Source organism: Arthrobacter sp. IK3 (genome assembly GCF_051337705.1).
GTDB lineage: Bacteria > Actinomycetota > Actinomycetes > Actinomycetales > Micrococcaceae > Arthrobacter_B > Arthrobacter_B koreensis.
This window is the reverse complement of record NZ_JBPPSW010000002.1, coordinates 280,663-330,770: the sequence shown is the minus strand read 5'-3', so window position 1 is coordinate 330,770 and position 50,108 is coordinate 280,663. Positions and strand designations below refer to the sequence as shown.

At 66.6% G+C, this 50,108-nt stretch carries 52 protein-coding genes, 1 other RNA gene and 2 riboswitches (1 of these 55 running past the window's edge); of the genes, 30 read left to right on the top strand and 23 right to left on the bottom strand.

The window, feature by feature from the left end; all coding sequences use genetic code 11:
- The first annotated feature begins 599 nt into the window (after positions 1-599).
- The 3 genes from ffs to recR all read left to right on the top strand — a co-directional run bounded on the left by ffs (position 600) and on the right by recR (position 4,993).
- An RNA gene (gene ffs, locus ACSLGO_RS04290) (signal recognition particle sRNA small type) lies at positions 600-695 on the top strand.
- A 126-nt stretch (positions 696-821) separates the two neighbouring features.
- Positions 822-4,349 (top strand): DNA polymerase III subunit gamma and tau, encoded by a 3,528-nt coding sequence (locus ACSLGO_RS04285; RefSeq protein WP_436400024.1) that lies wholly within the window; start codon positions 822-824, stop codon positions 4,347-4,349.
- 47 nt (positions 4,350-4,396) lie between these two features.
- On the top strand, positions 4,397-4,993 hold the full coding sequence (recR, locus tag ACSLGO_RS04280) for a recombination mediator RecR (RefSeq protein WP_055240637.1): 597 nt from the start codon (positions 4,397-4,399) through the stop codon (positions 4,991-4,993).
- Positions 4,994-5,002: 9 nt separating this feature from the next.
- Here the strand turns inward: recR and ACSLGO_RS04275 are convergent, their stop codons facing one another.
- Both ACSLGO_RS04275 and ACSLGO_RS04270 read right to left on the bottom strand, forming a co-directional pair.
- Positions 5,003-6,073 (bottom strand): ABC transporter permease, encoded by a 1,071-nt coding sequence (locus ACSLGO_RS04275; RefSeq protein WP_263128020.1) that lies wholly within the window; start codon positions 6,071-6,073, stop codon positions 5,003-5,005.
- Entirely contained in the window at positions 6,070-7,020 is a 951-nt protein-coding gene (locus tag ACSLGO_RS04270) for an ABC transporter ATP-binding protein (RefSeq protein ID WP_436400009.1), read from the bottom strand. Before ACSLGO_RS04270 ends, ACSLGO_RS04275 begins: the two co-directional genes overlap by 4 nt.
- A 247-nt stretch (positions 7,021-7,267) precedes the next feature.
- Here ACSLGO_RS04270 and ACSLGO_RS04265 point away from each other — a divergent pair, with 247 nt between their 5' ends.
- Complete coding sequence (locus tag ACSLGO_RS04265; protein ID WP_091600678.1) at positions 7,268-8,554, top strand: aspartate kinase; 1,287 nt, start codon at positions 7,268-7,270, stop codon at positions 8,552-8,554.
- A gap of 66 nt (positions 8,555-8,620) precedes the next feature.
- On the opposite strand, the gene ACSLGO_RS04260 is transcribed toward ACSLGO_RS04265, so the two are convergent.
- Both ACSLGO_RS04260 and ACSLGO_RS04255 read right to left on the bottom strand, forming a co-directional pair.
- Positions 8,621-8,851, bottom strand: coding sequence for a hypothetical protein (locus ACSLGO_RS04260; RefSeq protein ID WP_091600679.1), 231 nt, complete (start codon positions 8,849-8,851; stop codon positions 8,621-8,623).
- An 82-nt stretch (positions 8,852-8,933) separates the two neighbouring features.
- Positions 8,934-9,149: a hypothetical protein gene (locus ACSLGO_RS04255; RefSeq protein ID WP_091600680.1), complete on the bottom strand. Its 216-nt coding sequence runs from the start codon at positions 9,147-9,149 to the stop codon at positions 8,934-8,936.
- A 74-nt stretch (positions 9,150-9,223) separates the two neighbouring features.
- On the opposite strand from ACSLGO_RS04255, the gene ACSLGO_RS04250 reads away from it, so the two are divergent.
- The 5 genes from ACSLGO_RS04250 to ACSLGO_RS04230 all read left to right on the top strand — a co-directional run bounded on the left by ACSLGO_RS04250 (position 9,224) and on the right by ACSLGO_RS04230 (position 13,911).
- Positions 9,224-9,685, top strand: a complete 462-nt coding sequence (locus ACSLGO_RS04250) for a MarR family winged helix-turn-helix transcriptional regulator (RefSeq protein ID WP_387003211.1) — start codon at positions 9,224-9,226, stop codon at positions 9,683-9,685.
- Positions 9,686-9,846: 161 nt separating this feature from the next.
- Positions 9,847-11,880: a BCCT family transporter gene (locus tag ACSLGO_RS04245; protein WP_325786094.1), complete on the top strand. Its 2,034-nt coding sequence runs from the start codon at positions 9,847-9,849 to the stop codon at positions 11,878-11,880.
- A gap of 33 nt (positions 11,881-11,913) precedes the next feature.
- Entirely contained in the window at positions 11,914-12,897 is a 984-nt protein-coding gene (locus tag ACSLGO_RS04240) for a 3-methyladenine DNA glycosylase (protein WP_387003216.1), read from the top strand.
- Positions 12,834-13,358 carry an SRPBCC domain-containing protein gene (locus ACSLGO_RS04235; RefSeq protein ID WP_436400005.1) on the top strand — a complete coding sequence of 175 codons (525 nt, stop codon included), beginning with the start codon at positions 12,834-12,836 and terminating at the stop codon, positions 13,356-13,358. The genes ACSLGO_RS04240 and ACSLGO_RS04235 overlap by 64 nt, the downstream gene beginning before the upstream one ends.
- A gap of 67 nt (positions 13,359-13,425) precedes the next feature.
- The gene (locus ACSLGO_RS04230) at positions 13,426-13,911 is read left to right on the top strand and encodes a serine protease inhibitor (RefSeq protein WP_387003222.1); all 486 of its coding nucleotides are present in this window, start codon (positions 13,426-13,428) and stop codon (positions 13,909-13,911) included.
- Here the strand turns inward: ACSLGO_RS04230 and ACSLGO_RS04225 are convergent.
- Complete coding sequence (locus ACSLGO_RS04225) at positions 13,874-14,389, bottom strand: DUF4442 domain-containing protein (protein WP_263128013.1); 516 nt, start codon at positions 14,387-14,389, stop codon at positions 13,874-13,876. The genes ACSLGO_RS04230 and ACSLGO_RS04225 overlap by 38 nt on opposite strands.
- Before the next feature lie 142 nt (positions 14,390-14,531).
- Between ACSLGO_RS04225 and ACSLGO_RS04220 the strand changes: the two genes are divergently transcribed.
- The 7 genes from ACSLGO_RS04220 to purL all read left to right on the top strand — a co-directional run bounded on the left by ACSLGO_RS04220 (position 14,532) and on the right by purL (position 20,775).
- Positions 14,532-14,957, top strand: a complete 426-nt coding sequence (locus ACSLGO_RS04220; protein ID WP_091600684.1) for a hypothetical protein — start codon at positions 14,532-14,534, stop codon at positions 14,955-14,957.
- 79 nt (positions 14,958-15,036) lie between these two features.
- Positions 15,037-15,816 (top strand): amino acid ABC transporter substrate-binding protein, encoded by a 780-nt coding sequence (locus tag ACSLGO_RS04215; RefSeq protein WP_091600685.1) that lies wholly within the window; start codon positions 15,037-15,039, stop codon positions 15,814-15,816.
- An 8-nt stretch (positions 15,817-15,824) separates the two neighbouring features.
- Positions 15,825-16,493 carry an amino acid ABC transporter permease gene (locus tag ACSLGO_RS04210; RefSeq protein WP_152274187.1) on the top strand — a complete coding sequence of 223 codons (669 nt, stop codon included), beginning with the start codon at positions 15,825-15,827 and terminating at the stop codon, positions 16,491-16,493.
- Positions 16,480-17,253 carry an amino acid ABC transporter ATP-binding protein gene (locus tag ACSLGO_RS04205; protein ID WP_436400002.1) on the top strand — a complete coding sequence of 258 codons (774 nt, stop codon included), beginning with the start codon at positions 16,480-16,482 and terminating at the stop codon, positions 17,251-17,253. Before ACSLGO_RS04210 ends, ACSLGO_RS04205 begins: the two co-directional genes overlap by 14 nt.
- 182 nt (positions 17,254-17,435) lie before the next feature.
- Positions 17,436-17,690 carry a phosphoribosylformylglycinamidine synthase subunit PurS gene (gene purS, locus ACSLGO_RS04200; RefSeq protein WP_091600688.1) on the top strand — a complete coding sequence of 85 codons (255 nt, stop codon included), beginning with the start codon at positions 17,436-17,438 and terminating at the stop codon, positions 17,688-17,690.
- Positions 17,691-17,692: 2 nt separating this feature from the next.
- Positions 17,693-18,466, top strand: a complete 774-nt coding sequence (gene purQ / locus ACSLGO_RS04195; RefSeq protein ID WP_436400000.1) for a phosphoribosylformylglycinamidine synthase subunit PurQ — start codon at positions 17,693-17,695, stop codon at positions 18,464-18,466.
- Entirely contained in the window at positions 18,466-20,775 is a 2,310-nt protein-coding gene (gene purL / locus ACSLGO_RS04190) for a phosphoribosylformylglycinamidine synthase subunit PurL (RefSeq protein WP_325786100.1), read from the top strand. The genes purQ and purL overlap by 1 nt, the downstream gene beginning before the upstream one ends.
- Positions 20,776-20,849: 74 nt before the next feature.
- Here purL and ACSLGO_RS04185 read toward each other — a convergent pair whose 3' ends face one another.
- Positions 20,850-21,812 carry an endonuclease domain-containing protein gene (locus ACSLGO_RS04185; protein ID WP_386918004.1) on the bottom strand — a complete coding sequence of 321 codons (963 nt, stop codon included), beginning with the start codon at positions 21,810-21,812 and terminating at the stop codon, positions 20,850-20,852.
- Positions 21,813-21,944: 132 nt separating this feature from the next.
- On the opposite strand from ACSLGO_RS04185, the gene ACSLGO_RS04180 reads away from it, so the two are divergent.
- Both ACSLGO_RS04180 and ACSLGO_RS04175 read left to right on the top strand, forming a co-directional pair.
- Positions 21,945-22,481: a GNAT family N-acetyltransferase gene (locus ACSLGO_RS04180; protein WP_193313207.1), complete on the top strand. Its 537-nt coding sequence runs from the start codon at positions 21,945-21,947 to the stop codon at positions 22,479-22,481.
- Between the two features lie 38 nt (positions 22,482-22,519).
- Positions 22,520-22,960, top strand: a complete 441-nt coding sequence (locus ACSLGO_RS04175) for a hypothetical protein (protein ID WP_436399997.1) — start codon at positions 22,520-22,522, stop codon at positions 22,958-22,960.
- On the opposite strand, the gene ACSLGO_RS04170 is transcribed toward ACSLGO_RS04175, so the two are convergent.
- Together ACSLGO_RS04170 and ACSLGO_RS04165 are read right to left on the bottom strand one after the other, a co-directional pair.
- Complete coding sequence (locus ACSLGO_RS04170; RefSeq protein ID WP_226802364.1) at positions 22,896-23,474, bottom strand: DUF1990 family protein; 579 nt, start codon at positions 23,472-23,474, stop codon at positions 22,896-22,898. The genes ACSLGO_RS04175 and ACSLGO_RS04170 overlap by 65 nt on opposite strands.
- Positions 23,471-23,863: an MmcQ/YjbR family DNA-binding protein gene (locus ACSLGO_RS04165; protein ID WP_091600694.1), complete on the bottom strand. Its 393-nt coding sequence runs from the start codon at positions 23,861-23,863 to the stop codon at positions 23,471-23,473. Before ACSLGO_RS04165 ends, ACSLGO_RS04170 begins: the two co-directional genes overlap by 4 nt.
- A 129-nt stretch (positions 23,864-23,992) precedes the next feature.
- On the opposite strand from ACSLGO_RS04165, the gene ACSLGO_RS04160 reads away from it, so the two are divergent.
- Entirely contained in the window at positions 23,993-24,814 is an 822-nt protein-coding gene (locus ACSLGO_RS04160; protein WP_091600695.1) for a DUF1206 domain-containing protein, read from the top strand.
- Here ACSLGO_RS04160 and ACSLGO_RS04155 read toward each other — a convergent pair.
- Genes ACSLGO_RS04155 through ACSLGO_RS04135 form a run of 5 tightly spaced genes read right to left on the bottom strand, consistent with a single transcriptional unit; the run spans position 24,811 to position 29,820 of the window.
- Positions 24,811-25,686, bottom strand: a complete 876-nt coding sequence (locus tag ACSLGO_RS04155; RefSeq protein ID WP_226802363.1) for a MetQ/NlpA family ABC transporter substrate-binding protein — start codon at positions 25,684-25,686, stop codon at positions 24,811-24,813. The two genes, ACSLGO_RS04160 and ACSLGO_RS04155, sit on opposite strands and share 4 nt — an antisense overlap.
- A gap of 30 nt (positions 25,687-25,716) precedes the next feature.
- Positions 25,717-26,931 (bottom strand): acyl-CoA dehydrogenase family protein, encoded by a 1,215-nt coding sequence (locus ACSLGO_RS04150; RefSeq protein WP_436399994.1) that lies wholly within the window; start codon positions 26,929-26,931, stop codon positions 25,717-25,719.
- Complete coding sequence (locus ACSLGO_RS04145; RefSeq protein ID WP_152274179.1) at positions 26,931-28,346, bottom strand: LLM class flavin-dependent oxidoreductase; 1,416 nt, start codon at positions 28,344-28,346, stop codon at positions 26,931-26,933. The genes ACSLGO_RS04150 and ACSLGO_RS04145 overlap by 1 nt, the downstream gene beginning before the upstream one ends.
- Positions 28,347-28,373: 27 nt before the next feature.
- A complete protein-coding gene (locus tag ACSLGO_RS04140) occupies positions 28,374-29,039 on the bottom strand; it encodes a methionine ABC transporter permease (RefSeq protein WP_091600699.1) in 666 nt (221 codons plus the stop codon).
- Positions 29,032-29,820, bottom strand: a complete 789-nt coding sequence (locus tag ACSLGO_RS04135; protein WP_152274178.1) for a methionine ABC transporter ATP-binding protein — start codon at positions 29,818-29,820, stop codon at positions 29,032-29,034. Before ACSLGO_RS04135 ends, ACSLGO_RS04140 begins: the two co-directional genes overlap by 8 nt.
- Before the next feature lie 104 nt (positions 29,821-29,924).
- A riboswitch (SAM riboswitch) is annotated at positions 29,925-30,029 on the bottom strand.
- Positions 30,030-30,239: 210 nt separating this feature from the next.
- On the opposite strand from ACSLGO_RS04135, the gene ACSLGO_RS04130 reads away from it, so the two are divergent.
- Positions 30,240-30,791, top strand: a complete 552-nt coding sequence (locus ACSLGO_RS04130) for an SAP domain-containing protein (protein ID WP_263128004.1) — start codon at positions 30,240-30,242, stop codon at positions 30,789-30,791.
- 21 nt (positions 30,792-30,812) lie between these two features.
- Here ACSLGO_RS04130 and ACSLGO_RS04125 read toward each other — a convergent pair whose 3' ends face one another.
- The 3 genes from ACSLGO_RS04125 to ACSLGO_RS04115 all read right to left on the bottom strand — a co-directional run bounded on the left by ACSLGO_RS04125 (position 30,813) and on the right by ACSLGO_RS04115 (position 33,562).
- Positions 30,813-31,229 (bottom strand): CoA-binding protein, encoded by a 417-nt coding sequence (locus ACSLGO_RS04125; RefSeq protein ID WP_325786109.1) that lies wholly within the window; start codon positions 31,227-31,229, stop codon positions 30,813-30,815.
- Positions 31,230-31,313: 84 nt separating this feature from the next.
- On the bottom strand, positions 31,314-32,087 hold the full coding sequence (locus ACSLGO_RS04120; RefSeq protein WP_091600703.1) for an alpha/beta fold hydrolase: 774 nt from the start codon (positions 32,085-32,087) through the stop codon (positions 31,314-31,316).
- Positions 32,088-32,167: 80 nt separating this feature from the next.
- Positions 32,168-33,562: an LLM class flavin-dependent oxidoreductase gene (locus tag ACSLGO_RS04115; protein WP_436399991.1), complete on the bottom strand. Its 1,395-nt coding sequence runs from the start codon at positions 33,560-33,562 to the stop codon at positions 32,168-32,170.
- 33 nt (positions 33,563-33,595) lie between these two features.
- Positions 33,596-33,711, bottom strand: a riboswitch (SAM riboswitch).
- Between the two features lie 399 nt (positions 33,712-34,110).
- Here ACSLGO_RS04115 and ACSLGO_RS04110 point away from each other — a divergent pair.
- From ACSLGO_RS04110 to acs, 4 genes are all read left to right on the top strand, one after another.
- Positions 34,111-34,938 (top strand): ABC transporter ATP-binding protein, encoded by an 828-nt coding sequence (locus ACSLGO_RS04110; protein WP_091600705.1) that lies wholly within the window; start codon positions 34,111-34,113, stop codon positions 34,936-34,938.
- 114 nt (positions 34,939-35,052) lie between these two features.
- Positions 35,053-36,120 carry an aliphatic sulfonate ABC transporter substrate-binding protein gene (locus ACSLGO_RS04105; protein WP_277664856.1) on the top strand — a complete coding sequence of 356 codons (1,068 nt, stop codon included), beginning with the start codon at positions 35,053-35,055 and terminating at the stop codon, positions 36,118-36,120.
- Positions 36,120-36,977 carry an ABC transporter permease gene (locus ACSLGO_RS04100; RefSeq protein WP_277664855.1) on the top strand — a complete coding sequence of 286 codons (858 nt, stop codon included), beginning with the start codon at positions 36,120-36,122 and terminating at the stop codon, positions 36,975-36,977. Before ACSLGO_RS04105 ends, ACSLGO_RS04100 begins: the two co-directional genes overlap by 1 nt.
- Positions 36,974-38,947, top strand: a complete 1,974-nt coding sequence (gene acs, locus ACSLGO_RS04095) for an acetate--CoA ligase (protein WP_436400022.1) — start codon at positions 36,974-36,976, stop codon at positions 38,945-38,947. Before ACSLGO_RS04100 ends, acs begins: the two co-directional genes overlap by 4 nt.
- Here acs and ACSLGO_RS04090 read toward each other — a convergent pair.
- On the bottom strand, positions 38,944-39,273 hold the full coding sequence (locus ACSLGO_RS04090; protein ID WP_325786113.1) for a hypothetical protein: 330 nt from the start codon (positions 39,271-39,273) through the stop codon (positions 38,944-38,946). The two genes, acs and ACSLGO_RS04090, sit on opposite strands and share 4 nt — an antisense overlap.
- Before the next feature lie 64 nt (positions 39,274-39,337).
- Between ACSLGO_RS04090 and ACSLGO_RS04085 the strand changes: the two genes are divergently transcribed.
- Both ACSLGO_RS04085 and ACSLGO_RS04080 read left to right on the top strand, forming a co-directional pair.
- Entirely contained in the window at positions 39,338-40,717 is a 1,380-nt protein-coding gene (locus ACSLGO_RS04085) for an O-acetylhomoserine aminocarboxypropyltransferase/cysteine synthase family protein (protein WP_325786114.1), read from the top strand.
- A complete protein-coding gene (locus tag ACSLGO_RS04080; RefSeq protein WP_091600711.1) occupies positions 40,710-41,201 on the top strand; it encodes a CoA-binding protein in 492 nt (163 codons plus the stop codon). Before ACSLGO_RS04085 ends, ACSLGO_RS04080 begins: the two co-directional genes overlap by 8 nt.
- A 101-nt stretch (positions 41,202-41,302) precedes the next feature.
- On the opposite strand, the gene ACSLGO_RS04075 is transcribed toward ACSLGO_RS04080, so the two are convergent.
- Positions 41,303-42,085: a hypothetical protein gene (locus tag ACSLGO_RS04075; protein WP_436399989.1), complete on the bottom strand. Its 783-nt coding sequence runs from the start codon at positions 42,083-42,085 to the stop codon at positions 41,303-41,305.
- Positions 42,066-42,638, bottom strand: a complete 573-nt coding sequence (locus ACSLGO_RS04070; protein ID WP_277664784.1) for an RNA polymerase sigma factor — start codon at positions 42,636-42,638, stop codon at positions 42,066-42,068. The genes ACSLGO_RS04075 and ACSLGO_RS04070 overlap by 20 nt, the downstream gene beginning before the upstream one ends.
- Positions 42,639-42,971: 333 nt before the next feature.
- Between ACSLGO_RS04070 and ACSLGO_RS04065 the strand changes: the two genes are divergently transcribed.
- A complete protein-coding gene (locus tag ACSLGO_RS04065) occupies positions 42,972-44,393 on the top strand; it encodes an amino acid permease (RefSeq protein WP_386886064.1) in 1,422 nt (473 codons plus the stop codon).
- Here the strand turns inward: ACSLGO_RS04065 and ACSLGO_RS04060 are convergent.
- From ACSLGO_RS04060 to ACSLGO_RS04050, 3 genes are all read right to left on the bottom strand, one after another.
- Positions 44,390-45,190 carry a carbon-nitrogen hydrolase family protein gene (locus ACSLGO_RS04060; RefSeq protein WP_387003241.1) on the bottom strand — a complete coding sequence of 267 codons (801 nt, stop codon included), beginning with the start codon at positions 45,188-45,190 and terminating at the stop codon, positions 44,390-44,392. The genes ACSLGO_RS04065 and ACSLGO_RS04060 overlap by 4 nt on opposite strands.
- A gap of 40 nt (positions 45,191-45,230) precedes the next feature.
- On the bottom strand, positions 45,231-46,349 hold the full coding sequence (locus tag ACSLGO_RS04055) for an NAD(P)-dependent alcohol dehydrogenase (RefSeq protein ID WP_433122653.1): 1,119 nt from the start codon (positions 46,347-46,349) through the stop codon (positions 45,231-45,233).
- A gap of 105 nt (positions 46,350-46,454) precedes the next feature.
- On the bottom strand, positions 46,455-46,904 hold the full coding sequence (locus ACSLGO_RS04050; RefSeq protein ID WP_091600717.1) for an Hsp20/alpha crystallin family protein: 450 nt from the start codon (positions 46,902-46,904) through the stop codon (positions 46,455-46,457).
- 193 nt (positions 46,905-47,097) lie between these two features.
- On the opposite strand from ACSLGO_RS04050, the gene ACSLGO_RS04045 reads away from it, so the two are divergent.
- The 3 genes from ACSLGO_RS04045 to ACSLGO_RS04035 all read left to right on the top strand — a co-directional run bounded on the left by ACSLGO_RS04045 (position 47,098) and on the right by ACSLGO_RS04035 (position 49,182).
- Entirely contained in the window at positions 47,098-47,721 is a 624-nt protein-coding gene (locus ACSLGO_RS04045) for a hypothetical protein (protein ID WP_436399988.1), read from the top strand.
- Between the two features lie 11 nt (positions 47,722-47,732).
- Positions 47,733-48,725: a DUF2804 domain-containing protein gene (locus tag ACSLGO_RS04040; protein WP_436399986.1), complete on the top strand. Its 993-nt coding sequence runs from the start codon at positions 47,733-47,735 to the stop codon at positions 48,723-48,725.
- Positions 48,726-48,819: 94 nt separating this feature from the next.
- Complete coding sequence (locus ACSLGO_RS04035; protein WP_091600720.1) at positions 48,820-49,182, top strand: VOC family protein; 363 nt, start codon at positions 48,820-48,822, stop codon at positions 49,180-49,182.
- A 50-nt stretch (positions 49,183-49,232) separates the two neighbouring features.
- On the opposite strand, the gene ACSLGO_RS04030 is transcribed toward ACSLGO_RS04035, so the two are convergent.
- Positions 49,233-50,108, bottom strand: the 3' portion of a protein-coding gene (locus ACSLGO_RS04030; RefSeq protein WP_091600721.1) for an adenylosuccinate synthase. It continues 414 nt past the right edge of the window; the window shows 876 of its 1,290 coding nt (coding positions 415-1,290); the start codon falls outside the window, past its right edge; it ends in the stop codon at positions 49,233-49,235.

The window sequence follows — 50,108 nt, the reverse complement described above, 5'->3', positions numbered from 1 at the left end:
CGATTGAAAGTTGGGGTTTGGCCGCCATGCTTCAGGCGCTTCGTGAGCGTCCCGGCTGCGGCGACTCAGAAAACATTACAGGTCCACGGGCAGCTGTGCAAATCGGGATTGCGTGTCCTGTGACACTCCCGAATTCATCACCAAACTGATGAAAATCCCCGGCCGTTCCGCGCCTGCAGCGCATCTCCCCGGCGGCCCCGAAAATCAGGATGCTGCCTTTTCCTGGCTCCCTATATATGCACGCCCACAGTGTCCGCTCCCCTCACTGCAGGACGGACGACTGTTACGGGCGCAACGCTTCGGCAGGTCCCCATGGAAGAACGCGGCCGGCCCACCCATAACCCGGACTATCCACAGGAGGCGCACCGCACCTTATATAGGGGGCACGGCCCCGCATAAGGAACAGCAGGTACCCGCCGCCAGCCGGTCTGCCGGACACCGCCACCAGACAGCCCGGGACTGGCTTCGGCACTGCCGTGAGCCGGAGCTCGGCGGCCTGCCGCCGCCGTCGTACGCCACCGTTTCGCCCGCAACAACCCGCACTGCCGCCGGCACCCGCCAGACCGGAAAGGGCACCTGAAAAATCGGGTAGACTTATTCCCGGCCCCTCATGTGGTGTCATCCTGTGAACTCCCCCAGGACCGGAAGGTAGCAAGGGTAAGCGGGCTCTGGCAGGTGCATGGGGGGTCTTTAATTTATCCGGAAACAGCGGGGCCTCAGCCCGTCCCGGGGCCGGATGCGAACCGTCAGTGCCAACCGATAAGGTTCTATCTGTGAGTACAGCCCTTTACCGCCGCTACCGTCCCGAGAGCTTCGCGGACGTGATCGGACAGGAGCATGTCACCGAGCCGCTGATGGCGGCCCTCTCAAAGAACCGCGTCAACCACGCCTATCTCTTCTCGGGCCCGCGCGGCTGCGGCAAGACCACCTCCGCACGAATCCTGGCACGGTGCCTTAACTGCGCACAGGGGCCTACGCCTACTCCCTGCGGCACCTGCGACAGCTGCGTTGAACTTGCCCGCAACGGTGCCGGCAGCCTCGACGTCATTGAAATCGATGCTGCCAGCCACGGCGGCGTGGACGATGCCCGCGACCTGCGAGAGCGGGCCACCTTCGCCCCCGTGCGGGACCGCTACAAGATCTTCATCATCGACGAGGCCCACATGGTCACGTCCGCCGGCTTCAACGCCCTGCTGAAGATTGTCGAAGAGCCGCCGGAACACATCAAGTTCATCTTCGCGACGACGGAACCGGACAAGGTCATTGGCACCATCCGCTCCCGCACCCACCACTACCCGTTCCGCCTCGTTCCGCCGGAGCCCCTGCTGGCGTACTTGGAAAAGCTCTGTGTCCAGGAAGGCGTGCCGGTTGCTCCGGGCGTGCTGTCCCTGGTGATCCGCGCCGGCGGCGGATCGGTTCGTGACTCCCTCTCCGTCCTGGACCAGCTGATGGCCGGTGCCGGGGAAACCGGTCTCGACTACGAGCTGGCCGTCAACCTCCTCGGCTACACCCACGTGGCACTGCTCGACGACGTTGTCGATGCCTTTGCTGCGGGCGACGCCGCCACCGTCTTCAGTGCCATTGACCGTGTCATCCAAACCGGGCAGGATCCGCGCCGCTTCGTGGAAGATCTCCTGGAACGGTTCCGGGACCTGATTGTGGTCAATGCAATGCCCGACGCCGCTGCCGCCGTCCTGCGCGGTGTGCCGGAAGACCAGATCAACCGCATGCGCACCCAGGCAGCACAGTTCGGTGGCGCGGAGCTGTCCCGCGCCGCGGACATCACCAATACCGCGCTGACCGAAATGACCGGCGCCACTTCACCCCGCCTGCACCTGGAATTGCTCTGCGCGCGGATCCTGCTTCCCTCAGCCGACCAGTCCGAACGCGGCACTGCCGCACGGGTAGACCGGATTGAGCGCCGCCTGAGTTACGCAGGCGACGCCGCTCCCGGGGCCTCAGCCAATCCGCAGCAGCGTGCCGCCCCGGCACCTCAGCAGAGCGCGGCGCCGGCCGCTTCGCAGGGCGCTGTCCAGGCCGCACCGACGGCTCCTGTTCCCGGCTCCCCGGCCGCTGCCCCGGGTGCCGCCAACACCGCGCCCGACGCCGCGGCCGCCACCAATGGCGCAGCGGACTGGGGTGGCACGTGGGCCACCCCCGCAGCTCCCACGGCCCCGGCAACGCCGTCGCCGAACGCTGCTTCCGGCTCTCCAGCTCGTGCCGGCGATTCGACGTCCGATACCGGTGCACCCTCCGCTGCCCCGTCCCGCACCTGGGACGATGTTTCCCGTGAGGCCGCTTCGCAGCAGCCGCAGGGGTCCGGAGCGCAGCCGGCCCAACCGGAGCAGTCCACCCAGCGGCACGAACCGAAGGTTGAAGCCGGACAGCCGCAGGGCCGCCCGGCCGGTCCCGTGCCGGATTCAGCTCCGTCAACCGCGGCAAACCCGCAGCCGAGTGCACCCGCAGCCCAGGCTGCAGTGCCGGCATCCGCTCCTGCACAAGCTCCGGTCCAGCCCGCAGCACCCGCTCCGCAGGACGGTGCCGCAGGCAATGGACAGGCGGCCCCCGCCGGAACGTCCGGACCCGGACAGGTGGAAATGATCCGCCGGGCATGGCCGGAGATCATGGACGCCCTGACCAGCATCCGCCGGGCGACGTGGCTCAACGTCAGCAAGAACGCTTCTCCGCGGTCCTTCGACGGCCGCGTGCTTGAACTCGCGTTCTCCAACCCCGGTGCGGCCACGAACTTTAACCGCCCGGATCACTTGGAGAACCTGCGCAAGGCCATCCATCAGGTCCTGGGCGTTGACTGCCAGGTCAACGCCGTGCATGACAGCTCCGCGTCAGCGGGTGAACCCGGCCCAAAAGCTGGTAGCCGGCTGACGCCGCCGGCACAGACTCCGGCACAGGCTTCCACTTCCTCGCAGTTCCCTGCGGCTCCCCCGGTTTCCGCAGCGGCGGGGCAGGCTCATCCGGCCGCAGCTCCGGCGTCCGCCGGACCTTCATCCGCCGGACCTTCATCCGCCGGATCAGGCCGGTTCCCGGCGGCCCCGGTGTCGGACGGTTCGACGGCGCCGGTGCCGCAGGATTCAAGCCTGCCGCCGGCCCCGGCACAGCAGGACAACCGTGCCCACAAATCCGCTGCGGGCGCGCCCGGCCGCAGCGAAGGTGGCAGCGGAAACGGAAGCCCGACTGCCGCGGCATCCGCCTGGAACATCCCGCCTTCCGCCCCGGCACGAAGCGAACACGCAACCGCAGGAGCTGCTCCTTCAGCTCCGCAGGCACCTGCAGTCGAAACACGGACACAGACGCGTCCCGAGGCAGGCCCGCTGGATGGCCCGGCCAGCAACGGCGAAAGCCGCCCGGCAGGACCAGCAGCAGGCCCCGCCAACGGCCAGCCAGCCGTCACACGGAACACCGCACAGCAGGCACAGCAAGCACAGCGAACACAGCCGGCACCCCGGACGCAGACTCCTTCCACACCGCGCAGCGGTGCCCCGCTGCCCGAGGACTGGCCCCAGGAGCCCTCCGAGCCGGCCGACGTTCCGGAAAGCAATGCCTGGGAGACCGCAGCCGTTCCTGATGACATCCACGTCAGCAGCGCCGTCAGCGATGAGGAATGGGCCAGCACCAACTGGGCCGGAACTACGGCCACCCGCCCCGGCGCCGCCCCGGCACGGGGGTCAGGTGTACCTCCATCTGGTTCCGGCACTCCCGGCGGCGGTTCGAACCAAGCCGGTTCGAACCAAGGCGGTTCGAGCCACGGCGGTTCGAACCAAGGCGGTTCGAGCCACGGCGGTTCCAACCCGGCTGGCTCCGCCCGCGCCACGGCACCGCAGTCGGCGGCCCACGGCGCCTCGGCGTCGTACTCCGCCGCTCACCCGGAAGCAGGGACCGCGGGCCAGACGGTACCCGGCGCGCACGCAGCCGGCCAAAACAGCAATGGCACCGTGCCCCCGGCAACCAGTCCGGCAACGGGTCCGGCACCCGGTTCCGCACCGGCGTCGGGCGCAGCGTCTGCGGCAGCACCCGCAGGCGGCACCCCGGCACCCGGCACTTCGCAAGGCGCACCCGGCCAGGCCAGCCAGCCCGAAGTGCACCGCCAGCCTGCCGGCCAGAAACTCAGCCGCTACCAGCAGCTGCTCAACGAGGCGGCGCAGCGCGGCGGCACTGCGCCGTCCGCCGCGGCACGCGGCAAAGTAGACTTGGCCTACGTCGAGGACGTCCCCAGCGCCGATGATGTAACACTCGAAGATTCGGGACTGGTTGGCCGCAAGGCAATCGAACGGATCCTGGGCGGCCGGCTCATCGAGGAACGAAGCCTCGACGGCCACGGCGCCCACCGGTAGCCGGCAGCAGCCAACCGGAACAACAACTATTTCGCTAAGAAGGCCACGTGTACGAAGGTGCGGTTCAGGAACTGATCGACGAGTTGGGCCGCCTCCCCGGCGTGGGCCCCAAGTCGGCCCAGCGGATCGCGTTCCATATCCTCGAGTCAAATGCCGAGGACATGTCCCGGCTGGCTTCGGCCATTGTGACGGTCAAGGAAAAGGTGAAGTTCTGCCAGGTGTGCGGCAACGTCACTGAACAGGAAACCTGCAACATCTGCCGCGACCCGCGCCGCGACCCCACCATGATCTGCGTGGTGGAGGAGTCCAAGGACGTGATCGCCGTCGAGCGCACCCGTTCCTTCCGCGGCCGCTACCACGTGCTGGGCGGGGCGATTAACCCCATTGCGGGCATCGGTCCGGACCAGCTGCGCATCCGTGAGCTGCTGAGCCGGCTCTCCGATGAGCAGATCAGCGAGATCATCATCGCCACCGACCCGAACCTGGAAGGCGAGGCCACGGCCACCTATCTGGTTCGTATGCTGAAGACCCTCGGCATCACCGTCACGCGGCTGGCCTCCGGGCTTCCGGTGGGCGGTGATCTTGAATACGCAGATGAGATCACGCTGGGCCGCGCCTTCGAAGGACGCCGCAGTCTCAGCTAAGACTGGCTGCTAGGCGATCCGGGTGCCGGCCGCCAGCCGCCGGGCAGGCGTGCGCAGCCGGCGCCAGGCCAGCACCAGTGCCAGTGCCGCACCCGCGAACTGCACGGTGAGTCCCAGCGGCCAGATGGGGAACAACGACGCCGGCACATCGTCAGCGCGCGGCTCACCGTTGATGCACTCCGGTCCGCTGGCTGCGGCCCCTGCCTGGGCATACCGGACTGCCTGGCCAATGCCCTCCAGCGGGCCTCCGCTCAAGTTGTCTTCTGAGTACGGGAGGGCGTCGGCCAGGACCACGAAGGGGTTGGCCGCCAGCAGCCAGGCGGTGCGGTCCGTGTGGTAGACGTCCGTTTCAAAGAGCGGCCCCATGCAGGTGAATTCGGCTTCGGCGCCTGACGGCTGGAGGTAGGCGCTGCCCTTCCACTGCGGCACGTTGGCTTCAACGGTTCCGCGCACCAGGGGTGTGCTCAGTCCAAAGGCGATCACCGTGCCAATCGACAGCAGTGCAACCAGCATGTAGGTCACCACGATTGAAAACAGCGGCCGGTTGGCGAGGGTGGATACCGCCACCCCCAGCGCGCAGACCACCCCGAGCTCAACGCCGAGCATCAGGATGGAAACTGCGGCAATGGCCGGATCCACCCCGCCGAGGGCCAGCGCCCACAACAGGAAAGGAACGCTGGCCGCCAAAAACCCGAGCGAAGCAACCCAGGACGCCAGCCATTTGCCGGCCAGCAGCTGCCCCGGGCGCAGCAGCGTCACCTGCAGGACCGCAAGTGTTCCGGCAGCCCTGTCACCGTTCACCGCGTTTGCTGATAAGGCAGGTGCCACCAGCAGGGCGAAAAACAGGACAAAGGCGACCATCAGTTCGAAGAGCACCTGTCCGGCATCGGTCTGCTGGTCAGTCACCCAGGCCGTAAAGGCGGCCACCAGGCCGATCACCACAAACCAGACTCCCAGCAGGATGTACCAGCCGCGGGAGCGCAGGCGCTGCTTCATTTCAAGACCGAAGACCGTGCCAATGCCCTTGAAGTAACCGAGCCCGGGGGACGGCGTGGACTGCGGACTGAGTGCTGTGCTCATGGCTTCTCGCCCTCCAGGCTCATGTAGGTCTCTTCCAGTGCGCCGGAGGCCGGGGCGAAGGCGTAGACCCCCACACCGGACTCCACCAGGTACCGCAGCACTTCAGCGGCCTGCTCCTCGCCGCCCAGCTGCACCCGCACGTGACTGCGCCGGGCTCCCTCGCCCACAGCCGCCGCGAGGCCCTGCGCTTCCAGTGCCCGCAGCAGCGCGCCGGTATCCCGCGCGCTGACGGCGTACCAGCGAAGCTGCGTGCCGACGTCGTCCAGGCTCTGCGTCTTGACCGTCTGCCCGCCGGAGACGAACACGGCGCGGTCCGCCATCTCATCGAGCTCGGAGAGCACATGGGAAGAGACCAGGATGGTCTTGCCGGCCGCCGCCAGACGCCGGAGCAGCATCCGCAGCTCCACCCGGGATCCCGGATCCAGTCCGGAAGCGGGTTCGTCCAGCAGGAGAACTGCCGGGTCGTGGATGAGCGCACGGGCCAGGCTCAGGCGCTGCTGCTGTCCGCGGGAAAAGACGCGTGCCGGCTTGTCCGCAAAGTCTGAAAGACGCACTTCGGCGAGGAGCTCGCCTGCCCGCTGCGCGGCGGCGTCGGGGACCATGCCGTACAGCTTGCCCATGGTGACCAGGATTTCGGTGGCGGTCAGCGAATCCCAGACTCCAAGGGTGTCCGGCATCCAGCCAACGGAGCGGCGCACGGCCACAGGATCCTGCAACGGGTCCGCACCGTCTATTCGGATGCTCCCGGAGTCTGGCGCCAGGAGGGACGCCAGCATCAGCAGCAGGGTCGTCTTGCCGGACCCGTTAGGACCTATCAGCGCGGTGACAGCCCCGGGCGGCGCCTCGAACGTCATGCCGCGCACAGCCTGCACCGTGCCGAAGCTGCGGGTAACGCCGTCGACGGAAATGCCGCCGCGTCCAGTAGTCCCCTGTTCAGTAGTCCCCATCGGGCCACCATATAGTCCGTCGCCGCTACCCGACCCCGCCTGCGGATACGTGTCGCGCCGCGTACCGGGCAGCTTTTCCACCCCGTCTTCGTTAAGTCCAGGTTGAGCGTTATTTCGGCGCCGCAGCGGCCCGGCTATAGACTTTGAAGGTTGGCCGCCGCCGTGCGGTCCCCACGAACATTTAGTGCCGCAGCGGCCCCAGCGCCGCCGGGCAGCAACTTGGAAGAGTTCCAGAGAGCGTGTACGCATGAGCCTGATAGTGCAGAAATTCGGCGGATCCTCCGTATCGGACGCCGAAGGCATCAAGCGCGTCGCCAAGCGCGTAGTGGATACCCAGAGGGCCGGAAACGACGTCATTGTGGTGGTCTCCGCCATGGGCGACAGCACCGATGAACTGCTGGACCTTGCCGGACAAATCACCACCGGGGCCTACCCGCGTGAGATGGACATGCTGCTGAGCTCCGGCGAACGCATCTCCATGGCACTGCTGGCCATGGCGATCAACGAACTCGGTGCCTCAGCCCAGTCCTTCACCGGCAGCCAGGCCGGCATGATCACCGACGCGATCCATGGCAAGGCCCGGATCATCGACGTCTCACCGCACCGGATCAAGACGGCGATCGAAAAGGGCGATGTCGCGATCGTCGCGGGCTTCCAGGGCATGAGCCGGGACAGCCACGACATCACCACCCTGGGCCGCGGCGGTTCGGACACCACCGCAGTCGCGCTTGCAGCAGCGCTCGACGCCGATGTGTGCGAGATCTACACCGACGTTGACGGGGTCTACACCGCAGACCCCCGAGTGGCTCCCTCGGCGCAGAAGATCGACAAGATCTCCAGCGAGGAAATGCTGGAAATGGCAGCATCCGGTGCGAAGATCCTGCACCTGCGCTGCGTTGAGTACGCCCGCCGCTTCGGAGTTCCGCTGCACGTGCGGTCCTCCTTCAGCCAGCACGAGGGGACCTGGGTACTGCCCAGCCCGGATGACAAGATCAAGATTCAAGAGGGAGAACCCTTGGAACAGCCCATCATTTCCGGCGTCGCGCATGACCGCTCCGAAGCCAAGCTCACCGTCGTCGGCGTTCCGGACATCCCCGGCAAGGCCGCGGAGATCTTCGGCATCGTCGCCGGCGCCAACACGAACATCGACATGATCGTGCAGAACGTCTCCACGAAGGGCTCCGGCCGGACGGACATTTCCTTCACCCTGCCGATCATCGACGGCCAGGCCGCCATGGCAGCCCTGAACGCCGCCAAGGCCGAGGTTGGCTTCGACAGCATCGACTACGACGAGCAGATCGGCAAGCTTTCCCTCATCGGCGCCGGCATGCGCTCCAACCCGGGCGTCTCGCACCGGTTCTTCGAAGCACTGCATCTGGCCGGCGTGAACATCGACATGATCTCCACCTCGGAGATCCGCATCTCCGTGGTCACCAGCGCTTCCAAGCTGGACGACGCGGTCCGTGCGGTCCACGCCGCGTTTGGGCTCGACGGCGAAGCCGAGGCTACCGTCTACGGCGGCACCGGCCGCTAACCGCAGCTTCCAGCCAGGGGCGTCCGGGAAACCGGGCGCCCTTTTTGCATGGTTCCAGCAGGCCGGTCAGTACAGGTGCTCGCGGAACAGGGGTGCGTGGAAGTAGTCCTGGTACACCACCGGCTCGGCAGGTTCGCGGTGTGGTTTGCCGTTCACATACTCCCGGTCCACTCCGTAGTGGTGCCCTTCGCTGTCTATTTCAACGACGTAGTCGGGCAGTTCGGACTGTGACTGCGGAATCTCGTCTTCGGGCAGCCGCGGCTCGCGGCCGCTGCCCGGATCCGGCATGGTTGCCATGTGGATCCCCTCCTTCAAGGACCAACGCGGGTCCCTTCAGGATAGGTTTCCGGCACGGAAAAAGACCCGTCCGCGCGGAAAATCAGTCCTTTTTGCGGGGCAGGATGTAGCTGCTGCCGTCAGCGCGCTTGACGGTCTCCCACATGGCCTTCTCTTCGGCCTGCTGGGCTTCGAGCAGCCGCTTGTTCTCCTCGGTCATGTCATGGGTAAGGGAGGAGCTCTGGGCGGGGCCGAAGATGAGCCTCGCCTTGCCGGTTACGCGCATGAACTTGGCGGTGAAGCTTTCCCGAGCTGCCATGAAATGTCCCTTCCGAGGTGTACCTGCAATCTATAGTACGCTAATTGTTAGTGCACTAAACATGAGGAGGCGCCATGGACCCGGTCGATGATGACCTACTGCTGGAACACCAGCTCTGCTTCGCCCTGTCCGTCGCATCCCGCTCGGTTGTAGGCGCCTACCGCCCGGTCCTTGAGGACCTGGGCGTCACCCACCCGCAGTACCTCGTCCTACTGGCCCTCTGGGAGCAAAGCCCCCGGACCGTGCGCAACCTGAGCGAAGCCCTCCTGATGGAACCTGCGACGCTCTCCCCCATGCTCAAGCGAATGGAAAGCGCAGGCCTGGTCTCACGCAACCGCGCACCGGACAATGACCGCTCCCTGGCCGTGGACCTGACCGAGCACGGACGCGCCCTGCGCCAAAAGGCCCTGGCCGTTCCCGGGGCCATGATGGAGCGGCTGCAGCTGAGCCGGGAGGAAGTTCTGGAGCTCAACGCGTCCATGCGGCGCCTGATCGAGGCTACCCAGGGGTCATTGGAGCCGAATAACGCTAATTAGATAAATTCGCGCGCAAAAGGCAACAACCAGATAACAATTGAAGTGTGGTATATAAGTCAGCTTATTGCCGCAAATAGCAGGACTTTTTCGGCGTATTCTTCTTCGCGTCCCAAAACGCACCCCATGGGCGGCAGCGCGTCCGCCCCAAGGAGAAGAAACCTGTGGATACACCGCCCTCATCCAGGCAGACACCGCCCTCCGGACCGCCCGAAGACGGCGCCCCGGACATTCCCGGCCGCCGTAAAGGCAATGGGCCGCCCAAGGCATCCCTGGGCCAGCGGGCCGCGCGGGCCCTGCGGAGGGACAAGAAGCCTTATCCGCACGACACCCACCCCGGCCTGGTTCCCGGAATCGCCGTGGATGACCAGCGCGTCCGCTACCGGACGGACCCCCTGGTCTTCGGCGTCGCAGCAGTGCTGGTCCTCGCGTTCGTCGCGTGGGGCGTCTTCTCCACCGAGTCCCTGAAGTCTGTCTCCGACCTAGCGCTCAGCTGGGTGGTCAAGAATACCGGTTGGCTGTTCAGCTCCCTGCTGGTGGTGGTCCTGGTGTTCATGCTGTTCATCGGGTTCAGCCGCTACGGCAAGATCCCCCTGGGCGTGGACGGCGAGAAGCCGGAGTACTCCAAGTTTTCCTGGGTCGCCATGATGTTTTCCGCCGGCGTGGGCATTGGGCTGTTCTTCTTCGGACCATACGAGCCGCTGACCTATTACATGACTCCTGCACCCGGCGAGGCCTTGCCTGAAACCACGGAGGCCCTCCACAAATCCATGGCACAGACCTACTTCCACTGGGGCTTCAACGCCTGGGCCATCTACGCACTGGTGGGCGCGGCTGTGGCGTACGGTTCCTACCGCCGCGGCAGGGTTCCGCTAATGAGCACCATTTTCACTCCGCTGCTCGGCCGGAGGCGGACCGAAGGAGCCGCCGGACGCCTGATCGACATGTTCGCAATCGTCGCCACCCTGTTCGGCACCGCGGCATCCCTGGGCATCGGCGCGCTGCAGATTGGCCGCGGCGTGGAGATCGTCGGTGGCATTGGCCAGCTGCCCAACGCCGCCCTGATCGGCATCATCGCCATCCTCACCGCTGCGTTCATTGCGTCCGCCGTCTCCGGCGTCAGCCGCGGCATCCGCATGCTCTCCAACGTCAACATGTCCCTGACCATCGCCCTGGTGGCCTTCATCTTCCTGACCGGCCCCACACTGTTCCTGCTGAACCTGATTCCCGCCTCCATCACGGAGTACCTCTCCGAGCTCCTGCACCTGATGAGCAAAGGACCTTCCTGGGGCGCCGAGGCAGCAGACTTCTCCGCCAACTGGACTGTCTTCTACTGGGCCTGGTGGATCTCCTGGTCCCCGTTCGTTGGCATCTTCCTGGCCCGAATCTCCCGCGGCCGGACGCTGCGCGAATACGTGCAGTACGTCCTGGTAGTGCCCACCCTCGTATGTGTCCTCGCATTCGGCATCTTTGGCGGCACGACGATCTGGATGCGGATGCAGGGCGCGGACATTTCCGCCGAAAGTGCCCCGGAAGCCCTGTTCTTCCAGATGCTGGACCAGCTGCCGCTGAGCTCCATCACCCCGCTGCTGGCAATGTTCTGCGTTGCCATCTTCTTCATCACGTCTGCCGACTCGGCATCACTCGTCATGGGAAGCCTGTCCCAGCGCGGCAAGCCGCGGCCGGACCGGAAGGTTACGGTTTTCTGGGGCCTGGCCATGATGGGCATCGCCGTGGTCATGCTCCTGGTGGGCGGCAACGAGGCGCTGTCCGGCCTTCAAAACCTGATCATCGTCTCTGCGCTGCCGTTCGCGGTCATCCTGGCGCTGATGATGGTCGCCTTCACCCGGGACCTGCAGACCGACCCGCTCATCATCCGCCGGGAGTACGCAACGGCTGCCCTGGAACAGGCAGTGCGGACCGGCATCGATGAACACGGAGACGACTTCGCCATTGCGGTGAAAAAGGCTCCGCAGGGGCAGGGCGCCGGAGCCGACTTCGACTCCCATGACAAGACAGTCACTGACTGGTACCAGCGCAGGGACGAAGACGGAAAACCCGTGGATTATGACTACGAATCCGGAGAATATGCCGACGGCTGGACCCCGGAGGACGCAGAGGAAGGAACCGGCGAGGAACCGGACCGGGATAAGGACAGCGGCCTGTCTCCCGATCCACAGCCTTCGCCGGTCCGCTAGGCGGCTGGGCAGCACGGCGGGATAATGGAAGGCGTGAGCTTTCCTAACCCCGCCGTGCTGTCCGAGGATGAGTGGCTCCCCCGCCAGGCCGCTTACCAGGACCGGGTGCGCCCGTTCACGGAAGGTTTCCTCCGCCGGCGTTCCGCTGGTCAGAAACACCCGGTGGAGGATTTCCTCTTCACCTACTACTCCCTGAAGCCCGGCCAGCTGATGCGCTGGCACCCAGGTGCCGGCGTCGTCCTCACCGGGCCCGCAGCGGCGGAGCGGACGGACTGGAAGTTCTACCGCACGCTGACGCCGGGGGAACGCACAGCGGCCGGGCTGAACCCGGAGATCCCGGCGGTCACGGTGGATGTGGGCGCATTTGCCGCAGCCCGCGGCACGGCGGCCGGGTTCACCCGAATGCTGCTTTCCCGCACAGCCGCCCGCAAACCGTCACTGGGCTGCTTCGGCATGCACGAGTGGGCCATGGCCTACAAGTCCGAAGTGAACGGAATCCGGCATGAATACCTCGGCCTGCGGCTGGGCGCCCAGGGCACGAATAACCTGGTGGAGCAGAGCCGGATCCGCTGCACACACTTCGACGCATTCCGCTTCTACGCACCCGAGGCCATTGAACTCAACGAGCTGACCCCCACGCGGGAAAACCAGCGGGACCTGGAACAGCCCGGATGCCTCCACGCGAACATGGACCTCTACAAGTGGGCCTACAAACTGACCCCGCTGCTGCCCGGGGACCTGGTGATGGACTGCTTCGAACTGGCCTGGCGGATCCGCGAGATGGACATGCGCGCGTCGCCGTACGATCTGCAGGACTGGGGATATGAACCCATCCAGGTAGAGACTCCAGCGGGGCGGGCGGCGTACGCTTCCTACCAACGCGGTTTCACCGAAGAATCGCAGCAGCTGCGGGCCCGGATTCTGGGCCTGCTTGATCCGCTCCAGGAGCAGCTATGCAGCCCGAACCCACAGGCCGGGTCCACCGAACCGGAGAAGACTCCTATGACCTGGTCCTGACCCGCCGCCTCGCCGGCAGTCCCCGGGAGGTCTGGGCCAGCTTTGCGGACGCCGGCCAGGCGTCCGCGTGGATCGGACGCTGGGACGGCATCCCCGAACCGGGATCAGGCTTCGGCTTCCAAATGCTTTACGAAGAGGGGCAGCCAACCAGCCAGGCGCGGCTCGCCGAGTGCGTTCCGCGGGAGCGGCTGCGTGTGCTCATGGAGGACGACGGCGGCAGCTGGGACCTGGAAGTGCGGCTCCGGGAGGACGCCGGCGGCACCCGCCTGGAGTTCACCCAGCACTTGGCTGATCCCGCCCCCGCAGAAGACACCGGCCCCGGCTGGGAGTACTACCTGGACCGGCTCGAGGCTGCCCGCAGCGGCGATGCACAGCCGGAATTCGACCAGCGTTACCTGGACCAGGGCTCCTACTACGCGGCCCAGGCCCGGGACGCGGCCGCCGCGCCGCCGCCCGCCTGACCCTGCGCCCGCCTCACCTCCCGGGCGGCTAGGCTGTAGCCCAACCGACTCCGGAAGGTCCCGCCACATGCCGAACCGCCTGCCCCGCACCGTCCTGGCCTTTGCTGCTGCCGCGCTTCTGCTCGCAGGGTGCGCCGATTCAACTCCCGGCACCTCGCCGTCGTCATCCGAGCCCGCGTCCTCACCGGCCAGTTCCGCGGCCACCTCACCTGCCGCCGCAACGTCGCTGAGCGTTGAGCTGATGGCCGACGGCGAAGCCGTCACGGACAGCTGGACCCTGGAATGCGACGGCGCCAATCCGGTTGGCGAATCCGGTGCCCCTGATCCCGCGGCGGCGTGCTCCGCCCTCGCCGAAGGCGGAACCGGACTCTTCGCGGAACCGGGCAGTGACGCCGCGTGCACCATGCAGTACGGCGGACCGCAGCGGGCTACGGTGAGCGGCACCGTGGACGGGAAAGCGGTGGAGGCTGAGTTTGCGGCGTCGGACGGCTGCCAGATCAGCCGCTGGGAAGCGCTTAGCGGACTGCTTGGTCCGGCGACGGCAGCGATGTAGCACTGCCGAGCACCGGCAGCTCCCGCTTGCGCCGCAGGTAGACCTGCTTGCGGACCCGTGCCACGACGTCGCCGGTTGAGTCCCGGACCTCGACAGTGAACCACTCCAGCACTTTGGCGCCGCCGGACGCGGCCTCGCGCAGCCGCTCAATGTCCGCCTCCGTGATGGCGAAGTGCGCCACCACGTCTCCCCTGCCCGGCTTGATGAAGTCGATCTCGGCCGCGCGGTCCCAGATGACGTTCTCCTTGCCCAGGTGCCGCAGCAGCAGCATCATCCAGAATGGATCCGTCATGGCGAAGAGACTCCCGCCAAACAGCACCCCCGCAACGTTGCGGTTCCACCAGCGCAGACGCAGCCGGACCGTGGCGGAGAGGAAGTCCTCCGGCAGGTCCGTGATCTTGATCCCGGAGAAGAGGAAGGGCGGCCAGATGTTCATGGAGCGCCGGACAATGCCCGGGCGGGCAGCAACGAGTTTCACCGCTCCACTGTACCGACTGTGATTCAGGCCATTCCGACTTCCTTAGTAAGCACCCTTAGGTCTATTATTGAATCAGCTTGCTTACTATCCATGTACGGACCGCGCTTTGACAGGCGCGCCGGGCTTGACCGGAGGAACCAGATTGTCGATCGAAGCAACACCCGAAGACCCGCAGTGCCCCGCAGTTACGGGCGCGCAGGCACCCGCCGAGTACGTGCCGTGGTGCTCGTACTGCGGCACCGATGAGTTCCTGATCATCGAATCCGTTGAGCCGTCCAGGACCGCCGATGCCGCCGAGTTCCTGGAAATCAGCTACACCTGCGGCGAGTGCGACCGTTTTTACGGCCACCCCGTGCGCCACTCACCGCTGTGGGCCCGCCGGGCCGTCACCGAGCAGGCAGAGACCGAATACCTGCACTGCGGCGAGCCGATGAAGCCGAAGGACACCCGCATGGTGTCCCTCTCCGAACCGCTCAGCACGGATCCGGATGCCGACACCGGGGACGTACGCCTGGAAATCAACATCCTGCGCTGCACGTGCGGGTTCCAGATCGAGCTGCCGGCGTAACAGCCGGCACAAGGGAGCGCTTCCGGACTCACCGGGGGCGCTCCTGCTGTTTCCAGCCGGTGCAACCAAGGAGGCCACCATGCAAAGATTCAAGGCCGCTGCTGCCGCAGCCGCCGCGGTCTTCTTCCTTGCAGCCTGCACTCCGGGCGCTGCCACCAGCCTCGAGGCCGTCCAGGACCAGGGGACGCTCACCATCGGCACCGAAGGCACCTACCGGCCCTTCAGCTTCCACGAAGACGGCGTTGGGGACCTGACCGGGTACGACGTCGAGATCGCCAGGGCTGTCGCAGGCAAACTCGGAGTGGAAGCCCGGTTTGGGGAAGCCCCGTGGGATGCGCTCTTCGCCGGACTGAACGCGGGGCGTTTCGCCATGGTCGCCAACCAGGTTTCAATTACGCCGGAACGTGTGGACTCTTACGAGTTCTCGGACCCCTACACCGTGAGTCCCGGCGTCGTCGTGGTTCCCAAGGGCGACACGTCCATCACGTCCTTCGCCGACCTGGCAGGAAAGACGACGGCACAGTCCCTGTCCAGCAACTGGTACGTCCTGGCGCAGGAAAACGGCGCCAGTGTTGAGGCAGTCGAGGGGTGGGCCCAGTCCGTCTCCCTCCTGGAACAGGGGCGGGTCGATGCGACGGTCAATGACCGCCTGACCTTCCTCGACTACATCCTGCAGAGACCGGACGCGCCAATTCAGGTCGCTGCCGAAACCGATGACCCGGCGCTCATGGCTTTTGCCTTCACCAAAGGCAACACTGAACTGCGCAATGCCGTCAACCAAGCCTTGAAGGAACTGCGTGAGGACGGCACGCTGGCAGAGATCTCCAACAAATACTTCGGCGAAGACGTTTCGCAGTAAGGACCGCCGTGGACCAGCCGACGTGGGACCTCATCACCGCTTCCTTCCTGCCCCTGCTCACCGGGGCGGTCACCGGCACCATCCCCCTTGCGTTGATTTCCTTCGCCGTCGGCCTGGTGCTGGCCCTGGGCGTCGCGCTGATGCGGCTGTCCAAAATCCGGCTGGTGTCCTGGATCGGGCGGGCATACGTGTCCGTCATCCGCGGCACACCGCTGCTGGTCCAGCTGTTCGTCATCTTTTACGGCCTGCCTTCCATCGGAGTCCTGGTCGACCCGTGGCCCAGCGCCATTATCGCGTTCTCCCTGAATGTGGGCGGGTATGCCGCCGAAGTGATCCGGGCAGCGATCCTCTCCGTGCCGCGCGGCCAGTGGGAAGCCGCGTACACCATCCGGATGTCTCCGGCGCAGACGCTGATCCGGGTGATCCTCCCGCAGGCCGCCCGGGTTTCGGTCCCCCCGCTGTCCAACACCTTCATCAGCCTGGTCAAGGACACCTCCCTGGCGTCCCTGATCCTGGTCACGGAGCTCTTCCGGCGGGCCCAGGAGATTGCGGCATTCAGCCAGGAGTTCATGGTTATCTACATTGAAGCTGCGCTCATCTACTGGCTTATCTGCGTTGTGCTCTCAACCGGGCAGTCGGCGCTGGAGAGGAGGCTCGACCGCCATGTCGCAACCTGAGGACGGTAACGCCCCGGTTCTAAGTGTCCGGGACCTGCACAAACGGTTCGGAAGCGTTGAGGTGCTTCAGGGCATCGATCTTGAGATTCCGCGCGGCCAGGTCGTGGCGCTGATCGGCCCCAGCGGATCGGGAAAGACCACCGTGCTGCGCTGCCTCAACGGCCTGGAGGTTCCCGATTCGGGAACCGTGCAGTTCGACGGCGGCGACACCGTGGACTTCGCCGCGAAACCTCCGCGGCCGGTGGTCTCCGGCCTGCGCGAGCACAGCGCGATGGTGTTCCAGCACTACAACCTGTTTCCGCACCGGACCGTATTGGAGAACGTGCTCGAGGGACCGGTTCGGGTGCAGCGCCGCCCCAGGGACGAGGCTACGGCGGACGCGATGTCACTGCTCGGCCGGGTTGGACTGGCGGACAAGGCCGGGGCCTATCCCAACGAACTTTCCGGCGGGCAGCGGCAGCGGGTGGGGATTGTGCGGGCACTGGCGCTGAAGCCGCGGCTGCTGCTCTTCGACGAGCCCACCTCTGCGCTGGACCCGGAGCTGGTGGGTGACGTGCTTGAAACCATCCGGGAGCTGGCGGCTGAAGGCTGGACCATGCTCCTGGTGACGCATGAGCTGCGCTTCGCCCGGGACGTGGCCGACTCGGTGGTGTTCATGGACGGCGGGGTGGTGGTTGAGTCCGGACCCCCGTCCGAGGTGCTGGAAGCACCGCGGCAGGAACGTACCCGTGCCTTCGTCCAGCGCCTCCTGAACCACTAGCCCCTCGCCAACCCTCCCACCAAATCGAGATGGCAGAAAGTGCCCGTTTCAGCCCTGAAACGAGCACTTTCTGCTATCTCGGCGTACCACCGTAGAATGAAGGAGCAAGCTCGCGGAGCGCTGAATCAGCGTGAGACGGCACGGTCCGCGGCCACCCCTTTTCACTCACAGGAGTTACCCCGATGCCCCGGATCGTTGTTGACGTCATGCCCAAGCCCGAGATCCTCGATCCGCAGGGCAAGGCCATTGCCGGCGCCCTTCCCCGACTGGGCCTGAACGGCTTCACCGGGGTCCGCCAGGGCAAGCGCTTCGAACTCACCGTCGACGGCGACGTCACCCCCGAAATCCTCGAGCAGGCCCGCACCGCGGCAGCCACTCTGCTCTCCAACCCCGTCATTGAAGACGTCACCCGCGTCGAAGTTATTTCGGAGGCTTAGTCTTGAGCACCCCGCTGATCGGCGACTACTCCGCCGCGCCCGAGGACGCTGCCCTGCGCGCCGTCCGCGTTGGCGTCATCACCTTCCCCGGCACGCTTGACGACCGCGACGCCGCACGCGCCGTGCGCCTGGCCGGCGGCACCGCCGTCGAACTCTGGCACGGAGACGCGACCCTGCAGGGCGTCGACGCCGTCATCATCCCCGGTGGATTCTCCTACGGTGACTACCTGCGCGCCGGAGCGATTTCCCGCTTCGCGCCGCTGATGGAAAAGGTTGTGGACGCGTCCAAGGGCGGCATGCCCGTCCTCGGCATCTGCAACGGTTTCCAGATCCTCACCGAGGCGCACCTGCTGCCGGGGTCGATGATCAAGAACGACCACCTGAAGTTCATGTGCCGGGACCAGCTGCTGCGCGTGGAGAACAACTCCACGGCCTGGACCTCCGCCTACGGGCAGGGCGAAGGCATGGTCATCCCGCTGAAGAACCAGGACGGCCAGTACGTCGCCGACGAAAAGACCCTGGACGAGCTCGAAGGCGAAGGCCGCGTGGTCTTCCGCTACGACGGCTTCAATCCGAACGGCTCACGCCGCGACATCGCCGGCATCACCAACGCCGCCGGCAACGTCGTCGGCCTGATGCCGCACCCCGAGCACGCCGTGGAAGCCGGCTTCGGCCCGGATTCTTCCGCCGGAGGCGACGTTGCCCTGGGCGGCGGCACCGACGGAATCGGCATCTTCACCTCAGTACTCACCTCGCTCGTTGCCGGAGGCAAATAATGACCGCGTCTGCTAACTCCACTGCCGAGCAGAAGAAGTTCAACATCGACACCGTTGAGCATGCGGCGTCCACCCCGGACACCCCGCTGCCCTGGGCCGAACTGGGCCTGAAGGAGGACGAATACAACCGCGTCGTCGAAATCCTGGGCCGCCGCCCCACCGCCGCGGAACTGGCGATGTACTCGGTCATGTGGTCCGAGCACTGCTCCTACAAGTCCTCCAAGGTGCATCTGAAGCAGTTCGGTGACAAGGTCACCGAGAAGATGAAGGAACACCTGCTGGTTGGCATCGGTGAGAACGCCGGCGTCGTGGACATCGGTGAAGGCTGGGCGGTGACCTTCAAGGTCGAATCCCACAACCACCCGTCCTTCGTGGAGCCCTACCAGGGCGCCGCGACCGGCGTCGGCGGCATTGTCCGCGACATCATCTCCATGGGCGCCCGCCCGGTGGCCGTAATGGATCCGCTGCGCTTCGGTGCGATCGACCACCCGGACACCGCCCGCCTGGTGCACGGCATCGTCTCCGGCATCGGCGGCTACGGCAACTCCCTGGGCCTGCCCAACATCGGCGGTGAAGTTGTTTTCGACTCCGTCTACCAGGGCAACCCGCTGGTCAACGCGCTGGCCGTGGGCGTCATGCGGCACGAGGACATCCGTCTGGCCAACGCCTCCGGCGCCGGCAACAAGGTGGTCCTGTTCGGTGCGCGCACCGGCGGCGACGGCATTGGCGGCGCCTCCGTGCTGGCCTCCGAGTCCTTCGACGACGCCAAGCCCTCCAAGCGCCCCGCGGTGCAGGTGGGCGACCCCTTCGCCGAGAAGGTGCTCATCGAGTGCTGCCTGGAACTGTTCAAGGCCTCCGTGGTCGAAGGCATCCAGGACCTCGGCGCCGCCGGCATCTCCTGCGCGACGTCGGAACTCGCCTCCAACGGCGACGGCGGCATGCATGTTGAGCTCACCAAGGTTCTGCTCCGCGACCCGTCCCTGACCCCGGGCGAAATCCTGATGTCCGAGTCGCAGGAACGCATGATGGCCGTCGTGACGCCGGAGAACGTGGAAGCGTTCGAGGCGATCATGGACAAGTGGAACGTCGAATACTCCTGGCTCGGCGAAGTCACCGGCACCGGCCGCCTGATCATCGACTGGGACGGCGAAACGATCGTCGACGTCGATCCGCGCACCGTCGCCCACGAGGGCCCGGTCTACAACCGTCCGTTCCACCGCCCCGAGTGGCTCGACGGCGTGCAGTCCGATTCCTTCTCCGCGGAGCGCCCGTTCGGCGGAGAAGCTGTGAAGCAGGCCGTACTGGAACTGATGGCGTCCCCGAACATGTGCGACAAGTCCTGGGTCACCAACCAGTACGACCGCTATGTGCAGGGCAACACGGCCCTGGCCATGCCCGACGACGCCGGCGTGATCCGCGTGGACGAGGAAACCGGCCTGGGCGTTGCAATCTCCACAGACGCCAACGGCCGCTACACCTACCTGAACCCGTACGAGGGCGCCAAGCTGGCCCTCGCCGAGTCCTACCGCAACGTCGCCACCTCCGGTGCGCGCCCGATGGCCGTCACCGACTGCCTGAACTTCGGCTCCCCCGAGGATCCCGAGGTCATGTGGCAGTTCGCCGAGGCCGTCCGCGGTCTGGCCGACGGCTGCCAGGAGCTCGGCGTGCCCGTCACGGGCGGCAACGTTTCGCTCTACAACCAGACCGGCGGCGTCGCCATCCATCCCACCCCCGTGGTGGGCGTGCTCGGCGTGTTCGACGACGTTGCCCGCCGCACACCGTCGGGCTGGCGCGAGGACGGACAGGCCATCTACCTGATGGGCGTCACCCGCGACGAGCTGGACGGCTCCGAGTTCGCCAACCTGCGCGGACATCTGGGCGGCCAGCCGCCGAAGGTGGACCTGCAGGCCGAGAAGCTGCTGGGCGACCTGCTCATCAATGCCTCCCGGGACGGCATGATCGACTCAGCGCACGACCTCTCCGAGGGCGGCCTCGCCGCCGCACTGTCCGAGATGGCGCTGCGTTTCGGCGTCGGCGCCCGGATCGGCCTGGACGAAGTTGCCGAGCGCGACGGCGTGGACCTGTTCACGCTGCTGTTCTCCGAGTCCCAGGCACGCGCCGTCGTCTCCGTGGCCCGCAGCGAGGAGGTCCGGTTCAAGGACATGTGCAGCGCCCGCGGCTTCGCACACTCCCGGATCGGCGTCGTGGATACCGAGATTGGTGCACTGGATTTCCAGGGCCACTTTGTCCTGCCGCTGGATGAGCTGAAGGAAGCACACGAGGGGACCCTGCCGAAGCACTTCGGCTAATCCCCCCATCGAGATTACAGAAACTGCCCGTTTGAACGCTCAAACGGGCAGTTTCTGTAATCTCGTTTAGCGGGTTACTCTGGGCTGCCAGTGCGCCAGCCAGCCGCCCAGAGTGCAGCGCGAACCTTTTCCACCGCCGGCTGCGCGCCGTCGACCATATGCCGCCGGGAGATTCGCACCTCGGTCCAGCCCAGGGCGCGGGTCCGCTCTTCGCGGCTGATGTCCCGTGCCACCTGTTCCGGGTCCGAATGACCGGCGCCCTCATACTGGACCGCCACCCGGTACTTGGGGTATCCAAGATCCGGCTCATGGTGCAGGACGCCGTCCGCGTCCACTATGGGGACGTTGACTTCCGGCTCGGGTAGTCCTGCTGCGCCAAGCGCCAGCCGCAGCAGGGTTTCCGGCGGGGAATCTGCACCCACCCTGCTCAGCCGCAGAGCCTCACGCGCGGTCCGGATTCCGCGCTGGCCCGGGTGCAGTCCGATGATCGCATCCAGTTCCTCCTGCGTGGCGTAGGGGTCAGTCCGGCCTTCGTACAACTGCCGGGGAATTCTGATCAGATGGTCGGCGATCACGGTGAGATCCTCCACTGTCAGGTGTTTCGATAGATCCAGCCACGTTTTCGCCCGTGAGGTAAGGACCAGCCCGTCCAAGGTGGTTACCTCGCCTGGCAGGAACCGGCCGGTGTGGCCGACGACGCCGAAACGCCTCGGCGGCGCCAGCCCTTCCGGGCGGGTGATGTGCAGCTCCGGCGCCTGTCCCGGCACTACCGGCAGTGGAAACCCCCAGGCCTCGGCTGCCGTCCGGTGTGACGCGACAGAGAAAGAGGTGACGCGTGTGAAGGGCGCAAGCCTGTCGGGCAGCATCGACGAGATGAGATCGCTCGCATCGAGGGTGTCCGTGGCCCGGATGGCCCTGCTGATACGGCGAATGCGAACGTTGCGGAGGATCCCTCTGCTCACTCCTAGTGCATCCGAGTCGTACACGGTGTACGTCGACTGGCTGAGCTCTTGAGGCAATTCGCGAGGAGTCCGCATGGCCAGCATTATGGCCTGTGCAACTGGGCGGTTTTTCGATATCCACAGCTCTCCCATCGAGATGACAGAAACTGCACGTTACAGGCCCCAAACGGGCAGTTTCTGTAATCTCGATGGGGGAGAATATGTTCCGTGAGCACTTTCTCGACGGAGCAGACGCCGGCCGGCACCCTGCTGACTGACCGGCTTGAACTTGCCGAAATGACCGCAGCGGAAGTCGATGCCCTGATAGTGGGCGACCGGTGCGAACACTGGGCACCCGATTTCCCCCAGCTGGTGGACGAAGACGCCGCCCAGCAGTACTTCCAGGCCGGGCTGCTGGGCCCCCGGGCCGGCACCTTCGGCGCCCGGATCATCCGTGAACACCAGGGTCCGGCCATCGGAACCATCGGGTTCCTCGGCCCTCCCGTGGACGGAATCGTGGAGGTCACGTACAACATTGCCCCGTCCCGCCGGGGCCTGGGTTTCGCCACGGAAGCCCTCATAGCCCTCAGCCGCTTCGCGCTCGAACAGCCGGGCGTGGAACGCGTGGTGGCCTACACCGACGAGGCGAACGAAGCATCAATGTCCCTGCTGCTCACCGCCGGCTTTATGCCTTCCGACTCCACCGGACCGGACCTGGCTTTCGTCCTCCACAGCACGTCGCAGCTGCCCGACGGCGATTCCTGAGCTGGTAGGGTCGGCTCAGCTTTCGAAGGGGGCCGAAAATGACTGCACCTGCACGCAGCAGCAGACGCGCGCTGCTGCTTCTTGGGTTACTGCTCCTGCTCATGGGAACCGTGTCCGTGGCGGTGAACCTTCCCTACCTGCCCGACGGCGGTGGCTACGATGCCGCGGTTCCCTGGATCGCGTCGGGGTGCGGTGTCTTCGGCATTGCGGGCAGTATCTGGTGCCTGGTGCAGTACCGGCGGGGCCCCGAGTCCACAGGGCTTCTGCTGCGGGGCGGCGGCAGCCGGATGTTCAGTGCCATCATGCTGGGCGTCTGCGTCGTCCTGCTCCTGGTGGGACTCGCCCTTGACCAGCCGACCATCAGCACCGGCCTGCCCTCGCTGCTGGCCTTCAACTTCACCCGCAGCCTCTTTACTACCGAGTCGCCGCAGGACTTCCCCCGGCAAGACGCCGGGCAGCCCGGAAATAGCGTCGGGTAATGAGCTCCTGCGTCCACCGGGTCACCGGACTGCCCAGAGTCATGATCCAGTTGGCGGGACGGCTGTAGGCGGCGACCCGGAAGAGCAGCTGCCCGTCCGCCGTGAGTTCCGCGTAGAAGCCCTCCTCTCCGGCCACCGGATGCCCCCGCAGCGTGCCGTAGCCAAAACCGGCGCGCTGCCCGGAAACCGGTACACCGCCGTCGAGCAGCGGTTCAGCACTCCACAACACCCGGCACGGCGCCCGCCAGCGCAGCCGGCCAAACCCCGTTCCCGAGGCCATTTCCACTCCTGCCGCAGCCCGCGGCGTGTCCGCAGCAACCCGCAGCCCTGAGCCCCGGTGCAGGTCCCAGTCCAGTACGCCGTCCGCCAGCCGCAGGAAAGCCGCGGCCGGGTCCGGCACGTCCATCAGCTCGGACCGCAGCACCAGCCGGTAGCCCTCAGGCCACCCGGCCTCCAGCGGAGCCGGGTACGTGCGCTCAGTGAAGCCGGGATCCGGATAGGTCAGCGGGCTCACCCTTCGGCCAGGCCCTTCCAGGCCAGCGACTCGCGGTCCCGCCGCGGCAGGGACGCAACCACCAGGTCATAGGAGTCCTCCACGAGGTTCCGGACCAGTTCTTCCTCCAGCCCTCCTGTGAGGTCCAGCTGGTTCCAGTGCGTCTTGTTCATATGCCATGCCCCGGAAATCTCGGGGTGGGCCGCCCGCAGCTGCAGGGCCAGCTCGGGTTCGCATTTAAGGCTGACCATCAGCGGATCCGCCGCCAGCGTGCTCATGGCAAACATCTTCGCCGGCCGGGCCGGGCCGCCGGCACGCACCTTGAACACCGAGGTTTCCGGGCCGAATGGAAAGTCTTCATATGATCCGGTCAGGGACAGGCAGTACTGCCTCAGCGATGCGGCGTCCATAACCCGACCTTAGCCCCGCGTAGGTCCCGGTGCATCACAGATGGCAGGATGGAAGCACATCACTAAGCACACGAACTATGCGGCTGCGCCCCCGGGTCAGCCGCCGGGGCGCTGGAGGAGACATTGGGCATGGAAGGCACACGCGGGGGCAGGGTTGCCCAGGCCGCAGGGCGGGCAGCCGACTCGAAGTCGTTCGAACGCGCGGCGCGCATGGGCTACGTGGCCAGCGGGCTGCTGCACGCGCTGATCGGCCTCATCGCGTTGCAGATCGCCGGAGGCGGCGGGGGCGACGCCGATTCATCCGGTGCCGTGGCAGCACTCGCGGACCAGCCGGGCGGCATCTTCCTGATCTGGGCCTGCTTCCTTGGCTGCCTCGCCCTGGCTCTGTTCCAGGCAACGCGCGTATTCCTGGATTCCGGCGAAGACCGCAAGGAGGTCTGGAAGAAGCGCGCCTCTGATGCCGGTTCGGCCGTGGTTTACGGAGCCATCGGCGTGAGCTTCGGCGTGTTCGCCCTGGGCGGCTCCAGCGACAGCGAGCAGAGCCAGGTCACCTGGACCGGCCGGGTGCTCAGCCAGCCGGCCGGGCAGTGGCTGGTGGGCCTTGCCGGAGCGGTGATCGCCGGAATCGGCATTTACTTCATCTTCAAGGGGGTGACCCGCAGGTTCCGCAATGACCTCAAGGCCGTTCCCGGCCGGACCTGGCAGCGCACGGCCACCACCACCGGGATCGCCGGGTTCGTGGCCAAGGGCGTCTCCCTGCTGATCCTCGGCGTACTGGTGATCGCCGCTGCCGTGACGGCGGATCCGGAAAAGTCCACCGGACTCGACGGCGCCCTGCGCGCCCTCCATGAGGCCCCACTGGGCTGGCTGGTGCTGGGCGCCGTCGGTGTTGGACTGATCTTCTACGGCCTGTACATGGCCCTGATCCGGGCCCGGTTCGGCAAACTCTAGGCCTGCCACCAGGAGTCGAGTTCCTCCAGCGGATCCGCGTCCCAGGGAGTGGGCAGCACACCGTCCAGGTAACCGGCGAACCACTCCCGGACTTCGGGTGACTGGTACGCCTCCTGCAGCGCACGCGCCTTCTCGGAGTCGGCGAATGCCGCCGTTCCGGCCACCACGCAGCGGAACGGAATCTGGTCCGCTTCCTTCTCAAAGGCCAGCGCGTCATCCGGGAACAGGCCGATCTCCGCAGCCAGCCGCACGAACAGGAACCCGGCGTCCACGTCAGGCAGCGTCTTGGACAGGGACTGCTGGTCAACCTCAACGAACTCGAAGTTCTTCGGGTTCGCCGTGATGCTTTCCTGTGACGTGTGGATTACGCCCACTCCGTCCTTGAGTTCCAACAACCCGGCGTCACGCAGCAGCACCAGCCCGCGCCCGTTGTTAGCCGGGTCCACCGGCAGGGCGATCCTGGCGCCGTCGGGCAGGTCCTGCAGGCTGGAGTAGCGCTTGGACCAGATCCCGGCCGGCGACCCGTAAACGTAGAACAACGGCTGCACTTCGAGCTTCTGGTCCACGTTGAACTGCTGCAGGTACGCGCCGTGCTGGAAGTAGTTGGCATCGAATTCGCCGTTGGAAACCGCGAGGTTCGGCTGGATGATGTCCGTGACGTAGGTGGCTTCCAGCGTCCATCCCTTGGCCTTGAGCAGCTCGGCGGCGATTTTGGTGGGCTCCTGGTAGGGCGCCGATTCGGTGGCAATGATCTTGATGGTCTTGTCGCCCGACGCCGATGCCCCGCCGGTCAGGCCGCATCCGGTGGCGGCGGCCAGTGAAGCGGTTCCGGCACCGGCAAGTGCGAGTTTGAGAAAGTTCCTGCGTTCCATGGGTATTCCTTCGAAGAAGTGCGAGTGTGTTTAGCGGTAGGCGGAGGGAACCGGTTCGGTCCCGTTCAGGAAGAACCGGCCCAGTTCGTTGTATTTCCAGGCAACGGGGTCATGCAGGGTGTGGGTGCGGACGTCCCGCCAGTACCTGTCGAACCCGTATTTGCTTCCGGCCGCCCGGGCACCGGTGACGTCGAAGATCCGCGCCGTGACATCGAGAGACACCTCGTGGGCGGTGACCTTCGCCGCGGCGATCTGCTCGGCGACTCCGGCCCGGTCCGTGGCGGTGAGCGAGTCCCCGGCGTCGAACGCCCACTGCAGGGCGGTGGTGGCCTGCTCGACGACGGCGGCCAGCGCCTGGAGCCTCGCGGTGAAGGATCCGTAGTGGTTCTGGATAAACGGATCGTCCGACGCCGATTCAACCTCCGCGTGGAACCATGGCCGGGCGGAGCCGAGGGTGTAATCCCGGGCGGCAAGGACCGCTCCTTCCGCGGCAGCGAGGTAGGCGTGGGCGAAGAGCAGCTGGAACGCGGGTGTGGTCAGGACCTGGTGCGGGAGGCGTTCGCCGTCATGCGTTCCCAGGTTGGTGATCACCTCGGAGTCCGGCACGAACACGTCCCGGAACTCGATGGTGTTGGTGGCTGTGAGGCGGGAACCGAGGACGTCCCAGTCATCGTGGCGCACCACGCCCTCGGAGGCGGTGTCGATGACCAGCGCCAGCCGGGAGCCGTCGTCGAGCACTGCCCTCGCGTAAATCCTGTCCGCCACCCGGCTGCCGGTTGCAAACGGTTTCCTGCCCGTCACCAGGTAGCCGCCTCGGGTGCGGACGGCGGTGGCCTGGGGACCCTGGGGCGTGCCGGTGGAGGACCAGAGCCACTGGTGGATCAGGCACTCGTCCGCGAGGTCCTGCCCCCGCGCCGGATCGAGGTCGATGTAGGGGAAGGCCTGGAAAATGTAGTGGTAGCCCAGCAGCTGGCCAATCGAGTTGTCCGCCCGCGCCACCCGCTGCACAATCTCGAACGCGGTGCTCCAGCTGATTCCGGCACCGCCGAAGCGGGCCGGAATGGTCAGCGGCAGCAGCCCGGACCGGCGGAGGATTTCGACTTCCGTGAACGGCGGCTTGTTGGCGGCGTCGCGTTCCAGGGCATCCGCGCCGAGGATTGCGGCGACCTCGTCGGCGATCTCAAACCAGGGGACAGCCTCCGGGGCCGAGGTATGGCCGTAACGGGTCAGCAGGCTGGCGGTCATCAGTTGGCTCCTGACGTTGCAAGGGTGTTCGTGAAGGCTCCGCGGAATGCGGCGGCACGGTGGCGTTCGTTCAGCAGCGGGCCGGCACCGAAAAGCTTCTCCCGCAGCGTGCCCGGGGCGTAGTCGCTTTGGGCCAGGCCCCGGCGGCGCAGTTCGGGCAGCACCCCGTCGATGAAGTCCGTGTAGGAGCCGGGCAGGACGGCGTTGATGATGTTGATGCCGTCCACGCCGGCGTCCTGCCAGCGTTCAAGCTCGTCGGCGATCTGTTCCGGCGTGCCGGTGACCTGCTGGGCCTCGGTGCGGTAGCGGGCGACGTCCGCCAGGGTGGGGTTGCCGCCCGGGGTGGAGTCGATAATGGCCTGCAGCACGCCGCGCCCGCCTTCGGTCTGCACGTCTCCCAGCGGGGTGTCCAGGTCCAGGCCGCCGAGGTCGATGCCCAGGCCGCCGCCAATGTGGGCGATGACCGCGTCCAGGTCCAGGTATTCATCCTGTTCGGCTTTCTTCCGCTGCGCTTCCGCCTCGGTTCCGCCCACCACGAAGGACAGGCCGGTGAACACCTTGATGTCATCCGGGAGCCGTCCGGCTTCCACAGCACGGGCCCGGACTCCGGCGGCTACCTTCGCGGCATGGGCCGGGTTGGGCGCAAAGATGAAGGTTGCTTCGGCGTTGGCGGCAGCGAACTGCTGACCGCGCCCGGAGCTGCCGGCCTGGAAGAGCACCGGGGTGCGCTGCGGGGACGGTGAGCTCAGGTGCGGCCCGTCAATGGAGTAGCGCTCGCCGCGGTGGTGGATCTTGTGGACCTTGTCCGGGTCCGCGTGCACCCCGGCGTCCTTGTCCTGGATGAGCGCGCCCTCGTCCCAGGACCCTTCCCAGAGCTTGTAGACGGCGTCGGTGTATTCGTCCGCCCAGTCATAGCGTCGGTCGTGTTCGGTGAGGCCGTCCCCGCCGAAGTTGCGGTGCGCGTTCTCCAGTACGGACGTGACGATGTTCCAGCCGGCCCGGCCGCCCGAGAGATGGTCCAGCGTGGAGAGCTGCCGGGCGAAGTGGAAGGGGTGGCTCTGCACCACGGACGACGTCGCTGCGAGCCCAATGTTGCTGGTGGCACCGGAGAGGGCGGCAAGCAGCAGCAGCGGATCGTTGGCCGGCACCTGCAGGCCGCGGCGCACGTGGGAGGCCCAGCCGCCGTCGTGGTTGCCGTACAGGCCCACGACGTCGGCGAAGAACAGGGCGTCGAATTTCGCGTCTTCGAGCCGGCGGGCCAGGTCCGTCCAGAAGGACAGTTCGTTGAAGCGGTGCTGTTCGGCGTCCGGGTGGCGCCACTGCCCGCCGCGGATGTGGCTGGTGGTGTTCATCAGGAAGGCGTTCAGCAGCAGGCGCGGACGCGGCCCGTTGAAGCGGGTACTGGGAGTGCTCATGGGGTTCTTTCGGTAGGAATGGGAAGGCTAGAGTCGCTTGTCGGCGCGGCGGGAGAGCCAGGAGCCGCCCAGCTGCACGGCCTGGACCAGCAGGACCATCAGCACGATGGCGGTGAGCATCAGCCCGGTCTCATAGCGGTAGTAGCCGTAGCGGATGGCGAAGTCGCCGATTCCGCCGCCGCCCACCAGGCCGGCCATCGCGGAGTAGGAAATGAAGCTGACCGTCATGATGGTGATTGAGCTGATCAGCGCCGGACGGGCTTCGACCAGCAGGACGTCCCGCACGATCTGCCCGCGGGTGGCGCCCATGGAACGGGCGGCTTCCACCACTCCTCCGCCGAGCGCGGTGAGGTTCTGTTCCACGAACCGGGCGAAGTAGGGAATGGCGTTGATGGTCAGCGGCACAATCACGGCTGCCGTTCCGATGGTGGTTCCCACCACGAACCGGGTAAACGGGATGATGGCGATCAGCAGGATCAGGAACGGAAAGGACCGCACCAGGTTCACCAGCGAGTCCAGGATCCGGTGGAGCCTGGGCTTGTGTGCCAGTCCATCCGGGCCGAGGGCGTACAGGAGAACCCCCAGCGGGGTGCCGATCAGCACCGCAAGGGGAATGGCCACCAGCAGCATGGTGCCGGTCTGGCCCAGGGCGGCGAGCAGTTCCGGCCACACTTCGGCAATGCGCTCAAGCAACGCGGGCTCCTTCCCGGGCAGCGCGGTCCAGGGTGATCTCATCCGAGATCAGGTACCGGCCGATCGCCGTGGCCGGAGTGAAGCCGGGACGGGAGAGTTCCGCGAGCGCAAACTGCTCCACCACGCGGCCTTCCTCCATGACGGCCACGTTGTCCGCGATGGCCTTGATGACATTCATTTCATGGGTCACCACCACGATCGTGATGCCGAAACGGGCGTTCACATCACTGAGGTACTGCAGCACGGAGGCCGTGGTGCGCGGATCGACGGCGGAGGTCGGTTCGTCGCACAGCAGCACCTTGGGGCGGGTGGCCAGGGCGCGGGCAATGGCGACGCGCTGCTTCTGCCCGCCGGAAAGTTTCGCCGGGTAGGTTCCGGCCTTCTCCGAAAGGTCGACGACGGCGAGCGCCTCCAATGCCCGGGCGCGCCGCTCAGCGGCACTCTTCACTCCGGCGAACTTCAGCGAGAGCTCAACGTTCTGCGCCGCGGTGCGGTTGTTCAGCAGGTTGAAGTGCTGGAAGATCATGCCGATCTCATGCCGTGCGGCACGCAGCTCACCGTCCCCCAATTGGGTGAGGTCCGTGCCGTCCACCAGTACCCGGCCGGCGCTGGGCCGTTCCAGCAGGTTGATGTTGCGCAGCAGGGTGGACTTGCCGGCCCCGGAGAACCCGATGATGCCCTGGATGCTTCCCCTGGGAATGGCCAGGCTGACGTTGTCCACAGCGGTAAAGGCCGATTCACCGCCTCCGAAGACGGTAGAGACGTTTTCAATCCGGATCATGCTGTCCTCCTGCGGTCTAAGCCCGGGAAGAGGTGCACGCTGCGGGAAGGAACGGGACCCGGACCTCAGGGCACGGGAACACGGACCGGATAAGAGCAGGTGCTTCTCCATCGGTCCTGGCGGTAGCACCCTGCTTCGGCGGGATTGCCCGCGGAAGGGGGTTGCTGCGGCGTCACGGAGCCAGGTCTCTCAGCCGCTCTGGATGGTTACGGAACTATCTAAGCCGCGCGTACCCCGGTAGGGCCAGAACATTTCCCCGTGCGGCCCAATGCGTCGGCACGTAACGTGCTCCGGCGTCACAATCGGTTTTGTTACGTCTTCCGGCGTCCTGCGCCATCCCGCACCGAAGCTCTGAAATCACTTGGCCCGGGCCCGGCGCGGGAGCACCGATTCTCCGGCCTGTCCGGGAGGATGGGAACGTGACAGCTACGGAACGCCCCGCCCTCGCCCCTTCGCTTGGGCCGGAGGAATTCCGCCGCTGGTACTGGCTCAAGGATGAGCTGCAGGCATTCGCCCGCGCGCAGGAACTATCCGCTGCCGGTTCGAAGGACCAGCTCACCGAACGGATAGCCGCATTCCTGGGCGGCGCACCGTTTCCTCCCCCGGAAACCCGTCCCCGTTCCTCCCGGGAGCGTCTGGTTCCGCCGCTGACCATCCACACCGTTATTCCGGCGGGACATCCCTGCACCCAGGTGCTGCGGGAATTCTTCGTCAATGCCCTGGGCCCCGGATTCAGGTTCGATGCGCCCATGCGCGAGTTCTTCGCCGCCAATGACGGCACCGCCACGCTGGCCGCTGCGCTGGATCACTGGCACGCCACCCGGGATACTGCGGCACGGCCGATCGGCCGGCAATTCGAGTTGAACCGCTTCTCGCGGGACTGGCATGCAGCGCATCCCGGCGGCACCAGGGACCAGATGCTCCAGGCCTGGAAGACGCACCGCTCCCTGCCTGTGGACCTGCGGAACTAGGTTTCGCGCGGCGCTCCGCCGCTAGAGCCCGAAACGCCCGGCTTCAATGACCGGGCAGGTGTTCATGACGACGTCGAGCCCGGCGTTCGCGGCACGCCTCGCGGCGTCTTCATCCACCACTCCCAGCTGCAGCCAGACGGCCTTGGCGCCTACCGCGATGGCCTGGTCCACGACGTCCCCCACCTTGGCCGAGTTCACGAAGCAGTCCACAACGTCCACCTGGCCGGGGATCTCCGCCAGCTTCCGGAAACCCTGCTGGCCGTCGAAGGCCTGGCCGGACAGGTTCACGGGAATGATCTCCATGCCCAGGGAGTCCCGGACAAACCGTGAAACCCCCACGGCGGGGCGGGCCGGGTTGTTCGAGAGGCCCACTACCGCCCAGCGGCCTTTAGACGTGAGCAGCCGGGTAACGACCTCGGGATCGTTGCGGTGCGCCATGCGGTACCTCCTTGAGTCGATGCAGGATTCCCACCCTACGCTCAGGGGAAAACGCACCCGGCACCGGGCCTATTCCAGCCGCCTTTAGTTCAGGAACGCCTCGACGGCGGTGGCCAGGATCCGGTCATCAAGCCCGTGCCAGCTCCCCTCCAGCAGCTGGAAAGAACCTTCCGGCAGCAGCTCGGCGGTTTCACGCGCCCATTCGCGCAGCCTGTCATCGCTTCCGGAACTCGCCAGCACCAGGACCGGAACGCGGATACCGGTCAGGGACCGCACATCGGTTTCCAGCAGCAGGGTCAGGTCATAGGAGATGGTGTGCGCGGCCGGCTCGAACGGACTGGTGTCCGAAGACTCAATCATCTCCGGCGGCACCCCGATGGACTCCTGGAACAGCCGTACGGCACCGGCCCGGTCACCTGCCGCCAGCAGCTCATCCAGTTCGGGGCGGATGTCCGGGTCCTCGTCACTGTCTTCGGTGAGCGGCGGTTCCACGGCGATCACGCTCGAAATGACGGCGGACTCCGAGGCGGCCCGCAGCGCCAGGACCGCGCCGGAGGAGGTTCCCAGCAGGGCCGCCGTTCCGCCCGCGGTCTCCACCACCGCCAGCAGGTCGTCTACCTCGGATTCGGGGGTGTACTGTTCCCCGTCCCCGCTCTCACCCTTGCCTCGGCGGTCATAGGTGTAGACGGTGTGCCCGGCGGCCAGCAGTTCGGCAACACCGGCCATCCCCGAGGTGGTCCGGTCCACCATCACGGGGTCCACCACCACCAGCGGCGGGCCTTCTCCCTGCCGTTGCCAGGCAATCGGCGTTCCGTCGGCGGAAAGCACACGTCCTGAGGCTTCGGCTGATGGATCCATGGGGTTCTCCTTAGCTGGAAGCTGCGGGTCCCTCAACGGTAGGAGCGCCGGGGAACCCGGTCAATGGCCGCCCCGGACTCCTAGCCGTTGACGGCGGGGGCCAGCCGGAACTTCGCGCCGCGGTGGTCTTCCGGCAGCTTGTCGCCGGCCCCGAAGAGCTTGTTGCGCAGCGTGCCGGGAGCGTATTCCGTGGGGTAGGCCCCGCGTTTCTGCAGCTCGGGCACCACATACTCCACCACGTCCTCGAAGGTGCCGGGCGTGACGGCGTAGGCCAGGTTGAAACCGTCGACGTCGGTTTCCTCCACCCAGCGGATCAACCCCTCCGCGACCTCCGCACCGGAGCCAACCAGGCGTGGACCAAGGCCGCCGATTCCCGCGCTGGCGGCGATGTCCCGCACCGTCCAGGGAGCGCCGTCGTCGTTCACCTTCTGGAAGTTCGCGGCCGCTGACTGGATGGCATTGGACTTCACGGCACCCAGCGGCTCATCAAGGTTGTAGGTGGAGAGGTCAACCCCCATCCAGCCGGAAAGCAGGGCCAGGGCGCCTTCGTCGCTCGTGTAGCGCTGGTAGTCCTGGTGCTTGGCCTCGGCTTCCTCGGCCGTGGCTGCGGTGATGATGGTCAGCAGGGTGTAGATGCGGATTGAGTGCCGGTCCCTGCCGGCAGCTTCAGCAGCGTCCCGGATCCTGGTGACGGTAGCTTTCAGCTTCTCCGGGGTGGGAGCGCCCACGAACACCGCTTCGGCGTTCTCCGCTGCGAAAGCGATGCCCCGCGGTGAGGCGCCGGCCTGGTAAATCACCGGGGTGCGCTGCGGGGAGGGCTCGGAAATGTGGATTCCGGGGACCTTGAAGTACTTGCCCTCATGGTTGATGTCATGGACCTTGGCGGGGTCGGTGAACACGCCGGATTCCCGGTCCCGCACCACGGCGCCGTCTTCCCAGGAGCCCTCAAGCAGCTTGTAGACCACCTCGAGGTATTCGTCCGCGTGGTTGTAGCGCTCGTCGTGCTCCAGCTGGTCTTCCTGGCCCATGTTGCGTGCCGCGGACGGCAGGTAGCCGGTCACCACGTTCCAGCCCACCCGTCCCTCGGTGAGGTGGTCCAGGGTGGAGAGCCGGCGCGCGAACGGGTACGGGTGCTCGTAGGCCGTCCCGGCGGTGACGCCGAAGCCGAGGTGCTCGGTCACCAGTGCCATCGCGGAAACCAGCAGCAGCGGATCGTTGACGGGCACCTGGGTGCCCTGGCGCAGGGTCGCGTCGTTGGAGGAGCCATAGACGTCATACGTGCCCAGCACGTCGGCAATGAAGATGCCGTCAAACAGGCCGCGTTCGCAGGTCTGCGCCAGGTGTGTCCAGTAGCTGAGCTTGGTGTAGTCCGCCGAGCGGTCGTCGGGATGGCGCCAGAGTCCCGGTGACTGGTGCCCAACGCAGTTCATGTCGAAGGCGTTGAAGCGGATCTGGCGGGCGGGCGTGGTGGCCATGAGGGTCCTTTGCATGCGGGACGCCGCGCAGGGGCGCCGTACTTGCCGCCGGCGGTCTTGCCGGTCGACCGGATCGTCATCTGGGGCACCCCGCTACGGGAGAGGGTTGCCGCCCAACCAGCCAGAGCTTCGCGTTGGGACTCATGATCCTGCGGGTTCAGTATGCGTCGGGCCCCCGGGGTGAGCGCAACCCCGGCCGTGTCACGCGGCGTAACCGCCGCCGTCGTGCTTCCCCTCCCTCATCCACCATCGAGATGACAGAAACTGCCCGTTTCAGCGCTGTAACGTGCAGTTTCTGTCATCTCGATGGAAGAGGAGCGGCATTCGAAATGTTACGCCGGGACTTGCCGGAAACAGGCTCCAGGGCGTTTAGTTGGGTCTTGACCATCCCGAGCGGCTGAGAGACCTGGATCAGTGAAGCCGCAGCAACCCTGGTCGTAGTACTTCCTCCTTGAGGCACTGCGATAGCGAGGTGGACGTCGCAGGAGGCCGGTTTTCGGCAGGACGTTTTCCGTAGGGTGCTACTGCCAGGACCGATGGAGTGTTCAATGACTGCTGTACTGTCCTCTGGGTCCCACGCCGTGTCCGCTGCTGCGCGCACCGCACCGGACACCGCCCTGTCCGTGACGTTCGACGGCGTTGGCCGCAGCTTCGGCTCCGGCGCAGACGCCCACGTGGTGCTCCGCGACATCAACTTTGAAGTCCGTCCCGGCGAAGTCCTGGCGATCCTGGGCTCCAGCGGCTGCGGCAAATCCACGCTGCTCCGCGCCACCGCAGGGCTCGACGCCGCTTCCACCGGCCAGGTGCTCATCGACGGAACCGCTGTCCACGGTATCGACGACCGCTGCGCCGTCGCATTCCAGGAGCCCCGGCTGCTGCCGTGGCAGACCCTGCAGGCCAACGTTGCGATTGGCCTGCCGAAGGGCACCAGCGCCAGCGAAGGCAAGGCCAAGGTTTCCGAACTGCTGAAGCTGGTGGAGCTGGACAGCTTCGCCAAGCACCAGCCCCGCGCGGTGTCCGGCGGCATGGCCCAGCGGGCGTCGCTGGCCCGCGCCCTGGCCCGCAAACCCGGCGTCCTGCTGCTGGATGAACCGTTCGGCGCCCTCGATGCCCTGACCCGGCTGAAGATGCAGGACCTGCTGCTGGACGTGCACCGCGCGGCCCCGGCGACCGTCCTGCTGGTCACGCACGACGTCGATGAAGCCCTCCAGTTGGCTGACCGGATCATCGTGCTGGGCCGCGAACCGGGCAAACCCGGCGCCACCATCACGCAGACCATCACCGTGCCCGGTGCCCGCCCCCGGGACCGCGCCTCTGCCGAGCTTGCCCGAATGCGCGGCGAGCTCCTGGCGAGCCTCGGCGTCGACCGCCACTAGGGCCCCTTTCCACCCGGTCCCGGCGTCCTGCCGGACCAAGCCGCAGCACCTTTGTGCCTGCAACCCCGGTTTTCCCTGAATTTTTTCCGCACCACCCGTCTCGAAGGAATCCCCATGAACAGCCGTTCCAGCTTCTCCCGCCGCCCGCCCCGCTTCTCCCGCCGCCCCCTCACCGCACTGGCAGCCACCGCCGCCGCGGTTTCGCTGGCCCTGACCGGCTGCGTTGCCGGCGAGGATTCCTCCGGCGCTGCCGCCAATGAGGCAGCCGACGGCGGCACCCTGAACATCGACTTCGCCACGTACAACCCGCTCAGCCTGGTGATCAAGGACCAGGGCTGGCTCGAAGCCACCCTCGAAGAGCAGGGCGTGGAGGTCAACTGGGTGCAGTCCGCCGGTTCCAACAAGGCCAACGAGGCCCTGCGGGCCGGAGCGATCGACGTCGGCTCCACCGCCGGTTCGGCAGCCCTGCTGGCCCGCTCCAACGGATCGCCGATCAAGACCATCAGCATCTACTCGCAGCCGGAATGGGCCGGGCTCCTCGTCTCACCCGACTCGGACATCACCTCCGTGGCGGACCTGGCCGGCAAGTCCGTGGCCGCCACCAAGGGTACGGACCCGTACTTCTTCCTGGTCCAGGCCCTGGAAGAGGCCGGCCTGAGCACCTCCGACGTGACGGTGGAGAACCTGCAGCACGCTGACGGCCGCACCGCCCTCGAGAACGGTTCGGTGGATGCCTGGTCAGGCCTGGACCCGATCATGGCCGGCGCCGAGCAGGCCGGGGCGAAGTTCCTCTACCGGAACCTGGACTTCAACACCTACGGCTTCCTGAACGCCACCGAGTCCTTCCTCGAGGACAAGCCGGAACTGGCGCAGACGGTTGTGGACGCCTACGAGAAGGCCCGCGCCTGGGCTGCCGAGAACCCCGAGGAAACCGCCCAGATCCTCGCCGACGTCGCCGGCCTGGACCTGGAGGTAGCCCGCACCGTGATCCTGGAACGCAGCAACCTGGACGTGGACCCCGCCCCGGGCGACGCCCAGCGCACGGTCCTGGAAAAGGTTGGCCCGGTCTTCGTCGAAACCGGCGACGTCGCCAACCAGAAGGCGATCGACGACGCCGTGGCCTCCCTGCTGGATGACAGCTTCGTGCAGAACGCCAACGCGGAAAACATCAAGGACTCCTGATGAGCACCACCCCTCCCCCCGCTGCAGCACCCGTAACGGCAGGCCCGTTCGGGGCCTCCGCGGCGCCGGCACCTTCCCGGAAGGCCGGCTCCGGCGGTGTCCTGTCCCGGACCTGGGCCCGCGTGGTCCTGGGCCTGGTGGTGCCGGTCCTGCTGCTGGGGCTCTGGCAGCTGGTGTCCGTCCTGGGCCTGTTCAGTGCCGTGCAGCTGCCCTCTCCGGGCGCCGTACTGACCTCTGCAGCGGACCTGATTGAGCGCGGCGAGCTGGGCACGCACATCGCCATCTCCACCCAGCGCGTCCTCACCGGGTTCGCGCTCGGTGCGGTCCTGGGCCTGGTCCTCGGCGCCCTGCTGGGCCTGTCGAAACTTGCCGACGTCCTGCTCGGTCCGCTGTTCGGCGCCGTGCGTGCTGTGCCGTCCCTGGCGCTGGTTCCGCTGCTGATCCTCTGGATGGGCATCGGCGAGGACTCCAAGGTCACGCTGATCACCATCGGTGCGTTCTTCCCGGTCTTCACCACCGTGTCCCTCGCCCTGCGGCATGTGGACAAGAACCTCGTGGAAGCGGCCCGCGCCTTTGGGCTGAACGGCATCAAGCTGCTCACCACGGTGCAGCTGCCCGCCGTCGTTCCGGCTGTCTTCTCCGGGCTGCGGCTGGCGCTGGCGCAGTCCTGGCTGTTCCTGGTGGCCGCGGAACTCATCGCCTCCTCGATGGGACTGGGCTTCCTGCTCACCGACTCACAGAACAACGGCCGCACGGACCGGATGTTCCTGGCGATCGTGCTGCTGGCAGTCCTGGGCAAGACGACTGACGCCCTGCTGGGCGTCGCAGAGAAGTGGGCAGTGAAGAAGTGGGCATAGGGACAGCACTCCGAACACCGGCCGAACCGGACTTCGCCTCCGAGGCAGAGCGGATCGCGTTCTGGGAGGACGCTGCCCGCCGGCTGCAGTGGGAGCAGCCGTGGCACACCGCCCACACCTTCACTCCCCCGCAGCGGCTCAGCGGCCCGGAAGTTCCGGAAGCCGACGCCGAGTACAGCGTGCCGGAGATCGAATGGTTCACCGGCGGCAGGCTCAACGTTGCGGTGAACTGCGTGGACCGCCACGTGGCCGCCGGGCGCGGGGACAAAGTGGCACTGCACTGCGAGGGCGAACCCGGTGACCGCCGGAGCATCACCTACGCCCAGCTGCAGAAGGAAGTCTCCAAGGCTGCCAACGCCCTGCTGGCCCTCGGGATCGAAAAGGGCGACCGGGTGGTCATCTACCTGCCCGTCATCGCCGAAACCATCATCATCACCCTGGCCTGTGCACGGATCGGCGCCATCCACTCGCTGGTCTTCGGCGGGTTTTCGGCCGAGGCGCTGAAGTTCCGGGTGGAGAACACCCGCGCGAAGCTGCTGGTCACCACGGACGGCCAGTTCCGGCGCGGTGCCGCCGTCCCGGTCAAGGACAACGCGGACGAGGCCGTTTCCGGGGACAACGCGATTGAACATGTGCTGGTCATCCGGCGCACGGGCTCCGAGATCGCTTGGACCGAAGGCCGGGATCTCTGGTGGCACGAGACCGTGGACACCGCCTCCAATGTGCACGAACCGGAGGCATTCGACGCCGAGACGCCGCTGTTCATCATGTACACCTCCGGCACCACGGGAAAGCCCAAGGGCCTGGTGCACACCATGGGCGGCTACCTCACGCAGGCGTCCTGGAGCTACGAGTTCCTGTTCGCCAATCCGGACGAATCCGCCCGGGACACGGACGTCCACTGGTGCACGGCGGACCTGGCCTGGGTCACCGCCCACACCTATGAGATCTACGGGCCGCTCTCCAACGGCGTCACCCAGGTGATCTTCGAGGGCACACCGAACACCCCGCATCCCGGCCGGCACTTCGAAATCATCGAACGCTACCAGGTCACCAGCTACTACACCGCCCCCACCCTGGTCCGCTCCCTCATGGGCTGGTTCCCCGACGGCGTCCCGGACACCTGGGACCTGTCCTCCATCCGGCTGCTGGGCACCGTAGGTGAAGCAGTTAACCCGGAAGCCTGGCGTTGGATGCGGGAGAACATCGGCCGCGGCGAGGTTCCGGTGATCGATACCTGGTGGCAGTCCGAAACCGGTGCCACCATCCTGTCCCCGCGGCAGACGGACACCAGTTTCAAGCCCGGCTGCGCCTCCCGCGCCCTGCCCGGCGTGTCCACCCGGATCGTTGACGAGCACGGCAACGAGGTGCCCCCGAACGTACAGGGCTTCATTGTGGTGGATAAGACCGGTCCGTCCATGGCCCGGACCTGCTGGGGAGATCCGCAGCGCTACCTCTCCTCCTACTGGCGGCAGTACGCGCAGCAGGGCTGGTTCCTCGCCGGGGACGGCGCACGGTATGACGACGACGGCGACACCTGGATCCTGGGGCGGGTGGATGACGTCCTGAACGTCTCCGGGCACCGGCTCTCCACGATCGAAATCGAATCCGCACTGGTTTCCCACCCCTGGGTGGTGGAAGCCGGGGTCTGCCCCGTCGCGGATCCCAAAACCGGTCACGCCATCGCCGCGTTCGTGGTGCTCACCGATTCCGCGTCGCCGGATACTGAAACTGTCACCGCGCAGCTGCGGGCCCACGTCGCGAAGGAGATCGGGCCGATCGCCAAGCCCGCCGCCGTCGTCGTGGTTCCGGATGTGCCCAAGACCCGCTCGGGCAAGATCATGCGCCGCCTGCTCACCCAGCTCTTCGAGGGCACCACGCTCGGGGACACCACCAGCCTGCAGAACGAACCTTGCATTCCCGCGATCCACGCCGCCTGCGAAGCGCGGCGGAGCGGGAGCGCAGCCTAGTGCGCTGTTCCGTGAACCCGGGCCAGGGTCACCCGGTCCAGCTCCACCGCTCCGCCCATGGCGCGGTGCAGGCGCAGGAACTCCACGGGCGAGACCTCCAGGAACGACGTGTTGTGCTTTTCCGGCAGCAGTTCGGGGTGCCCGCCGTCCATCATCTCGGTGAACATCCGCTCAGCGGCCAGGCGCTCCATCGGTTCGGTGGGGGTGATCTTGTGGTTCGCGGAGGCCAGCTTGTATCCGGTTTCAACCACAATGACGTACTCGTCCATGCCCGCTCCCAGGATTGCCTCGCCGCAACTGTCCTCAACATTGTTGGTATCCAGCACCCAATAAAGCAACCATTGGCGAACCGCTTACCCGCGGTTCCCCCAAGGAAGGAGCACTCAGTCCATGAGTGACCGCCAGTTCGGATTCCGTACCCGCGCCCTGCACGCCGGGGGAACGCCCGACGCCATCCACGGTGCCCGCGCCGTCCCCATCTACCAGTCGACGTCCTTCGTCTTCAAGGACACCGCCGACGCCGCGAACCTCTTCTCGCTGCAGAAGTACGGCAACATCTACTCCCGGATCGGCAACCCCACGGTCGCCGCGTTCGAGGAGCGCATCGCTTCCCTGGAGGGAGGCATCGGTGCGGTGGCGACGGCGTCGGGCATGTCCGCGGAATTCGTCACCTTCGCGGCGATCTGCTCCGCCGGCGACCACATCGTGGCCGCGTCCCAGCTGTACGGCGGCACGGTCACGCAGCTGGACGTGACGCTGCGCCGCTTCGGCATCGAGACCACCTTCGTCCCCGGCACGAATCCGGCGGATTACGCCGCGGCCATCCGGGAGAACACCAAGGCCGTGTACGCAGAGGTCGTGGCCAACCCCAGCGGCGAAGTCACGGACATTGAGGGCCTGGCCAAGGTGGCGCACGACGCCGGTGTGCCGCTGATTCTCGACGCCACCCTGAGCACCCCCTACCTGGTGCAGCCGTTCAAGCACGGCGCGGACATTGTGATCCACTCCGCCACCAAGTTCATCGGCGGGCACGGCACCACCCTGGGCGGCGTTGTTGTGGAAGCCGGCACCTTCAATTGGGGCAACGGCAAATTCCCGGCCATGACCGAACCGGTGCCGTCCTACGGCAACATCTCCTGGTGGGGGAACTTCGGCGAGTACGGGTTCCTGACCAAGCTGCGGTCCGAACAGCTGCGCGACATCGGACCCACGCTCTCCGCCCAGTCCGCGTTCCAGCTGCTGCAGGGCGTTGAAACCCTGGCCCAGCGCGTGGATGAGCACCTGCGCAACGCCCAGGCCGTGGCCGAATGGCTTCAGGCAGACGAGCGCGTGGCCTGGGTGTCCTACGCGGGCCTTGAATCCCACCCGCACCATGAGCGGGCGAAGAAATACCTGCCCAAGGGTCCGGGTTCCGTGTTCAGCTTCGGCGTGAAGGGCGGCCGTGCCGCCGGACAGGCGTTCATCGAGGCCCTGCAGCTCGCCTCCCACCTGGCCAACATTGGTGATTCCCGGACCCTGGTCATCCACCCGGCGTCCACCACCCATCAGCAGCTCTCCCCGGAGCAGCTTGCGGCCGGCGGCGTTCCGGAGGACCTGGTGCGCATCTCCGTGGGCCTGGAGGACCTGGAGGATATTCTCTGGGACCTGGACCAGGCGCTCACGGCCGCCGGCGCAGGTGCGGCAGCCGCTGCCGAAGATGCGGTGCCCGTTGCCGAAGACGCTGCGTCCTGCAGTGTCCCGCTTGAAACCGAGGAGTCAGCCAATGTCTGAGAACCGCACCTGGGTGGGGCCCAGCGCCCCGGAACGCCTTTCACTGCTGCGTTCGGCCAAGTCAATCGCGATTGTCGGGGCCTCGGACAAGCCGTCCCGCGCGTCCTACTTCGTAGCGACGTACCTGCTCTCCTCCTCGCCGTACAAGGTGTACTTCGTGAACCCGGTGGCGAAGGAAATCCTGGGCCAGCCGGTGTACGCCTCGCTGGCGGACCTGCCGGAGACCCCGGACATCGTGGATGTGTTCCGCCGGCATGATGACCTGCCGACGGTACTGGAGGAAGCCAAGGCCGTGGGCGCCAAGACGCTCTGGCTGCAGCTCGGTTCCTGGCATGAGGAGGTGGCGCGGGACGCCGAAGCGGCCGGCCTGAACGTGGTGATGGACCGGTGCGTGAAGATTGAACACGCCCGGTTCCACGGCGGCCTGAACCTGGCGGGCTTTAACACGGGAGTGATTTCCTCCAAGCGCCAGCTCACCGCGTAGCCCGTTCCCGCCCCCAAAACCCCATCGAGAGGCCAGTTACGGCTCGTTTCACGCGTGAAACCGGCCGTAACTGGCCTCTCGTTTGAGTACGCAGCGGGCGCTCAGCCGCGTCCGGAGCCGTGCCCGTGCTGGGGTCCGCCGCGGTTGCTGTCCCTGCTGTCCTTGCTGTTCTTGTTGTCCTTGCCGGCATCGCCGCGGCCCGGACCGTCCTGGCCCTTATCCCGGCCGACGCCGTAGCCGTTGTTGTTCCCGGGCCCCTGGCCCTTGTTTCCGCCAGAATGTCCCGGGCCGCCCTGCCCGTTGAATTCCTGGGAGAAGCCTTCAGTGCCCGGTTCGCTTCCCTGGCCGGGGCTTCCGCGGTGTCCGCCGGCGTCGTCGGTCCTCCCGGATTCGGCCGGTTTTCCGGTGCCGTGCCCGGGGTCATCAGGGGAGGGCTCGACGGGCAGCGGGGTTTCCGCGGGTGCCGGGGCAGTCTCCACCGGCTCGGCGGGAAGTTGGGGGACGGACGCCGGGTCAGTCTCGGCCGGCACCGGCACCGGTTCGGGAGGGGGAACCTGCTCATACTCCACGGGTGCCGGGGCCTCGTGGGAGTCTTCGGCTGTGATCCACAGGCCGCCGTTGGTGGCCGCCACTCCGGTGGTTCCGGCGGCCATGGCGGCAATGATCGCGCCGCCCAGCAGATAGCCGCGCCGGCGTGAGGACTTCCGGAGAGGAGTGACCCCGGGGGTGAAGAACGCTTCCAGTTCCGGGGACGGGTCCGGGGCGCCTGAGCGGGCTTCCAGCCGCAGGTCCAGGAGTGCGTCGCCCAGCTGGTGGGTGTCCGCTACGCCCGATTCCGCCAGGAGGCGCCGGATGGCTTCTGCGTCACTGGGGTTGCTGGACATGCTGTCCATCTTCCGTGGCCTCCTTCCCTGCGATCTGTTCCCGGAGCGCCAGGAGCGCCCGTCTCTGAAGCTGTTTGACGGTGTTGACCGTCTTCCCCATGATTTCCGCGGATTCCTCCAGGGACAGGTCTGCCACGATACGCAGCAGCAGGACTTCGCGCTGGCCGGGGGTAAGGCCGTCCAGCATCTGTGCTGCCACCAGCCCGGAGTGAAGAACGGTGTCTTCTGCCGAGTCGGAGGACCTGGTGTCGAGCTGTGGATCATACGGTGCAGGAGAAGGCTGGCGCTCACGCCGGCGGTGATCATCAACCATCCGGGCATGGGCTACCGAGAAAACGAAGGTGCGCAGCCCTGCGGCACCTCCCCTGACCGTGGAGATCCTTGAAAAAACGGTCAGGAAAACGTCCTGTGTCAGCGCTTCCGGATCCTCGCAGCCCTTGGACCTGAAATAACCGACGACGGCGGGGGCCAGCGACTCGTAAACCGCCCGCAGCGCTGCCGGGTCGTTTTTCCGCGCCGCAGAGACCATGGGCTCTGTCAGCGGGTCAGCCAAGGCGGGGTCCTTCAATCCGGGACGTTGGGGCGAACCAAATCGTACCCCGCCCAGGCTGAACCTGCTCAGGAGGTGGCCGCGCCGATGCTCGTTGGGGGGATGAGTTCCGGCGCGGCCACTACACCTACGTAATCGCCCGGGCAGCCGAAAAGGTTACGCGGCTATCCGGAAAGTTTTTCCCGGGCCCCCGCTCCCAGTTCCTTCGGAGGAGAATGTGGAAGACTTGACGGCGGTCCGTCCTTTATCGGCGGACCTGTTCCGGGCGGGACCGAGACACCCACCTGCCCGCTCCAATCCAGCAATACCGGGGCCTCCGGCCCGGCCAGGAAGATCATGCCCAGCACCACGCCTCACCACACAGAGCTAAAGCGCGGCCTGTCGCTGCGGCACATCCGCTTCATCGCCCTTGGATCCGCCATCGGAACGGGACTGTTCTATGGATCGTCCGAAACCATCCAGGCTGCCGGCCCCGCCGTCCTGATCGCCTACATCATCGCCGGGTGCGCCGTGTTCCTGGTGATGCGGGCGCTGGGAGAGATGGCGGTACGCCACCCGGTGGCAGGTTCCTTCTCCCAGTACGCCGGACGCTATCTCGGTCCCCGCATGGGTTTCCTCACCGGCTGGACCTTCGCCTTCGAAATGATGATCGTGGCCATCGCGGACATGACCGCGGTGAGCATGTACATGGGCCTCTGGTTCCCGGACACACCCGGCTGGGTGTGGATGATCGCAGCGATGCTCCTGATCGGCGGGCTGAACCTGATGCGGGTCAGCGTCTTCGGCGAAATGGAGTTCTGGTTCACCCTGGTCAAGGTCTCCACCATCATCGCCATGATCGCCGGCGGGCTGTACCTGATTGTCTTCGGTGTCAGTACCGGAGGCTATGAGCCCGGCGTCAACCATCTCGTGGACCACGGCGGGTTCGCACCCTTTGGCGTGTGGGGCATTGTCATGAGCCTTGGAATCGTGGTGTTCTCCTTTGGCGGCATCGAGACCCTCGGAGTGACTGCCGGTGAGACCGGGGACCCGCAGCGGGCCATCCCCAAGGCCGTGAACACCGTGCCGGTGCGGATCCTGCTCTTCTACGTCCTGTCCCTCGGCGTCATGCTGTGCCTGTTCCCGTGGGACCGGATCGGGTCCGAAGGCAGCCCCTTCGTGCAGGTCTTCGCCGGGATCGGCATCCCGTTCGCCGAGCACCTGATCAACGCCGTGGTACTTACCGCTGCCCTGTCCGCCATGAACTCGATCTTCTACGCAGCCTCGCGGACCATGTACGGCCTGGCCGAGCAGGGACACGCGCCGAGGGGCTTCACCAATGTCTCCCGCTACGGAGTGCCGGTATGGCCCGTAGCCATCATCATGGCGAGCCTGATCGCGGGCCTGGGACTCTTCCTGTGGATTCCGGAGCAGCTGTTCCTGGTGGTGGCGTCCACCGCCACCTTCGCCACGATCTTCACCTGGTCCTCGATCCTGCTCAGCCACCACCGGATGCGGCGGCAGATGCGGCGCGACGGTACGCCGTCGGCCGGTTTCGCGTTCCCCGGCTGGCCGGCGCTGAACTACGTCGTCCTGGGTTTTATGGCGCTGGTAACCGTGATCCTGGCCTTCACCGGTCCGGGGCGCACCGCACTGGCGGTTGGCGTGGTGTGGCTGCTCCTGATGCTGGCCGCCTACCGGTTCCTGGTAAAGGACCAGGGCCACAAGCCCATCGACCTGCCCGAACCAGCAGCCAGCGCGGGAACAGACCGGAGCTAGGGCGCGATCTCCTCGGCCACCGAGAACCGCCGGTTGGCCAGCACCGGAAGATACTCACGGACTTCCTCGATCCGGGTCCGCACCACATCGGCCGTTGCCACGGCTTCGGTTTCCTCATCGAGGAACACCTGCGGCACTCCCATCGGATCGAGGATGGCCGAGTGGCCGATGGTGTGCCCGCTCGCCGTGCCGGCCGCAGCCACCCACACCGTGTTCTCGATGGCCCGCGCCTTCAGCAGCGTTTCCCAGTGGTCGATCTTATGCTCGCCCTTGAACCAGGCGGCCGGAACGGCAATCAGGTCCGCGCCCTGCACCGCCAGCGCCCGGGCCAGCTCCGGAAAACGCAGGTCATAGCAGGTCATCAGGCCCACCCGGAGTCCGCCGAGTTCAACCACCTGGATGCCCCGGTCTCCGGGCTTGATGCGGGTGGACTCGGAATAGCTGAACGCATCGTAGAGGTGCAGCTTGCGGTAGGTGGCCGCGATGCGGCCGTCCGCCTCGATGGCCACCAGCGTGTTGTAGGGACGGTCCTCCCCGGAGGATTCGTACCCGCCGGCGACGACGGCGATGCCTAGTTCCGCAGCAACAAGGGACAACCGCTGCACGAAGGTGCTCCATCCGGCGTCCACGGCTGCCGCCAGCGGCCCGTCCACCTTGCCAATGCTGAACATCGACTCTTCCGGGAACACGATCAGTTCGGATCCTTCGGCCCGGGCTTTCTCCGCCAGTGAGCGCATCACTGCCAGGTTGGCGTGGACGTCTCCGCCTGGACTGAACTGACCTACGCTGACCAACATGGGGAACCGCCTTGCCTTCGGGACCGGATGTATCCCCAGCCTAGTGCAGGTCCTCGAAGTGCAGCACGGGTTTCAGGACCTGCCCGGACTTCGCGTCCGCGGCGGCCGAATTGATGTCCCCGAACGCATAGCGGGTGATCATTTTTTCCAGCGGGAACCTGCCCTGCTGGATCAGGTCCACCAAGGCGGGAAGGAACAGCTGCGGAGTCGAGTCCCCTTCCGTGATCCCCAAGACCTGCCTGCCGTTAAGCATGAAGTTCACGTCCAGCTGCACCGTGGACCCCGGAGCGGGGGCACCGATCAGGCCCAGCTTGCCCAGCGGCGCCAGCGCGTCCGCCGCGGTGGCTGCCACCTTGGTGCTGCCCGTGGTTTCAAGCGCATGCGTGACCCCCGCGCCGCCGGTCAGTTCAAACAGGGCCTGCAGCGCGTCGGTGCTGCCGGAATTGACGACGTCGGTGGCTCCCAGTTCGCGGGCCAGTTCCAGGCGGGAGTCCACCAGGTCCATGACCACGATGCGCGTTGACCCGCCGAGCGCGGCGGCCATGACCGCCGAGAGGCCCACGGGACCGGCACCGAACACGGCAAGGGTGGATCCCGGTTCGGGACGCAGGACATTCATGACCGCTCCGGCACCGGTCTGCACGCCGCAGCCCAGCGGCGCCAGCAGGGCCAGGTCCGCTTCCGGGTCCACCTTGGTGACTCCGCGTTCGTCGGCCAGCACCAGGTTGGAGAAGGAGGACTGGGCGAAGAAGTGGCCGTGCACTCCCTTACCGTCCTTGCTGATCGTGGCGCTGCCGTCCAGCCGCTGCCCGCCCACCAGGTTGAGCTCCAGGAAGTAGGTGCAGTAGGCGGGGTGTCCGCTGCGGCAGTTCCGGCATTCACCGCAGCTGGTGAAGCTGAGCAGCACGTGGTCTCCGGGCACCACGGACGTCACGGCAGAGCCGACGGCTTCCACGGTTCCGGCGCCCTCGTGCCCCAGCACTCCGGGCAGCGGGAAGGGAATGTGCCCGGCCTGGACCCCAAGGTCCGTGCCGCATACTCCGGCTGCCTGCACCCGGACCAGGACCTCGTCGGGCCGCGGGTCGTCCAGGACAACATCGGTGATTTCAAAAGGTTCGTTGATGCCGCGCAGGATCGCGGCACGTGCCTGGGTAGTCATACGCCCACGCTACGCGGACCCGTCCCGGGTGTCAGGGTCCCCGGACAAGGACGAGGGGCGGCAGGCGGAAAGTCCGCCTGCCGCCCCTGCACGGGCACGGTTGTACTAGGCGCTGACCGCCTCGGCGTCGTGCTTTTCTTCCACGGCGCCGAGGGACACGCCGGAGCCGGACTGCACTTCGATGCGGCGAGGCTTGGCCTTTTCACTGACCGGGATAATCACGTTCAGCACGCCATTGTCATAATGTGCGCTGATGCCCTCGGTATCGATCCCCTGGCCCAGGCTGAGCTGGCGCAGGAAGGACCCGCCTTCGCGTTCGCGGGTGAGCCACTGGACGCCGTCCTTTCCGCGCAGGGTGCGCTCGGCACGGATGGTCAGCAGCTGCCCGTCGACGTCGATGTCCACGGACCCCGGATCAATGCCGGGAAGGTCAACGCTCAGGACATACCGGTCATCCTCCCGGTACAGGTCCATGGGCATGCCGCGCAGGGATTCACTGCGGACGGCCTGGGCAAGACGGTCGAATTCACGGAACGGATCAAAACGTGTTGCCATCACAAATCAACTCCTTCACTCCGCTGTACGCAGCGGGCTGATCTGCCATTTCGAATCAAAGTTGAGTTGGCTTCACTCAACTTTCGGCAGTAGATTAGCACTTGCAACGCGAGAGTGCTAACCCGAGCTGTTGCAGCGGAAAAACCCGTTCCGCCGTCTTTCATTCGAACCTGGTCTGGAAGGAAAGGAAGCAGTGTCCCACCCCGCGTTGTTCCGGCTTGGAACAGCCACCCGCACCGAACACCTCGAGAAACTCCGCACACTTCCCAGCCGGATAGCCGGCTCACCGCCGTCGCCTCCGCTGGATGCGGCAGGCTGGCTCTGCGGCCTGTGGGTGGCCGCCGCCCTGCTGGGCATCGGCGTTTTCTCCGGCGGAACAACCTCCCTGGTACTGGCGGCGGTGCTGCTGTACGGCACCGGCGGGGCACTGGCCGTCCTGGGCTGGCTGGCCTGGCGCGGCCTAGGCGTCCGCCTGCGCCGCCGCGCGGCCACCGGCCCCGGCACATCGACAGCACGGGACTTCCTGGCGGCCGCGGATGCCGCCCGGGAAGAGGTCCTCCAGGCGCTCTTCCCGGCAGGAGCAACCGGAACTCCCGAGGTGCTGCGGGCAACCGCTCCGGCACGGGCTGCCGCCGCAGCAGCTCCGCACAGTCCCCTTCCGGCACCGGGCAGCAGCCCGGGAACCCACCAACGGCCCGTCCCGCGCTCCGGCAAATCACCGATCCGGAAGAACGCCACCTGCAAGTCCGCCCACCACCGCCGCAGCGCCAAACCGCCCGCCGGCCCGGTACAGGATGATTTCGCCCGCGCCGCCTAGACTGGGGCGCCATGGAGGAAATTCAGGAACCCGTCCAGCTGTCCCTGAAATACGGAAAGCTGAACCCCGAAGCGGTAGGCTTCACCCGCTCACCGCTGCACGCTTCGGCGCACCTCCCCCAGGGGCTTCCCCACGGCTGGCGCACCAAGCGCTGGGAGTACTGGGGCGTGCTGACTCCGGACCTGGTGCTCGGCATGACCATTGCTCACCTGGATTACGCCGCCACCCTCCAGCTCTACGTGTTCGAACGCGCCACCGGCCAGGAAATCAGCCTGGATCCGCTCTCGCTTCCCGCGGGCTCCACCGCGCTCCTGCCCGGCACCCTGCCGCCCCTCACCGCTGTGGGCACCATGGGCGGACTGCACCTGCGCTTCCATGACGACGCCGGCGGCACGCACCTGCGCGCCGAGTCGCCGCGCGTCGGCGTCGAGCTTTATGCCCCGGCGGAAGGCGATGTGCTGGGGGTGGTGGTTCCGTGGTCGGACACGCGGTATCAGTACACCCTCAAGGACGTGGCCCGCCGGGTCAGCGGAACCATCACGGTGGACGGGCGCGCATATGCGGTGGGCGAGGACGCCTTCGCTGTCCTGGACCGCGGACGGGGACGCTGGCCGTATTCCAGGCGCTGGAACTGGGCTGCCGGATACGGAACGGCCAACGGCACCCGGCTGGGTTTGCAGCTGGGCGGGCTGTGGACAGAGGGAACGCCGGCCACCGAAAACGCGCTGATCGTGGACGGCGTGCTGCACCATTACGACGGCGAGCTGGAGTTTAGCTACGACCTCACGGATCCACAGGCAGCGTGGCATGTCCGCGGGGACTGGATCGAGGCCACGCTGACTCCGTTCCACCGGCGGCTGGCTGCGACCAATGCCGTTCTGGTGGCCGCAAAGACCTGGCAGGCGTTCGGCGCGTGGTCCGGCTGGGCTGCTACTCCGGACGGTACGCGCCACAGCCTGGACGGCGTGCACGGCTGGATCGAGGAAGCACGCAACCGCTGGTAACCGTCCGCACCAGCACCTCCTTCACCCCCTATTCCCGAGAGGCACCCGGCTGCTAGGTTTCTTCCGATCTCACCTGAGCCAAAGGAGCCTTACCGTGAGCAGCAGATTCTCTTCCCTTGCCCTCGATGCCCTCGACGTCGACGCGCAGGCCAGGTTCTGGACCCAGGCCCTGGGGTACCGGTTCGCCGAAGAATTCGACGGCGGCATTTCCCTGGCACCCGGCGACGGAGTCCAGGGACCACCCCTGGACATCATCCCTGTCCCGGAGAGCAAGACGGCCAAACTGCGGCTGCACATGGACCTGGTTCCGTACGGCTGCAGCCAGGAAGAGGAGGTGGAGCGGCTGCTGGCGCTCGGCGCGGTGCGCGCCGATGTTGGGCAGGGGCCGGATGTTCCGTGGGTGGTGCTCGCAGACCCCGAGGGCAATGAGTTCTGCGTCCTCGCGGCCCGGGACTAAGACCCAAAAAAGCCCCGCAGCCTTGAAGCTGCGGGGCTTTTCCGGACGGATTACTCGCTGATCAGGTCGCGGATCACGATCGTCTGGTCCCGGTCCGGGCCGACGCCGATCGCGGAGAAGCGGGTACCGGACATCTTCTCCAGGGCTAGCACGTAGTTGCGGGCGTTCTCCGGCAGGTCCTCGAGGGTCTTCGCGCCGGTGATGTCCTCGGTCCAGCCGTCGAAGTACTCGAAGATCGGCTTGGCGTGGTGGAAGTCGGTCTGCGTCATCGGCATCTCATCGAAACGCACGCCGTCGACGTCGTAGGCCACGCAGACCGGGATCTTCTCGATGCCGGTGAGCACGTCCAGCTTGGTCACGAAGTAGTCCGTGAAGCCGTTGACGCGGGAAGCGTGGCGCGCCAGCACGGCGTCGTACCAGCCGCAGCGGCGCGGGCGGCCGGTGTTCACGCCGAACTCGCCGCCGGTCTTCTGCAGGTACAGGCCCATGTCATCGAAGAGTTCGGTGGGGAACGGACCGGCACCAACACGGGTGGTGTAGGCCTTGATGATGCCCACCGCGCGGTTGATGCGGGTGGGGCCAATGCCGGAGCCAACGGACGCGCCGCCGGCGGTCGGGTTGGAGGACGTGACGAACGGGTAGGTGCCGTGGTCAACGTCAAGGAACGTGGCCTGGCCGCCTTCCATCAGGATGACCTTGTCCTCGTCCAGCGCACGGTTCAGTTCATACGTGGAGTCGATGACCATGGGACGCAGGCGGTCAGCGTAGGAGAGGAAGTACTGCACCATCTCTTCCACATCCACGTCGCGGCGGTTGTAGACCTTCAGCAGCAGCTGGTTCTTCTGCCGAAGCGAGCCTTCCACCTTCTGGCGCAGGATCGACTCATCGAAGATGTCCTGGACGCGGATGCCGAGCCGGGCAACCTT

Bases quoted from the DNA above. Each gene is read 5' to 3' on its own strand.
- ACSLGO_RS04065 (WP_386886064.1), top strand. From the start codon at position 42,972: ATGCCCAGCACCACGCCTCACCACACAGAGCTAAAGCGCGGCCTGTCG.
- ACSLGO_RS04085 (WP_325786114.1), top strand. From the start codon at position 39,338: ATGAGTGACCGCCAGTTCGGATTCCGTACCCGCGCCCTGCACGCCGGG.
- ACSLGO_RS04055 (WP_433122653.1), bottom strand. From the start codon at position 46,349: ATGACTACCCAGGCACGTGCCGCGATCCTGCGCGGCATCAACGAACCT.
- ACSLGO_RS04265 (WP_091600678.1), top strand. From the start codon at position 7,268: ATGAGCCTGATAGTGCAGAAATTCGGCGGATCCTCCGTATCGGACGCC.
- ACSLGO_RS04155 (WP_226802363.1), bottom strand. From the start codon at position 25,686: ATGGAACGCAGGAACTTTCTCAAACTCGCACTTGCCGGTGCCGGAACC.
- ACSLGO_RS04260 (WP_091600679.1), bottom strand. From the start codon at position 8,851: ATGGCAACCATGCCGGATCCGGGCAGCGGCCGCGAGCCGCGGCTGCCC.
- ACSLGO_RS04050 (WP_091600717.1), bottom strand. From the start codon at position 46,904: ATGGCAACACGTTTTGATCCGTTCCGTGAATTCGACCGTCTTGCCCAG.
- ACSLGO_RS04120 (WP_091600703.1), bottom strand. From the start codon at position 32,087: ATGGATCCATCAGCCGAAGCCTCAGGACGTGTGCTTTCCGCCGACGGA.
- ACSLGO_RS04215 (WP_091600685.1), top strand. From the start codon at position 15,037: ATGCAAAGATTCAAGGCCGCTGCTGCCGCAGCCGCCGCGGTCTTCTTC.
- ACSLGO_RS04160 (WP_091600695.1), top strand. From the start codon at position 23,993: ATGGAAGGCACACGCGGGGGCAGGGTTGCCCAGGCCGCAGGGCGGGCA.
- ACSLGO_RS04270 (WP_436400009.1), bottom strand. From the start codon at position 7,020: ATGGGGACTACTGAACAGGGGACTACTGGACGCGGCGGCATTTCCGTC.
- ACSLGO_RS04080 (WP_091600711.1), top strand. From the start codon at position 40,710: ATGTCTGAGAACCGCACCTGGGTGGGGCCCAGCGCCCCGGAACGCCTT.
- ACSLGO_RS04255 (WP_091600680.1), bottom strand. From the start codon at position 9,149: ATGGCAGCTCGGGAAAGCTTCACCGCCAAGTTCATGCGCGTAACCGGC.
- ACSLGO_RS04105 (WP_277664856.1), top strand. From the start codon at position 35,053: ATGAACAGCCGTTCCAGCTTCTCCCGCCGCCCGCCCCGCTTCTCCCGC.
- ACSLGO_RS04040 (WP_436399986.1), top strand. From the start codon at position 47,733: ATGGAGGAAATTCAGGAACCCGTCCAGCTGTCCCTGAAATACGGAAAG.
- ACSLGO_RS04060 (WP_387003241.1), bottom strand. From the start codon at position 45,190: ATGTTGGTCAGCGTAGGTCAGTTCAGTCCAGGCGGAGACGTCCACGCC.
- ACSLGO_RS04185 (WP_386918004.1), bottom strand. From the start codon at position 21,812: ATGCGGACTCCTCGCGAATTGCCTCAAGAGCTCAGCCAGTCGACGTAC.
- ACSLGO_RS04125 (WP_325786109.1), bottom strand. From the start codon at position 31,229: ATGGCGCACCGCAACGATCCCGAGGTCGTTACCCGGCTGCTCACGTCT.
- ACSLGO_RS04175 (WP_436399997.1), top strand. From the start codon at position 22,520: ATGACTGCACCTGCACGCAGCAGCAGACGCGCGCTGCTGCTTCTTGGG.
- purL (WP_325786100.1), top strand. From the start codon at position 18,466: ATGACCGCGTCTGCTAACTCCACTGCCGAGCAGAAGAAGTTCAACATC.
- ACSLGO_RS04250 (WP_387003211.1), top strand. From the start codon at position 9,224: ATGGACCCGGTCGATGATGACCTACTGCTGGAACACCAGCTCTGCTTC.
- ACSLGO_RS04205 (WP_436400002.1), top strand. From the start codon at position 16,480: ATGTCGCAACCTGAGGACGGTAACGCCCCGGTTCTAAGTGTCCGGGAC.
- ACSLGO_RS04165 (WP_091600694.1), bottom strand. From the start codon at position 23,863: ATGGACGCCGCATCGCTGAGGCAGTACTGCCTGTCCCTGACCGGATCA.
- purS (WP_091600688.1), top strand. From the start codon at position 17,436: ATGCCCCGGATCGTTGTTGACGTCATGCCCAAGCCCGAGATCCTCGAT.
- ACSLGO_RS04135 (WP_152274178.1), bottom strand. From the start codon at position 29,820: ATGATCCGGATTGAAAACGTCTCTACCGTCTTCGGAGGCGGTGAATCG.
- ACSLGO_RS04275 (WP_263128020.1), bottom strand. From the start codon at position 6,073: ATGAGCACAGCACTCAGTCCGCAGTCCACGCCGTCCCCCGGGCTCGGT.
- ACSLGO_RS04230 (WP_387003222.1), top strand. From the start codon at position 13,426: ATGCCGAACCGCCTGCCCCGCACCGTCCTGGCCTTTGCTGCTGCCGCG.
- ACSLGO_RS04235 (WP_436400005.1), top strand. From the start codon at position 12,834: ATGCAGCCCGAACCCACAGGCCGGGTCCACCGAACCGGAGAAGACTCC.
- ACSLGO_RS04110 (WP_091600705.1), top strand. From the start codon at position 34,111: ATGACTGCTGTACTGTCCTCTGGGTCCCACGCCGTGTCCGCTGCTGCG.
- ACSLGO_RS04075 (WP_436399989.1), bottom strand. From the start codon at position 42,085: ATGTCCAGCAACCCCAGTGACGCAGAAGCCATCCGGCGCCTCCTGGCG.
- ACSLGO_RS04100 (WP_277664855.1), top strand. From the start codon at position 36,120: ATGAGCACCACCCCTCCCCCCGCTGCAGCACCCGTAACGGCAGGCCCG.
- ACSLGO_RS04115 (WP_436399991.1), bottom strand. From the start codon at position 33,562: ATGGCCACCACGCCCGCCCGCCAGATCCGCTTCAACGCCTTCGACATG.
- ACSLGO_RS04150 (WP_436399994.1), bottom strand. From the start codon at position 26,931: ATGACCGCCAGCCTGCTGACCCGTTACGGCCATACCTCGGCCCCGGAG.
- ACSLGO_RS04145 (WP_152274179.1), bottom strand. From the start codon at position 28,346: ATGAGCACTCCCAGTACCCGCTTCAACGGGCCGCGTCCGCGCCTGCTG.